The organism is Frigoribacterium sp. NBH87 (assembly GCF_014217665.1).
Lineage (GTDB): Bacteria > Actinomycetota > Actinomycetes > Actinomycetales > Microbacteriaceae > Frigoribacterium > Frigoribacterium endophyticum.
The window spans coordinates 1,199,581-1,256,569 of the sequence record NZ_CP043650.1; the positions used below are offsets into that span (position 1 = coordinate 1,199,581).

Consider the following 56,989-nt stretch of genomic DNA (forward strand, 5'->3'; position numbering starts at 1 on the left):
GAGCACGCCCGCTTCAACGGCGGGCTGAACCTGATGGGCTTCGACACGGGCGTCATCTCGTCGCGTCGGTCGCGCTAGGCGCGGGCCCGGGGCCTCCACCCGGTGTGCGGGAGGGGGACCGACGGGGTACGCCCACTCTCGCAAAGCTCAGGGGGGCTGCCCGCACCCCCCGTCCGGGGCGCAGCCTGAGGGAGGCGGCACGACGTCGCCGACACAGGACCGACGGAGGCCCCATGTACTTCCACGCACAGACCTGGATCAACGAGATCGCCGACGGCGAGCCCGACCCCGCCGCCGCCAACGCGCTGCAGGAGGGCCTCGGCGGCCAGTTCGGCGAGATGCGCACGATGATGCAGTACCTCTTCCAGGCGATGAACTTCCGCGGGCCGGCGGCGAAGCCGTACCGCGACCTCATCCAGGGCGTCGGCACTGAGGAGATCAGCCACGTCGAGCTGATCGGCACGACCATCTCGCGCCTGCTCGACGGGAGCCCCGAGTACACCGGCAAGCTCACCGACCCGCTCGACACCCCCGGTGCCGGCGGCGCGACCCCGCTGAACATCGCACTCGACACGGGCAACATCCACCACTACCTCGTGGGGGCCCAGGGCGCCCTGCCCGTCGACTCGGTCGGCAACCCCTGGAGCGGCAGCTACGTCTACAACAGCGGCAACCTGCCCCTCGACCTGCTGTACAACCTCATGCTCGAGTCGACCGGCCGCCTGCAGAAGTGCCGCATCTACGAGATGACCGACAACGCGGTCGCCCGCGGCACGCTCGCGTACCTGATCGTCCGCGACCAGGCGCACGAGAACGCCTACGCGAAGGCCCTCGAGTCGCTCGGCGTGATGTGGAACAAGCTGCTGCCCGTGCCCAAGACCAACGCCGAGCAGTTCCCCGAGGTGAAGAGGCTGCTCGACCTCGGGCTGCAGAGCAAGCAGTACAGCTTCGACCTCGACGGCAAGTCGGAGGCGAGCAAGATCTTCCGCGGCCCGTCGCCCTCGAACGACGGCACCGACCTCACCGCCACCGAGCAGGCCCCCGTCGGCGCCCCGTCGACGATCTCGCCCGAGCGCCTCGAGGAGTTCGCCCCCGGCCTCGACGCCGACCTGCTCGAGCTGACCCAGGCCACCGCCGAGCTCGAGCTGCAGGACATCGAGAGCTTCTCCGGCCCGACCGGGAAGTAGTCGCTCGCCCGGGCCGACCTGCGGGAGTCGCGGGTCGGCCCAGTCGTTCCGCCGGCGGGAGGCGCGGGAGTCGCGGGTCGGCTCGGTCGTTCCGTCGGCAGGAGGCGCGGGTCGGCCCCGTCGCGATCGTGACGCGCCGTGAAGGCGCGCCCTGGCCGATGACAGGGGTCGGCAGTACCGTGGCCCGCATGCCTCCCGTGCTGACCTCCCCCCTCGTCTCGAGCCAGTGGCTCGCCGACCACATCGGGGCCGACGAGATGGTGGTCGTCGACGCGTCGGTCGTCTCCGTCGCCGGCCCCGACGGGCGGCCCAGCGGCCGCTTCGTCACCGGGCACGAGCAGTACCTCGTCGACGGCCACGTGCCCGGCGCCGTCTTCGGCGACCTCGTCAGCGAGCTCAGCGACCACCGGGCCGACCTGCCCTTCACCCGCCCCGACGCCGAGCGCTTCGAGGCGGCGGTGGGCGCGCTCGGCATCACTAACGAGACCACCGTCGTGGTCTACGACTCGTCGGTCGGCCTCTGGGCCGCACGGCTCTGGTGGCTGTTCCGTGCCTTCGGCTACGACGACGTCGCCGTGCTCGACGGCGGCTTCACGACGTGGCAGCGCGAGCAGCGCCCGATCGACGTCGGCCACGTCGAGCCGCAGCCCGCGCTCTTCCTCGCCGACGAGCGTCCCGAGCTCTGGGTCGACAAGGCCTACGTCGAGGCCGTCGTGCGCGGCGACGAGCAGGCCGCTCTCGTCTGCGGCTCTCCCCGCGCCGAGTTCGCCGGCCACGAGGGCCGTCGCCCGCGGCTCGGTCACATCCCGGGCAGCGTGAACGCGCCCGCCGACGAGCTCGTCGCCGACGACCGGCGCTTCGCCAGCCCCGCGCAGCTCCGAGCCCTGCTCGCTCCCGCCCTCGGTGCCGACCGCGTCGTCGTCTACTGCGGCCAGGGCATCGCGGCCAGTGCCGACGCGTTGGCGCTCACCCTCGTCGGCGAGCGGAACGTGGCGCTGTACGACGGGTCGCTCACCGAGTGGGCCGCCGACGGCGACGCCCCGCTCGCGACGCTCGCCGCCTGAGCGGGGGCCTCACCCGACCGCCACCGCGCGTCGGACCGCCGAGTGGTCACGAACTGTCGTTCCCGCGCGCGGGACGAGCCGATCGTGACCACCCAGCCCCCGCCTCCCCGGGGTCGGACCGGCGAAGGGTCACGAACTGTCACTCCCCAACCCGGGAGGAGCCGATCGTGACCACTCGGCGCCGCCGGCCTAGAGCTGCTCGGCGAGCTCCCGGTCGAGCTCCTCGATGCCCGTGACGGGCAGGCGGCAGACGAAGTCGTGGCAGAGGTACGCGGTCACGTGGCCGCGCACCGCCCGACGACCGGCGAACAGCTCGAAGCCGGCGTCGGCGAGCGCCTCGGCGGCGTCCTCCCCGACGACGCCGACCAGCACGCCGGGTCCGAGGGTGCGCCGCGCCCGCTCCCCGAGGTCGAACGCGGGCACCAGCGTCGTCGTGTCCTCGACAGCCGCAGCGGCGACGGTCGCGTCCGCGCCCGCGCCCGCACCCGCCACGACGGCGGGCTCGACGACGACCAGCTGCGTCGACGGCGCGGCGAGCTCGGCGAGCAGGGCGAACGTGGTGCCGAACGCGACGGGAGCGTCGAGGGCCCGGGCCGCGCCGGGGGCGACGGCGCGCTCCGCGGCGGACCGCCACCGCGCCTCCCCCGTCATCCGGTGCAGGGCGAGGGCGGCGGTCGCCGTGGCGCTGAGCCCGGAGGGGTAGGCCCCCTCGGAGGGGTCGGCCGCCAGCGCCGTGCCGTGGCCGCGCAGCACCGGGTCGGCCCCCTCGGGCGCGGCGAACGGGACCGCGGCTGCGGGGTCGTCGACGAGGGTTCGCTCGAGCAGCTCGCGGGCCGCGACCGCGTAGCGCGGCAGGCCCGTCGCGAGCGTCAGCTGCAGCAGCCCCTCGGCGAACATGCCGTGGTCCTCGAGGGTCGCGACGGCCGTCGAGACGCCGGACCCGGTGGAGGCGCGGAGCAGCCGCCCGTCGGAGGTCACGTGCTCGTCGAGCAGCAGGTCGGCCGCCGCCCGGGCCGCCGCGACCCACTCGGGCCTGTCGTGCCGCGCGCCGGCCTCGGCCAGGGCGGCGATGGCGAGCCCGTTCCACCCGGTCAGCACCTTCTCGTCGACGGGCGGGGGCTCGTGCCGGCGGCGCTCCTCGGCGTCGAGGCCGTACCAGCCGCCCTCCACCCGGCGGCCGTCGATCGTGCTCTCCGAGTCCTGGGCAGAGGCGAACGCCCCGCGCGGGGTCCGCAGCCGACCGAGCAGCACGTCGGCGATGCCCGAGGCGACCGACAGCGGGTCGGGAGCGGTGCGGGCGGCGGCGGCCGCGCCTCCCGCGGGCTCCTCCGGCGACGACGGCGACGTCTCCTGGACCGGGCCCGGCTCGACCAGCCCCGGCTCGAGCAGGGCCAGCCGCGAGTACGCCGTCAGCAGCAGCGCGTTGTCGTAGAGCATGCGCTCGTAGTGCGGATCGTGCCAGTCGCGCCGGGTCGAGTAACGGAAGAACCCGCCCTCGACGGGGTCGCGCAACGGCGACGCGGCCATCGCCCGCAGGGTGCGCGAGACGAGGGCCAGGGCGGCCCGGTCTCCCCCGGCGCCCAGGCCGAGCAGGGCCAGCTGCGCCGGCGCGACCGGGAACTTCGGCGCGCCGCCGAAGCCGCCGTGCTCGACGTCCTCCGCCGCGCCGACCCGGGCGGCCGCGTGCCGGAGCGCCTCGGTCGACGGCAGCGGCGCGTGCTCCCCCGGAGGCGCGGGCTGCGCCGCGAGGGCCGCCGCCACGCCGCGGGCGGTCGCGTCCACCTCGCCGCGGCGGGTCGTCCAGGCCTCGGTGACGGCGTCGAGCACCTGCCGGAAGGCCGGGTGCCCCTGCACCGGCTGCGGCGGGAAGTAGGTGCCCGCGAAGAACGTGCGGCCCTCGGGGGTCGCGAAGACGGTGAGGGGCCAGCCGAGCTGCTCGGTGAAGGCCGAGGCGGCGGCGAGGTAGCTCGAGTCGACGTCGGGGTGCTCCTCGCGGTCGACCTTGACGGCGACGAAGCTCTCGTTGAGGTGCGCGGCGAGCTCGGGGTCGCTGAAGCTCTCGCGAGCCATCACGTGGCACCAGTGGCAGGTCGCGTAGCCGATCGAGACGAGCACGGGCACGTCGCGGCGGGCGGCCTCGTCGAAGGCCTCCTGGCCCCAGGGCCACCAGTCGACGGGGTTGTCGGCGTGCGAGCGCAGGTACGGGCTGACGGCGTCGGCGAGTCGGTTCGTCATGCGCCCCACGCTAGGCGCGTGCGGGCGGGGCGTCCCGCCGCGACCGCCTCTCGCTCGCCGGAACCACCGACTGATCAAAGAACCACGGAACGACGTGGTTGTTTGATCAGTCGGTGGTGTCGGGGCGGCAGAACCGTCGGGATCGACGGCGACGGCGACGGCGACGGCGAAAGCAGCCGCAGCAGCGGCGGGGAGGGGGACGGACTGCCTACGCTCGCGCCGGCACGGCTCGCTGCGCGGGCACGGCTCGCTGCGCGGGCCCGTCGTAGTGCGACAGCGGCCGGATCAGCGAGTTCGCCTCCCGCTGCTCGATCACGTGGGCGCTCCAGCCGAGCACCCGGGCCGCGACGAACAGCGGCGTGAAGACCGGGGTCTCGAAGCCCATCAGGTGGTAGGCGAAGCCCGACGGCCAGTCGACGTTCGGCTTGAGCCCCTTGCGGTCGAGCACGCCCGCGGCCAGCGCGTCGTACACCGCGGCGAGCTCGTCGACCCGGGTGTCGCCGGAGGCGCGGGCACGGTCGACGAGGCCGGCCAGCGCCTCCTCCATGGTCGGCACGCGGCTGTCGCCGTCCTTGTAGACGCGGTGCCCGAAACCCATGATCTTCTCCCGGCGGGCGAGCGCGGCGTCGAGCCAGGCGAGGGCGCCGTCGGCCCCGCCGTCGTCGGCGACCCGTTCGAGCAGCTCGAGGGCGGCCTCGTTCGCCCCGCCGTGCAGGGGGCCCTTGAGCGCCCCGACCGCCGCGACGAGCGCGGAGTGCAGGTCGGAGAGCGTCGAGGCCACCACGCGCGCGGTGAAGGTCGAGGCGTTGAACGAGTGCTCGGCGTAGAGCACCATCGAGGTGTCGAGGGCCCGCACGTCGACCTCGTCGGGCTCGCGGCCGAAGACGCGGTTCAGGAGGTCCGCCGACCAGCCGAGGTCGTCGCGCGGGGGCACCGGCGGCAGGTCGTGGCGGCGCCGCTGGTCGTAGGCGATCACGCCGGGCAGCGCCGCGAAGACCCTCGTCGCGAGGCGCCGCGCGGCGGCCGGGTCGTGCACGCCCGGGGCGGTGCTCGGCTCGGGCTCGGCGGCGCCCAGGGCGCTGAGGGCGGTGCGGACGACGTCCATCGGGTGCGCCGAGGTGGGGATGAGGTCGATGACGTGCTGCAGCCCGGGCGCGAGCGGCCGCGCGGCCCGGAGCTCGGCGTCGAAGGCGACGCGCTGCTCGGGGGTCGGCAGCTCGCCGTGCAGCAGCAGGTGGGCGACGTCCTCGACGTCGCAGCGGGCGGCGAGCTCCTGCACGGGGTAGCCGCGGTAGAGCAGCGAGCCGCTCGTCGGGTCGACGGACGACACGGCCGTCCGGTCGACCACCACCCCGGCGAGGCCCTTGTGCAGCTCGGGGGCGGACGCCGCCGCGGGGGCGGTGAGGGTGTCGCTCATGGTCACTCCTTCGTGAGGTGAGGCGGTGCCGGCGACGGTGCCGGCGGGCGGTGCGGTGGTGCGGTGCTGTCGTGCTGTCGTACGGAGCTGCGGTGGGCGGGCGGAGCCGCGGCGCTCAGCGCTCGACGGTGAAGTCGAACACGTCGCCGTCGAAGGCCGAGTAGCCCTCGTAGTCGATCAGGTCGTACAGGTCGGCGCGGTGCTGCATCCGGTCGAGGAGGCGCGCCTGGGTGCCCCTCTCGGCCAGCTCGTCCAGGCCGCGGGACGCCTCGCCCATCGCGAGGCGCAGCAGGCTCACGGGCCAGATGACGATCCGCACCCCGGCGTCGCGCAGCTCGTCGACGGTGTGCAGCCGCCCCTTGCCGAACTCGGTCATGTTGGCGAGCACGGGCACGTCGACCGCGGAGGCCACGGCCTCGAACTCGGCGAGCCCGGTGAGCGCCTCGGGGAAGACCGCGTCGGCCCCCGCGTCGACGAGGGCACGCACCCGGTCGACGGCGACGTCGAGCCCCTCGAGCGCCCGGACGTCGGTGCGCGCCATGACCAGGAAGTCGGGGTCGCGACGCCCCTCGACCGCCGCCCGCACGCGCTTCACGGCCGTGTCGAGGTCGACGACCTGCTTGCCGTCGAGGTGGCCGCACCGTTTGGGGTTCACCTGGTCCTCGATGTGCATGCCCGCGACTCCCGCGTCCTCCAGGGTCTGCACGGTGCGCGCCGCGTTCATCGGCTCGCCGAAGCCCGTGTCGGCGTCGACGAGGGTCGGCAGGTCGGTCATGCGCGCGATCTGGCCGGCCCGCTGGGCGACCTCGGTGAGGGTGGTGAGGCCGATGTCGGGCAGGCCGAGGTCGGCGGCGACGACCGCGCCCGAGACGTAGACGCCCTCGAAGCCCTTGCGCTCGATCAGGCGCGCGCTGAGCGGGTTGAACGCCCCGGGCAGCCGCAGCACGTCGTCGGTGCCGCGCAGCCGCTCGCGGAACAGCCGCCGCTTCTCGGCCGGGGCCAGCGTCGAGTACAGCATCAGAACAGCCCCTCGGGCGACGCGGCGTCGACCTCGCGCAGGCTGCCCTCCGGCGGCGTCACGGTGAGCCCGGCGAGCTCGTCGGGGCGCAGGCTCCGGAGTCGCGGGGCCAGCTCCAGGAACCGCTCGACCTCCTCGTCGGCGAGCACCCCCTCGGCGAGCGTGCGGAACTTGCGCACGTAGTCGGCCCGCGCGAACGGCCGCGCGCCGAGCGGGTGCGCGTCGGCCACGGCGATCTCGTCGACGAGGCTCGACCCGTCGACGAACTCGACCTCGATGCGCCCGCCGAACGCCTTCTCGGCGGGGTCGACGGAGTGGTACCGCCTCGTCCACCCGGCGTCCTCGGCGGTGCTGATGCGACTCCACAGCTCCACGGTGTCGGGGCGCTGCGCGCGCTCGGGCGCGTAGCTGCGCTCGTGGTGCCACGCGCCGTCCTGCAGGGCGACGGCGACGATGTAGGGGATGGAGTGGTCGAGCGTCTCGCGGCTGGCCCGCGGGTCGTACTTCTGCGGGTCGCCCGCGCCCGAGCCGATGACGACGTGCGTGTGGTGGCTCGTGTGCAGCACGATGCGCCGGACGGCCGCGGGGTCGCGCAGCTCGGGCCGCTCACGGCCGAGACGGCGGGCGAGGTCGATCCAGGCCTGCGCCTGGTACTCGGCGCTGTGCTCCTTCGTGTAGCTGTCGAGGATGGCCCGCTTCGACTCGCCCGGGGCCGGCAGCGGCACGCTGTACCGGGCGTCGGGGCCGTCGAGGAGGCGCGCGATCACGCCGTCCTCGCCCTCCCAGATCGGGCTGGGGCTCGTCTGGCCGCGGAGCGCGCGGTCGATCGCCTCGACCGCCTGCTTGCCCGCGAAGGCCGGGGCGTAGGCCTTCCAGGTCGAGATGAGGCCCTTGCGCGACTGCCGCGTCGCGGTCGTCGTGTGCAGCGCCTGGGCGATGGCCTGGGCGGTGGTCTCGACGTCGAGGCCGAGCAGGGCTCCGATGCCGCCGGCCGCGCTCGGGCCGAGGTGGGCGACGTGGTCGATCTTGTGGGCGTGCAGGCTGATCGCTCGGGTCAGGTCGATCTGCAGCTCGTAGCCGGCCACCAGGCCGCGGAGCAGCTGCTCGCCCGTGGCGCCGACGTGCTGGGCGACGGCGAGCACGGGCGGCACGTTGTCGCCGGGGTGCGAGTACTCGGCGGCGAGGAAGGTGTCGTGGAAGTCGAGCTCGCGCACGGCCACGCCGTTCGCCCAGGCGGCCCACTCGGGCTGGACCCGCCGGTCGGGGTCGAGGCCGACGACGGTCGCGCCGTCGTGGCGGGCCGACCGGTGCTGCAGCCGCGCCGCGGCCTGGGCCCGGGCGGCGACGACGGGTGCGCGGTGCAGGCTCGCGGCGGCGACGGCCGCGTTGTCGATCACGCGGTTGACGACCATCTCGGCGACGTCGTCGTCGACGGCGACCGGGTCGACCGCGACCGCGGCGAGGCGGTGGGCCAGCTCGTCGCGCCGCGCGAGCGGGTCGTCGGACCGGTGGACGTGCACGTCGTTGAGCATCACGACGCTCACTCTAGGCGTCGGGCACCGGGGCCTGTCGAGGGGTCGCGGGCGGGGCGGGCGGGGTCGCGGGAGGCGCGGGCGGGACTCCGGGCGCGCCCCGCCCCGCCCGCGGCCCCGTGACGACCGCCACGACGCCGACGAGCACGAGCGCGAGGCCCAGCCAGCCGAGCGGCGTCAGGCGCTCGCCCACGACGACGACCGCGAGCAGGGTGGCGACGACGGGCTCGAGCAGCGTCACGGTGGTCGCGCGGGAGCTCGACACCGTGCGGAGCCCGCGGCCGAAGAGCAGGTACGCGATGAACATCGGGCCCAGGGCGAGGTACGCGTGCACGCCGACCGATGTCGCCGACTGCACGATCGACCCGCCCGTCGCGAGCAGGACCGGCACCAGCAGCACGGCCCCGACGCCGAACTGGGCGGCCATGGCGCCCCGCGACGGGTGCCCCTGCTGGATGAGCCGGCCGGCGGTGTAGGTGTAGGCCGCGTAGGCGAGGCCCGCGAGCAGGCCGAGGGCGACGCCGCCCACGAGGCCGGCGCCCGGGGCGAGGGCCTCGCGGGGGTCGGGCCCCGCCCCCGCGACGACCGCGACGTCGGTCGGCGGCCCGGCGTGGCCGACGCTCGCGAGGAGCGCCACGCCCACGACGGCGGCCCCGGCGGAGGCGAGCCAGCGCCGCTCGAGAGGGCGGCGCCGGGCGGGCGGGTCGAGCAGCCGCTCGAGCAGCGCGGCGAACAGGGGCGCCGTGCCGAGCGAGACGACGTTGCCGACGGCGACGCCGGCGAGCGACATCGAGCTGTAGAACGCGAGGGGGTAGACGGCGACCCCGACGGCTCCGGGGGCGATCCAGCGCCAGCTGCCCCCGCCTCCTCGGAGCACCGCCGCGGCGAGGCGCGGGGCCGTGAGTGCCAGCAGGAGGCCACCGACCGTCATGGTGGCGGCCCCCGTCGCCAGCGGGCTGACCGTCCCGCCGACGAGGCTCGCGGCCGTGCCGGTCGTGCCCCAGAGCAGGGCGGCGAGGACGATGGCGATCACCGTCGTCATCGTAGGGCGCGGGCACCGCGCGGGTCTGCCCGTGACGCCGTGGCGCAGGGGCGTGCGGAGCGCCGCCCCCGGACGGCGGGGGCGCGGCCGTCAGGAGGCGCGGGCCGGCTCCTCCCCCGCGCTGAACCGGTCGACGAGGGCCCGCTTGAGCACCTTGCCGCTGGGGCCGATCGGCAGGGCGTCGAGCACGTGGACGACCCGCGGGAACTTGTACGCGGCGATCTCGTCGGAGACGTGGGCGATCAGCTGCTCGGGGGTGGCCGTGGCGCCGGGGCGGAGCACCACCGCCGCCTCGATCTCCTGCCCGTGCACCGCGTGCGGCACACCGAACACGGCCGCCATGGCGACGTCGGGGTGGGTGGCGAGCACCTCCTCGACCTGCCGCGGGTACACGTTGTAGCCGTTGCGGATGATCATGTCCTTCGTGCGGTCGACGATCGTGAGGTAGCCGTCGTCGTCCTTCGTGCCGAGGTCACCGGTGCGGAACCAGCCGTCGACGATGGCCGCGGCCGTGTCGTCGGGGCGGTTCAGGTAGCCGTTCATGAGGTTGTGGCCGCGGATCACGAGCTCGCCGATCTCGCCGTGCGGCAGCAGGACGATCGCGTCGACGGAGCCCGGGTCGGCGATCTCGACGTCGACGCCCCAGATGGGCGTGCCGATCGTGCCGGGCCGCGGCGGGCGGCCGACGTGGTTGAAGGTGGCGACCGGGGAGGTCTCGGTGAGGCCGTAGCCCTCGTGGATCGGAGCGTCGAAGACGGCCTGGAAGCGCTCGAGGACGGCGAGCGGCATGGAGGCGCCGCCCGAGATCGCGTACCGGAGCGCCGGTCGTGCCTCGGTGCGCGTCGCGGCGTCGAGCAGCGCCATGTACATCGTCGGGACGCCCATGAAGATCTCGCAGCCGTGCTCGACCATGGCCGCGAGCGCGCCGTCGCCGTCGAACTTCGGCAGCATGACGATCGTGGCCCCGGCCCGGAATCCGGTGTTCATCGTGCAGGTCTGCCCGAAGGTGTGGAAGAGCGGGAGCGCCCCGAGCAGCACGTCGCCGCGGGTCATGTCGAAGGTCGTCATCAGGTTGGTGTTCACCTGCTCGAGCAGGGCGAAGTGCGAGCCCTCGGCCCCCTTGGGCTGGCCCGTCGTGCCGCTCGTGTAGAGGATGGTGGCGGTGTCGAACGGGTCGCGGGGCACGTAGGTGTCGAGCGGCTCGCTCGCCTCGGCGAGCGCCTCGAGGCGGTCGTGCCCGGTGCCGTGCGGGTCCACGGACGAGGGAGGCGCCAGCACGGTCACGACGTCGACCCCGGCGAGCGCGGCGCCGGCGGCGCCCTCGGCGAGCAGCGGCGCGGCGCAGACGAGCATCGTCGCCCCGCTGTCGCGGAGCACGTACTCGATCTCGTGCTGCTTGAGCAGCGCGTGGACGGGCACCGCGACCGCGCCGAGGGCGAGGGTCGCGTAGTAGACGCGGGGGAAGTCGGCGACGTTGGGCACGAGCATCGCGACGCGGGCGCCCTCGGTGACGCCCTTGGCGCGGAGCGCGCCGGCGTAGGCGAGGGTCTGCGCCCACAGCTCGGCGTAGGTGGTCCGCTGGTCGCCGACGATGACGGCGACGTCGTCGGGGAACCGCCGCGCCGACTCGGCGAGGACAGCGGCGACGGAGGCGGTGGCGCGGGTGGGTGCGGTGCTCCGGTCGCCCGGGGCGCCGGGGCCGGGGCGGGTCCCGGTGCCGGAGCCGGGGCTCGGGCTCGGGCTGGTGCTGGTGCCGGTGCTGGTGCTGGCCGGGGTCTCCGTGGTGCTGGTCATGGGTGGTCTCCGTCTCCGTTGACGTGCGAGTTCCTCGGATCATACGTCTGCATCCGTCCACCGCAGGGGCGAGTGCCAGGTGGCCGGCGAGGTGCCTCAGGTGAGGCTCGCCGGCCTCGTCAGGTGAGGCCGGCGCCGCCGTCCGTCTCCTCGGCCCACTCGCTCCGGCCGACGCCCCGCCGGGCGAGGTCGCGGGCACCGCGTCCCTGACGCAGACGAGCGGGGCGGTGGTGCACGTCGTCGAGCAGAGGTGCGCCGTGGCGGGCTCCGACGTCGGTGGTGAACGCCGTGGGAGGGAGCGACGCGGTGAAGCCGAGCTCGCGGAGCGGCCGGTGCTCGTCCCACACGCCCCGCAGCCCCGAGAGCGCGGCGTCGACGCGGTCGAGCCAGTCGGGGCGCAGGGCGTGCCAGCGGGTCGGGCCGTCGACGACGACGTCGGTGAAGCCGGCGCGGCGCAGGGTGACGAGGTGCCGCGAGACGGCCGACCACCCGATGCCGAGGGACTCGTGAGCGAGCGAGGCGAGGTCGCCGGAGCTGTGCTCGCCGACGCAGAGCTGCTCGATGATCCACACCTCGACCGGGTCGGCCAGCACCTCGAACGGAGTCCGCGAGCGCCGCCAGCTCGGAGCCCGCTGCCCCTGCTCCCGCCCGCGGCCCCGGCCCCGGCCCCGCTCCTGCTCCGCGCCCAGCTCCCCCGCCGCCGCCTCCGTCGGGAGCCCGTCGTGCCCCGAGGAGAAGTCGCCCGCCAGAAAAGCCGATCCACTCCAGAGTGGAGCAGCCCCCTCCGGCCGCCCCCACGACCGCGCTCCCTCCTCCCCAGCTCCTCCACTCCAGAGTGGAACGCGACCCCCCGCCTCACACTGCGGGTCAGCCCCTGCTCCACTCCAGAGTGGAGGAACCCCCTCAGGCCCCTCGTCAGCGCCCGGCCCCATGTCCTGCGCTGCTCCACTCCCCAGTGGAACAGCCGCCTTCGGCGTGGTGGGCTCCGCGGGGGATGCTTCCGTCGCTCCTCCACTCCAGAGTGGATCGACGTTCTCGGCGACCGACCCCGCCGTGCTCACCCGAGCCACCTCCGCGTCAGCACGGCCGGCCGCGGCCGCCGCCGCCCCCGCTCCTCCACTCCAGAGTGGATCGACGTTCTCGGCGACCGACTCCGGGCGCAGCCGCTCGTCGGCCGCCCCGGCCGCCGCACAGGCGACGTCGCGGCCGGCGTCACGGCCGACGGTGCGACCCACCGCTGGCTCGCTCACGTCACACCCCCTCGGGGCGCGGGCGACCGAAGGGCAGGCCCAGCGTCCCCTCGGCGACACGGCGGGCGTGCCGCTGCCCGGCAGGCGAGAGCCGGAAGGCCTCGGCCACGGCCCGACGCGCCTCCGCGGTGCTGCGCGTCGCCCAGGCCGCGTCGATCGCGGCGACCGCGTCGGTCGCCTGCTCCGAGTCGCCGGCCTCGTCGAGGGCCCGCAGCACGTCGACCACGCTGTCGAAGGCCGCCGCCAGCTCGTCGTGCGTGCAGCCCCGCCACGCCGGCTCGGCTCCGCCCCCCTCGACCCGCATCGCGAACCCCGCGTCGACCATCGAGGCCAGCCGCGACGTCACCGCCTCCTCCGTCGTGTCGAGACGGTCCAGGGCCCCGGTGACCAGCGCCTCCCGCGAGACCGCCCCGCCGCCGCCCCCTCCCTCGGCGAGCAGGTCGAGCAGGTAGACGCCCACGGGGTCCGTGGCGATGACGAGGGGAGCAGAGGCGAGACCGGTGACGTTCATGGGGCGAGCGTGCCGCGGCGGCCGACCCGCGACTCCTGCCCGTCGACCGGCCCGGGGAGGACGCCCACGGCGAACGACCTGGGGAGGGCCGGCTGCGAGCCCCCGTCCACAGCCCCCGCGGCTTACCATGGAGGGCTCATGTCTGCCGCTCCCCTGCCTCCGCTCACGATCTCGTACCCCGCCGAGCTGCCCGTCAGCCAGCGGCGCGACGACATCGCCGCCGCGATCCGCGACCACCAGGTCGTGATCGTCGCCGGCTCGACCGGCTCCGGCAAGACCACGCAGCTGCCCAAGATCTGCCTCGAGCTCGGCCGCACCAGCATCGGCCACACGCAGCCCCGGCGCATCGCCGCCCGCACCATCAGCGAGCGCATCGCCGAGGAGCTCGGCCAGGAGGTCGGCGGGCTCGTCGGCTACCAGGTGCGCTTCACCGACAAGGTGTCGAGCGACACGAAGATCAAGCTGATGACCGACGGGATCCTGCTCAACGAGATCCACTTCGACCGCGACCTGAAGCGCTACGACACGATCATCATCGACGAGGCGCACGAGCGCAGCCTCACCATCGACTTCCTGCTCGGCTACCTCAAGCAGCTGCTGCCCCGCCGCCCCGACCTCAAGCTGATCATCACCAGCGCCACCATCGACCCCGAGTCGTTCTCCGCGCACTTCGACGGCGCCCCCATCGTCGAGGTCTCCGGCCGCACCTACCCCGTCGAGATCCGCTACCGGCCGCTCGTCGCCGACGACGCGGCCAGCACGCGCGGCGATGACGACGACGACCTCGACGAGCTCGACGAGGCCCCGCCGCGCCGCGCCGCCGCGTCCGCGCGCTCCCCACAGAAGAACGCCCCCGGGCCCGCGAGGGCGGACGACAAGGACTACCTCCAGGGCATCAACGAGGCCCTCGACGAGCTCGCCCGCGAGTCGAGCGGCGACGTGCTCGTCTTCCTCAGCGGCGAGAACGAGATCCGCGACGCGGAGGACGCCATCCGGGGCCGGAACCTCCCGCACACCGAGGTGCTCCCCCTCTACGGCCGGCTCAGCGCCGCCGACCAGCACCGCGTCTTCCAGCCCAGCACCACCGCCGGCACGAGACGCCGCATCGTCCTCGCGACGAACGTCGCCGAGACCAGCCTCACCGTGCCCGGCATCAAGTACGTCGTCGACGCCGGCACCGCCCGCATCAGCCGCTACTCCACGCGCGCCAAGGTGCAGCGCCTCCCCATCGAGGCCATCTCGCAGGCCAGCGCGAATCAGCGCTCCGGGCGCTCCGGCCGCACGAGCAGCGGCATCGCGATCCGTCTCTACAGCGAGACGGACTTCGAGAAGCGGCCCGAGTTCACCGAGCCCGAGATCCTCCGCACGAACCTCGCCGCCGTCATCCTGCAGATGATCTCGCTCGGGCTCGGCGACATCGCGGCCTTCCCCTTCCTGCAGCCGCCGGACTCCCGCGGCATCAAGGACGGCCTCGACCTCCTCCGCGAGCTCGGCGCCGTCACGCAGGGCGGTCAGATCACGCGCGTCGGCAAGCAGCTGACCCGCCTGCCGATCGACCCCCGCCTCGCCCGCATGGTGGTCGAGTCGAAGACGCAGGGCACCACGCGCGAGGTCATCGCGATCGTCGCGGCCCTCAGCATCCAGGACCCCCGCGAACGCCCCCTCGAGCGCCGCGCGCAGGCCGACGAGAAGCACTCGCGCTTCCGCGACCCCAAGGGCGACTTCCTCACCCTGCTCAACCTCTTCGACTACCTGGAGGACAAGCAGAGGGAGCTCAGCGGCAACGCGTTCAAGCGCCTCTGCCGCGACGAGTTCCTCAACTACCTCCGCGTGCGCGAGTGGCAGGACGTCTTCCGCCAGCTCTCCCGCGCCGCCCGACCGCTCGGCCTGCACGTCGGCGAGCGCAGCGCGAACCCGGACGGGGTGCACCGCAGCCTGCTCGCGGGGCTGCTCAGCCAGATCGGCCTGTTCGACCCGCAGAAGAAGGACTACGTCGGCGCCCGCCAGACGCGCTTCGTGCTCTTCCCCGGCAGCTCGCTCGCGAAGAAGCCGCCGGTCGCGATCATGAGCGCCGAGCTCGTCGAGACGAGCCGGCTGTTCGCCCGCGTCGCGGGGGTCATCGACCCGGCCTGGGCCGAGCCGCTCGCGCCCGACCTCGTGAAGAAGAGCTACGGCGAGCCGCACTGGGAGAAGAAGCAGGGCGCCGTCGTCGCCTACGAGCGCGTGACGCTCTACGGCGTGCCGATCGTGCCCCGCCGCCGCATCCAGTTCTCGCGCATCGACCCGGGCTACGCCCGCGAGCTGTTCATCCGGCACGCGCTGGTCGAGGGCGACTGGGAGAGCCGTCAGGCGTTCGAGGCGAAGAACCAGCAGCTGGTCCGCGAGCTGACCGAGGTCGAGGAGCGCACCCGCCGCCGCGACATCCTCGTCGACGGCGACGCCGCGTTCGAGTTCTTCCAGCGGCGCATCCCCGCCGACGTCACGAGCACCCGCGACTTCGAGGGCTGGTGGCGCACGGCGAAGCAGCAGACCCCCGACCTCCTCACCATGACCGCCGCCGACCTGCTCGGCGACGACGAGCCCGACGTCGACGAGGCGGGCTTCCCGAGCACGTGGCGGCAGGGCGACCAGACGCTGACCCTGCGCTACAAGTTCGAGCCGGGGGCCGACGACGACGGCGTCACGGTGGTCGTCCCCCTGCCGCTGCTGGCGCGCCTCCGCCCGGTCGGCTTCGACTGGCAGGTGCCGGGGCTCCGCGACGAGCTGGTCACGGCGCTGATCAAGTCGCTGCCGAAGCAGATCCGCAAGAACGTCGTGCCCGCCGCCGACTGGGCGTCGAAGATCACCGCCGAGCTGCCCGCCGAGCCGCCGGCCGACGTCGACGAGCCGTTCACCGCGACCGTCGCGACCGTCATCCGCACGCTCACCTACACGCCCGTGGCCGTCGACGACTTCGACCTCGAGCGCGTGCCCGCGCACCTCCGGGTCAGCTACGCCGTCGTCGACGAGCGCGGCCGCACGGTCGGCGTCGACAAGCGCCTCGACGCGCTCCAGGAGCGCCTCAGCGACGACATGCGCGAGAGCGTCGCCCGCGTCACGCAGGGCCAGGGCCAGGGCGAAGGAGGCGCGGGTCGCTCCCGACGAGGCCGCGGCGGCCCGCAGGCGGTCGTCTCGGGCGCCCCCGCGGCGAACGCCATCGAGCGCTCCGGCATCACCAGCTGGGACTTCGACGAGCTGCCGACCGTCGTCGACACGAAGCACGGCGACACCGTCATCCGCGCGTACCCGGCGCTGGTCGACGAGGGCACCTCGGTGGCGATCCGCCTGATGGCGACCCCCGCCGACCAGGCGCTCGAGACGCCCCGCGGCGTCCGCCGGCTGCTCATGCTCGCCGTGCCGAGCCCGGTGGCCTACGTGCAGCAGCACCTGACGGCGCCCGAGAAGCTCATCCTCGCCACGAGCCCGTACCAGAACACCGCCGCGCTCTTCGCGGACTGCCTCGTGGCCGTCGTCGACGACGTGCTGCACCGGGTCAAGCCCGACGGCCAGCTGTACACGAAGAAGGAGTTCCTCACCGTGCGCGACCGGGTCTCGGCCGCCGTGATGGACTCGATGTTCCAGACCGTGTCGCTCGTGGCCCGCACCCTCACGGCGGCGCGCGACGCCGACAAGGCGATGAAGGCGGCGACGAACATGTCGCTGCTGGCCGCCCTCACCGACATGCGGCAGCAGCGCGAGCGGCTGATCTACCCGGGCTTCGTCTCCGCGACCGGGCTGCAGCAGCTGCAGCGCGTGCCCGTCTACCTCGTCGGCGTCACGCGCCGCACGGCGAAGCTGCTCGAGGCGCCGGCGCGCGACCGGGCCTGGCTCACCGAGGTTCAGCAGGCGACGGAGCGGTACGAGGCCGCGGGCGGCACCTTCCCGCCCGCCGCCACCGCGCCTCCGGCACTCGTCCGCGCCCGGTGGCTGCTCGAGGAGTTCCGCGTCAGCCTCTTCGCGCAGGACCTCCGGCCGAGCGAGAGCGTCTCGCTGCAGCGCATCGTCAAGGTGCTCGCCTCCGCCTGACCGCCCGCCGCCCTGCCGCCCGTGCCCCCGGCGCCGGGGGCACGGGCGGCCCCCGCACTAGCCTGGGCAGATGCGCGCGACGGTGAAGGACGTGGCCGCCCTCGCGGGCGTCTCGCCGAAGACCGTCTCGAACGTCATCAACGGCGTCGTCCGGGTCGCCCCCGACACCCGTGGCCGGGTCGAGGCGGCCCTCGCGCAGCTCGACTACGTGCCGAACCTCAGCGCCCGCGGGCTGCGCAACGGCCGCACCGGCGCGATCGCCCTGGCCTTCCCCGACCTGACGACCCCGTACAGCGCCGAGATGTCGCACTGGTTCGTCGAGGTCGCCCACGAGCGAGGCTGGTCGGTGCAGCTCGAGCAGACCGGCGTGCGGCCCGAGCGCGAGCGCGAGCTGCTGCTGCGCGGTCGCGAGCACCTCGTCGACGGCCTCGTGCTGAACCCCGTCAGCCTCGGCGAGAGCGCCATCGTCGGCGCGGAGGACCTCCCGCCGGTCGTCGTGATCGGCGAGGTCGAGCAGCACCTCGTCGACCAGGTGCGCGTCGACAGCGTCACGGCCGCCCGCGACATGACCGAGCACCTGCTCGCCCTCGGCCACCGGCGGATCGCCGTGCTCGGCTGCCCCGGCGAGGGCTTCGACTCGGCCACGGCCCGGGCGCGCACGCTCGGCTGGTCGCAGGCGATGGAGGCAGCGGGGCTGCCGGTGGGCGACGACCTGCGCTGGGCCTGCCGCGCCTGGGAGCCCGAGGCCGGCGCCGCCACGGTCGCCGACGCCCTGGCCCTCGGCGAGGCCCCCGACGCCCTCTTCTGCTTCACCGACTCGCTCGCGATCGGCGCCGTCCACGCCCTCTGGAGCGCCGGCCTGCGGGTGCCCGACGACGTCTCGGTCGCCGGCTTCGACGACATCGCCGACGGCCGGTTCACCCGCCCGCCGCTGACCACCGTCCGCCTCGACAAGCGCCTCTTCGCCGAGCGCACCCTCGAGCTGCTCGCCGCGCGCATCGCCGACCGCGAGCGGGCGCCCGAGCTCGCGGTGATCCCGCACGAGGTGGTGCCCCGCGCGAGCACGGCCCGCCGGGCGCCGCGCTGACGCCGCCCGCCGTCGCGCCGCTTCGCTTTCTGGATGGCGGCTGCCCGTCCGCTGTCAAGCGGTCACGAGGAGTCGCGGGTCGGCCTACCGTCGCACTCCCGTGCACGAGACCGAGAGGCGCCGCCATGTCTGCTGACCAGTACGCATTCGAAGACCCCACCCAGAAGTTCGCCGACATCACCCCGAAGGCCCAGTACCTCGAGGGCGCCGGCACCGACGAGGAGCTCTCGTCGCCCGCCGACCACGGCGAGGAGACCTACCGCGGCTCGGGCCGCCTCGAGGGCCGCAAGGCGCTCATCACGGGAGGCGACTCGGGCATCGGCGCGGCCGTCGCCATCGCCTACGCCCGCGAGGGCGCCGACGTCGCCATCAGCTACCTCGCCGAGGAGGAGGAGGACGCGCAGAAGATCGTCGCCCTCGTCGAGGCCGCCGGCCGCAAGGCCGTCGCCCTGCCGGGCGACATCACCGACCGCGAGTTCTGCACGCAGCTCGTCGAGAAGGCCGTCAGCGAGCTCGGCGGCCTCGACATCCTCGTCAACAACGCGGGCAAGCAGCAGCACGTCGAGGACTTCCTCGAGCTCGACGACGAGAACTTCGACGAGACCTACAAGACCAACGTCTACGCGATGTTCTGGATCACCAAGGCCGCGCTCCCCCACCTCGTGCCCGGCTCGACGATCATCAACACGACGTCGATCCAGGCGTACCAGCCGGCCCCGATGCTCGTCGACTACGCGTCGACCAAGGCCGCGATCAACACCTTCTCCAAGGGCCTCGCCATGCAGCTCGCGCCGAAGGGCATCCGCGTCAACGCGGTCGCCCCCGGCCCGATCTGGACCCCCCTCCAGCCCGCCGGCGGCCAGCCGTCGGACGCGCTGCCCGACGTCGGCAGCCAGACCGCCCTCGGCCGCTGGGGCCAGCCGGCCGAGCTCGCGCCCGCCTACGTGTTCCTGGCGTCGGGCGAGTCGAGCTACGTCGTCGGCGAGACCCTGCACGTCGACGGCGGCATGCCCACGCCGTAGGTCGCACCGCTCTGCCGGAGGGGCCGCTCGCGCATCGTCGCGGGCGGCCCCTCCGTCGTCGGCGGGCGGCCCCGGGGAGGCGCGGGTCGCCTCCGGATCGACGCTTGCGTTCGCGTTACAACGATGTAATGCTGTCCGCAGTCGACGCATCACGAAGGAGTGACCACCGATGACACCCCCTGAGCCCCTGTCCGGCCCGCCCCGCCCCGGCGGCCTCGCCCGCACCGGCCTGGCCGGCCTCTCCCGCCGCAGCCTCCTCCTGGGCGGCGCCGGCATCATGAGCGTGCTGGCGGTGGGCAGCCTGGCGGGCTGTGCGCCCGGCGCGACCACCGCCTCCGGCACTGCCGTCGAGCAGCTCAAGTTCTGGCACCTGCTCAGCGGAGGCGACGGCATCAAGATGTCGGCCCTCGTCGACCAGGCCAACGAGCAGAACCCCGAGTTCCACGCGACGCAGACCGTGCTCGCCTGGGGTACGCCGTACTACACGAAGCTCGCCATGGCCTCGGCCGGCGGCCGCGCCCCCGACGTCGCGATCATGCACGCGTCGCGCGTGCCCGGCTACGCGCCCGGCGGGCTGCTCGACCCGTGGGACATCGACAAGCTCGCCTCGTACGGCCTGCGCGAGCAGGACTTCGCGCCCGCGGTCTGGAAGGCCGGGTTCAACGGCGACCAGCTGTACTCGGTCGCCCTCGACTCGCACCCGTTCATCCTGTTGTACAACACCGACGTCGCCCAGCAGGCCGGGGCCCTCGGGCCCGACGGCCGCCTCGTCGACATCAGCAGCCCCGAGCAGTTCCTCGAGGTCGCGGCCGCCATGCAGGCGGTCACCGGCAAGCACGGCGCCTCGTGGGGGTACCTCAACGACGGCGCCCAGCTCTGGCGCATGTTCTACACGTTCTACAAGCAGCAGGGCGCCGACATGGTGCTCCGCGAGGGCGGCACCGTCGAGTACGACGAGGCCGCCGCGGTCACGGCCCTCGAGTTCATGCAGACGCTGACCGACGGCACCGCCATGGCCACCGCGAGCGACATCCAGTCCGGCATCGCCGAGTTCGTCAGCGGCGAGAGCGGGATGCTCTTCACCGGCGTATGGGAGGTGCCGAGCGCCGAGGCGGCCGGCATCCCCTACGACGCCAGCATCATCCCGACGCTCTTCGGCACGCCGGCCGTCTACGCCGACTCGCACGCCTTCGTGCTGCCCCGGCAGAGCGACGTCGACGACGCGAAGCGGGAGGACGTCTACAAGATGGTCGCCACCATCCTGAAGGACAGCATCTCGTGGGCCGAGGCCGGGCACATCCCCGCCTACGGCCCGGTCGTCGACAGCCCGGAGTACGCGGCGCTCGTGCCGCAGGCCCACTACGCCGAGGCCGCCGAGTACCTCAACTACGACCCGCCGGCCTGATTCTCGGGCTCGGGGTCGGACTTCCAGACGTACTTCCTCGACAGCATCCAGTCCGTGATCCTCGCGAAGGACGACGCGGCCGCGGGCATGCGTGCCTTCGTCGCCCGGGTGGAGACGCAGCTGTCGCGACCGGCCCCCGTCTGAGCCGGCCCGCGCCTCCCCGTGCTCCGCCCCTCCCGCCCCACCTCCCTGCACGACGACGAAGGAGTCGATCTGTGACGACCACCACGGTGACCGCCCCGGCGGCCAGCGCCGACCGCGCGGCCTCGCCCGCCCGCACCCGCACCCGGGTGCGCACCCGCTCCGGCGGGCCGAGAGACACCAAGATCGGCTGGGGCTTCGCCGCCCCGTTCACGATCCTCTTCGCGCTCTTCCTCGTCTGGCCGCTCGTGCACGGGTTCTGGCTGAGCCTCACGGGCCAGAGCCTCACCGGGCAGGGCGGCGAGCTGATCGGCTTCGCCAACTACGCCGAGGCCTTCGCCGACGCCGCGATGTGGCGCTCGATGCTCAACACGCTGTGGTTCACCGTGCTCAGCACGATCCCGCTCGTGGTGATCGCGCTCGTGCTGGCCCTGCTCGTCAACACCGGCCTGCCAGGCCAGTGGCTCTGGCGCCTCAGCTTCTTCCTGCCCTACCTGCTGGCGTCGACCGTCGTGTCGCTGTTCTGGATCCAGCTCTACAGCCCGACGCTCGGCCCGATCAACTCGGCGCTGGCGACGGTCGGGCTGCCGCAGCCCGCCTGGCTGCAGGACCCCGACACGGCGATGATCGCCGTCGTCGCCACCACCGTCTGGTGGACGGTCGGGTTCAACTTCCTGCTCTACCTCGCGGCGCTGCAGAACATCCCCGACCAGCAGTACGAGGCGGCGTCGCTCGACGGTGCGGGCCGCTGGCGCTCGCTGGTCTCGATCACGATCCCGCAGCTCGGCCCCACCACCGGCCTGATCGTCATCCTCCAGGTGCTCGCGTCGCTGAAGGTCTTCGACCAGATCTACCAGATGACGAACGGCGGCCCGGCCGGCACGACCCGCTCGACCGTGCAGTACATCTTCGAGACCGGCTTCACCGGCTACCGCTTCGGCTACTCCAGCGCCATCTCGTACATCTTCTTCGCCGTCATCGTCGTGATCTCGATCGCGCAGTTCGCGGCCACGGCCCGCAACCGCAAGGGAGCCCAGAAGTGACCGCACCGGCCCTCGCCCCCACCGACGACCTCCGCGCCCCGACCGCCCGCCGCGGCCGCGAGCGTGCCCCGCACAAGCCCGGCCAGTCGCGCTTCGGCGTGATGAGCGTCGTCAGCATCGTCATCCTCGTGGTGATGGCCGCGCTGTGGCTCATCCCATTCCTCTGGTCGCTCGCCACCTCGTTCAAGAGCGAGGCCGACGCCGCGGCGACGCCGCAGACCTGGCTGCCGGCCGGCGGCTTCACCCTCGACGCGTACCGGGCGATCCTCGACCAGGGCAACATCCCGACCTGGCTCTTCAACAGCCTGTTCACGTCGATCGTCATCACGCTCATCGTCGTCGCGACGTCGGCGCTCGTGGCCTACGCGTTCTCGCGCCTCGACTTCCGGGGCAAGAAGTGGCTGTACGTCGCGACGATCGCCTCGATCATCGTGCCGCCGCAGGTGCTGATCGTGCCGCTCTTCTACCAGATGCTCGCGTTCAACATGGTCGACACGTACTGGGGCATCATCCTGCCGCAGGCGATCGCGCCCGCCATGGTGTTCGTGCTGAAGAAGTTCTTCGACCAGGTGCCGATCGAGCTGGAGGACGCCGCCCGCGTCGACGGCGCCGGGCGCATCCGGGTCTTCTTCACCATCCTGCTGCCGCTCTCGCGGCCCATCCTCGGTGCGGTCTCGATCTTCGTGTTCATCGGCGCGTGGAACAACTTCCTCTGGCCGTTCATCGTGACCAACGACGCGTCGCTGCTCACCCTCCCCGTCGGCCTCCAGACCATCAAGAGCGCCTACGGCATCCAGTACGCCCAGAACATGGCCGCGGCGATCCTCGCGGCCCTGCCGCTGATCCTCGTGTTCCTCTTCTTCCAGCGCCAGATCATCAAGGGCATCTCGACCACCGGGTTCGGCGGGCAGTGACTCCCCGCTCGACCGGCCCCGCGCCTCCCCCGCTCCCCCTCCGACCGTCCCCCCGCCAGATCGCCGTCCCCCATCACCAGGAGATAACCGCATGAGCACCGCCCGCATCACCGTCGACCGCGAGTTCGTCGTCGGCCCCGTGCCCCGCCGCCTGTTCGGCTCGTTCGTCGAGCACATGGGCCGGTGCGTCTACACCGGCATCTACGAGCCCGGCCACGAGACCGCCGACGAGAAGGGCTTCCGCCACGACGTGCTCGAGCTGACGAAGGAGCTCGGCGCCACCGTCATCCGCTACCCCGGCGGCAACTTCGTGTCGGGCTACAACTGGGAGGACGGCGTCGGGCCGGTCGACCAGCGCCCCCGCCGCCTCGACGGCGCGTGGCACACGGTCGAGACCAACGCCTTCGGCCTGCACGAGTTCGTCGAGTGGAGCGCGCTGGCCGGCACCGAGGTCATGGAGGCCGTCAACCTCGGCACCCGCGGCGTCGAGGCGGCCCGCGAGCTCGTCGAGTACGCCAACCACCCCGGCGGCACGGCCCTCAGCGACCGCCGCATCGCCAACGGGGCGAAGGACCCGTTCGACATCAAGCTCTGGTGCCTGGGCAACGAGCTCGACGGCCCGTGGCAGATCGGCCACAAGACGGCCGGCGAGTACGGCCGCCTCGCCCAGGAGGCCGCCAAGGCGATGAAGTTCGTCGACCCGACCATCGAGCTCGTCGCCGTCGGCAGCTCGGGCCGGAACATGCCCACCTTCGGCTCGTGGGAGCACGAGGTGCTCACCCACGCGTACGACGAGGTCGACTACGTCTCGATGCACGCGTACTACCAGGAACACGACGGCGACGCGACGAGCTTCCTCGCCACGGCCGTCGACATGGACGCCTTCATCGAGGAAGTCGTCTCGACCATCGACGGCGTCAAGGCCGCGGGCAAGCACCGGAAGCAGGTCGACATCTCGTTCGACGAGTGGAACGTCTGGTACCAGACGGGCCTCGACACCGACGACCAGCCCCACAACGTCTCGAAGGGCTGGGTCGAGCACCCGCGCCTCATCGAGGACCAGTACAACGTCACCGACGCGGTCGTCGTCGGCACCTTCCTCAACTCGCTGCTGCGCCACGGCGACCGGGTGAAGATCGCCAACCAGGCGCAGCTCGTCAACGTCATCGCCCCCATCCGCAGCGAGCAGGGCGGGCCGGCCTGGCGCCAGACGATCTTCTGGCCGTTCGCCCGCATGGCGGCGCTCGCCCGCGGCGAGATCCTCCGCACCGTGGTGACGAGCGACAAGATCGACACCCCGAAGTACGGCGACGCCGACCTGGTCGACGTCAGCGCCACCTGGGACGAGGAGTCGGGGCGCGTCGCGTTCTTCCTCGCCAACCGGGGACTCGAGGAGGCGGCGGACGTCGAGGTCGCCCTCCGCGGCTTCGCGGGCGCCCGCGTCACCCGGGCCGAGCTGCTGACGGTGCCCGAGGGCGGGGACCGCTTCACGAGCAACACCGAGCAGGCGCAGGACGCCGTGGGCCTCGTGCCGCTCGAGGGCGTCAGCGTGGACGGCGGCGTCGCCCGTCTCACGCTGCCCGCCCTGTCGTGGGCCGTCGTGGAGCTCGAGGTCGGCACGGCGTAGGGAGCCCGCCGACCCCGGGAGGGGACGAGGGCCGGTGCCGGGGCGTGAGCCCGGCGCCGGCCCTCGGCCGTGGGGCGTCGGCCGTGGGGCGTTGGCCGTGGGGCGTTGGCCGTGGGGCGTCGGCCCCCGGGCGTTGGCCGGGGATCGTCGGACGGGGGCGCTACTTGCGGCGCGGGAAGAGCCGGGAGATGGAGTCGCGCACCGACTCCTCGATGGTGTCGCTGAAGGTGTTCGAGAACGACAGCGAGTCGGCGGGCGCGCTGGCCGCCGTCATCGAGCGGATCACGGCCTCGCCGTGGTGGGCACGGGCGGCGCGGACGGTGTCGAAGGCGAGGCCCTGCGAGGCCGCGAGCTCCTCCAGGAGCGCCAGCCGCGCCTCCTCGCCGAGGCCCGCCCCGGCCGCGAGGGCCCGGGCCGCGTCGTCGTCGACCCCGTCGGCGACCCAGCGGCCGGCGCGCTCGGTGAGGTCGGCGGCGGCGACCAGGCCGATCATGCGCTTGGCCTCGTCGTCGCGGATCTCGGAGCGGGCGACGGCGATGTCGCGAGGGGGCGTGTCGGGCATGCCGACCAGGATATCTCGGCGGTCAGCTGTACAGCCGGGTGGGCACGGTCGCGTCGAGCTCGGCGGCGCGGAGGTCGACGTCGGCGTCGAGGGCGGCGCCGCTCAGCGACTCCTCGATGCGGCGCTTCTCGGCGGTGCTCGAGCGGATCAGCGGCAGCCCGCGGGCGATGGCGTTGCGGATGCGCTCCTGCAGCAGGGGCGCCGTCACGCGGCGGTCGGTGAAGTCGCTGGCGTGCGCGTAGACGCCGAGCGGGAGCGTCAACGCCTGGAAGAAGCCGAAGAGCGGCCGCAGCGAGTGCTCGAGGATGAGCGCGTGGCGCTCGCTGCCGCCCGTGGCGGCGAGCAGCACCGGCACGTCGACGAGCGCGTACTGCTCGACGAAGTCGAAGAGGTGCTTGAAGAGGCCCGTGAAGGAGGCGCGGTAGACCGGTGAGGCCGCGATCAGCAGGTCGGCCCCCTCGATGGCCCGCAGCTCGCGCTCGACCCGCGCGTCGAGCTGGTCGCGGGTGAGCGCCCCGGCGAAGAGCGGACCGAGCTCGCTGACCCGGATGACGTGCCGCTCGATCGGCATGACCAGGGCGAGCTCGTCGAGGATCGCGTCGACCAGGGCGTCGGTCTTGCTGGGCGTGCTGAGCGTTCCCGACACGGCGACGACGCGCAGCGGAGGTGTCTGAGTCATGACGACCATGCTCGCCCCTCCCCTCGTCGTAACGTTCGCGTGTGACGTTCTGAGTCGTGCGACAGTGACCTGGTGACGCATCACCTACCTGCCTCCGCCTCCGCCCCCGCCGACCCGGCCGACGTGCTCGCGCTGCACGCCGCCTCCTTCGGCCTGGCCGCCGACGTCTACGAACGCGGCCGCCCCTCCTACCCCCGCAAGGCCGTCGAGTGGCTGCTGCCGCGCGGCGCCCGCGACGTGGTCGACCTCGGGGCCGGCACGGGCAAGCTGACCCGCGTGCTGCTCGAGCAGGTCGACGAGGTCGTCGCCGTGGAGCCGAGCGAGGGCATGCGCGAGATCCTCGAGCGCGTCGTGCCGCGGGCCCGGTCGCTCGCCGGCAGCGCCGAGAGCATGCCGCTCGCCGACGACTCGGTCGACGCCGTGCTCGTCGCCCAGGCCTGGCACTGGGTCGACCCCGTGGTCGCCGTGCCGGAGGTCGCCCGCGTGCTGCGGCCGGGCGGCACCCTCGGGCTGCTCTGGAACATCCGCGACGAGACGGTGCCGTGGCTCGCCGCCCTCAGCCGTGTGCTGAACCAGCCCGCCGAGCGCGACATGCAGTCGGAGGCGCCCGTCGTCGGGGCGCCGTTCGGCGAGGTCGAGCGGCACGACGTCGAGTGGGTGCACGAGCTCGAGCGCGACGAGTTCCTCGCGATGATCGCCTCGCGCAGCTACGTCATCACCCTGTCGGGCGACGACCGGGCGCAGGTGCTGCGCGACGTCGGCGCGCTGCTCGACACGCACCCCGACACCCGGGGCGTCGACCTCATCCGCCTGCCGTACGTGACGCGGTGCAGCCGGGCCGTGCTGCTCGGCTGAGCCGCGGCACGGGCGCTGCCCGTACGGTGGGGTCATGACCCCGGAGGCCCTGCTCGTCACGGTCGACCACGTGTGGTCGGGCCGCTGGCGCGGGCCGTCGGTCGTGCGGGCCACGCGCGAGGGGCTGCACCTCTTCGGCAGCCCCGACCCCGCGACCTCGGCGGCGCTGCCGCACCTGCCCGGCACGCTGCTCTCGCCCTTCACCGACTCGCACGTCCACCTCGGCCTCGTCGACCCGACGCAGCTCGGGCCGGGCGGCATCGCCCGGGTGCTCGACCTCGGCTGGGACCCGGACGAGGCCTCCCTCTGGCCCGAGCACGGCCGGATGGACGACGCCTGGCCCGAGGTCCAGGTGGCGGGCGGCCTGCTCGGCGCCCCGGGCGGCTACCCGAGCCGCGCCGGCTGGGCGCCCGCCACCGCCGCGGTGCCGATCACGAGCACGGTCGACGCGCACCGCGAGGTGCGACGGATGCGCGACCTCGGGGCGTCGGTGATCAAGGTCGCGCTCAACGGCGACGTCGGGCCGGTGCTCGACCGGGCGCTGCTCGAGGCGATCGCGGAGGCCGCCGACGACGTGCAGCTGCTCACAGTCGCCCACGTGCAGGGCCTCGGGCAGGTGCGCCGTGCCCTCGACGCCGGCCTGCTGCGCTTCGCGCACACCCCCTTCAGCGAGGTGCTGACCGACGACCTCGTCGACCGTGCCGCCGACGGCACGTGGATCAGCACGCTCGACATCCACGGCCACGGCCGGGGAGGCGCGGAGCACGAGATCGCCGTCACGAACCTCACGAGGTTCCGGGCGGCCGGCGGGCACGTGCTCTACGGGACCGACCTCGGCAACGGCGACCTGCCCGTGGGAGTCAACGAACGCGAGCTGCGGGCGCTGCAGCGCGCGGGGCTCGGCCTCGACGAGCTGCTCCGGGCGCTCGGCAGCGACGACACCCTCGACGCGGGCAGCGACGGCCGCCACTGGTCGCGCCGGGCGTCGTGGATCCCGACCGCGCCGCCGGGCCCCGACGGCGACGCTCCCGCGTGGCTGGCCACCGCCTCCGTGCTCACCCCCGACACCCTGCTGGAGAAGACCCGATGACCGACGCCTCCCCCACCTCGCCCGCCCCCGCCGCCTCGCCCGCCTCCCCCGCCGGCGCCGACGACCTGCCGGCGGCGCCGCACGACGCGGCCGACCCGCTCGCCGCGCTGGTCGCGAGGTTCGTGCCCGCGGGCGACGTGGTCTCCTACCTCGACGGCAACTCGCTGGGGCGGCCCCTGCTCGCGACGGGGCCGCGCGTCGAGCAGCTGCTGCGGCACGACTGGGGCACCCGGCTGATCCGTTCGTGGGACGAGCGCTGGATGGCGCTGCCCACCGAGGTCGGCGACCGCATCGGCGCCGTGGCGCTCGGCGCGGCGCCCGGGCAGACGGTCGTCGGCGACTCGACCACCGTGCTGCTCTACAAGGCGATCCGGGCGGCGCTCGCGGCGCGGCCCGGTCGGCACGAGATCGTCATCGACGACGACCAGTTCCCGACCGACCGCTTCGTGGTCGAGGGCATCGCGCGCGAGCGGGGCGCCGTCGTGCGCTGGGTGTCGGTCGACCCGGCCCTCGGCGTGACGCCCGAGCTGCTCGCGCCGGTGCTGGGGCCCGACACGGCGGTCGTGCTGGTCAACCACGTGTCGTACCGGTCGGCGTTCGTCGCCGACCTCGCGGCCATCGCGACCGGGGTGCGGGAGGCGGGGGCCCTGCTGGTCGCCGACCTCTGCCACTCGGTGGGCGTGGTGCCGATGCAGCTCGACGCGTGGGGCGTTGACATCGCGGTGGGCTGCACCTACAAGTACCTCAACGGCGGGCCGGGAGCGCCCGCGTTCCTCTACGCCCGGGCCGACCTGGTCGCCGAGCTCGAGCAGCCGATCCAGGGCTGGATGGGCGCCGCCGACGTCTTCGCGATGGCGGACGGGTACACGGCGTCGCCGGGCATCCGACGGTTCATCAGCGGCACGCCGCCGGTGGTCGGGATGCTCGCGATGCAGGACATGCTCGACCTGGTCGACGAGGCCGGGGTGGAGGCGGTCCGTGCCAAGTCGGTCGCGCTCACCGAGTACGCGCTCGAGCTCGTCGACGCGTGGCTCGAGCCGCTCGGCGTCGAGGTCGCGAGCCCCCGCGACCCGTCGCAGCGGGGCAGCCACGTGATGATCCGGCACGCGGCGTTCCGCGAGGTGGTCGCGACGCTCTGGGAGCAGGGCGTGGTGCCCGACTTCCGCAACCCCGACGGGCTGCGCATCGGCCTGTCGCCGCTCTCGACCAGCTTCGAGGAGGTGCGGGTCGGCCTGGCCGCGGTGCGCACCGCCCTGCAGGAGCAGCAGGCCGCCCCGGCCGCCGTCTCCGCCCCCGAGCCGGGCCCCACCACCCCCTGAACCCGCCACCTCGGTGGAGAGGCGGGGCACGACGAAGGGCGCCGGCCGGAGCCGGCGCCCTTCGTGGCGTGTGCGGGGAGGGGCTAGAAGTCCCAGTCCTCGTCTTCCGTGTTGACGGCCTTGCCGATGACGTACGACGAGCCCGACCCGGAGAAGAAGTCGTGGTTCTCGTCGGCGTTCGGCGACAGGGCCGACAGGATCGCCGGGTTCACGTCGGTGGCGTCCTTCGGGAACATCGGCTCGTAGCCGAGGTTCATCAGCGCCTTGTTGGCGTTGTAGTGCAGGAACTTACGGACGTCCTCCGTCAGGCCGACGCCGTCGTACAGATCCTGCGTGTACTGGATCTCGTTCTCATAGAGCTCGAAGAGGAGGTTGAACGTGTAGTCCTTGATCTCCTGCTTGCGCTCCTCGGAGGCTCCTTCGAGGCCCTTCTGGAACTTGTAGCCGATGTAGTACCCGTGCACGGCCTCGTCGCGGATGATGAGACGGATCAGGTCAGCGGTGTTGGTGAGCTTCGCCCGCGACGACCAGTACATCGGCAGGTAGAAGCCGCTGTAGAACAGGAACGACTCGAGCAGCGTCGAGGCGACCTTGCGCTTCAGGGGGTCGTCGCCCGTGTAGTAGTCGAGGACGATCTGTGCCTTCTTCTGCAGGTTCGGGTTCTCGACCGACCAGCGGAAGGCGTCGTCGATCTCGGGGGTCGACGCGAGGGTCGAGAAGATCGACGAGTAGCTCTTGGCGTGCACCGACTCCATGAACGCGATGTTCGTGTAGACGGCCTCCTCGTGCGGGGTGATCGCGTCCGGGATGAGGCTGATCGCGCCGACGGTGCCCTGGATGGTGTCGAGCAGCGTGAGGCCCGTGAACACGCGCATGGTGAGCTGCTGCTCCTCCGGCGTGAGGGTGTTCCACGACTGCACGTCGTTCGACAGCGGGATCTTCTCCGGCAGCCAGAAGTTGTTGACGAGTCGGTTCCAGACCTCGACGTCCTTGTCGTCCTGGATGCGGTTCCAGTTGATCGCACTGACCGACTTGATCAGCGGGATCGACTTGCCGGTGGCGTGCACCGGGTCGCCGGCGACGCTGTTGATCTTGTCGGTGATGGTCATGTCGTCTCTTCCGTCGGGTGGTGCCGTGGTTCTCAGTTCAGGAGGCGGGGGCCGGTCGTCGAGACCGGCCCCCGCCGGGTGCCGCACCGCAGGAGCGGCACGGCGACGAGCACTAGAGCATGCAGCTGACGCAGCCGTCGACCTCGGTGCCCTCGAGCGCGAGCTGGCGCAGACGGATGTAGTAGATCGTCTTGATGCCCTTGCGCCATGCGTAGATCTGCGCCCTGTTGATGTCGCGGGTCGACGCGGTGTCCTTGAAGAATAGGGTCAGCGAGAGGCCCTGGTCGACGTGCTGCGTCGCCGCGGCGTAGGTGTCGATGATCTTCTCGGGGCCGATCTCGTACGCGTCGGTGTAGTACTCCAGGTTGTCGTTCGTCATGAACGGCGCCGGGTAGTAGACGCGGCCGAGCTTGCCTTCCTTGCGGATCTCGATCTTCGACGCGATCGGGTGGATCGACGACGTCGAGTGGTTGATGTACGAGATCGAGCCGGTCGGGGGCACCGCCTGCAGGTTCTGGTTGTACAGGCCGTGCTCCATGACGCTGGCCTTGAGGGCGAGCCAGTCGGCCTGCGTCGGGATCGCGACGCCGGAGGCGGCGAACAGACCCGCGGCGCGCTCGGTCGCCGGCACCCAGGCCTGCTCGGTGTACTTGTCGAAGAACTCGCCGGAGGCGTACTTGCTGTCCTCGAAGCCGCCGAAGGTCACGCCCCGCTCGATCGCGATGGTGTTCGAGGCCCGCAGGGCGTGGAACAGCACCGTGTAGAAGTAGATGTTCGTGAAGTCGATCGCTTCTTCGCTGCCGTAGTGCACGCGCTCACGAGCCAGGTAGCCGTGGAGGTTCATCTGGCCGAGGCCGATGGCGTGCGACTGGTCGTTGCCGACCTCGATCGAGCGCACCGACTGGATGTGGCTCATGTCGCTGACGGCGCTGAGGCCGCGGATGGCCGTCTCGACCGTCTTGCCGAAGTCGGGGGCATCCATCGCCAGGGCGATGTTCATCGACCCGAGGTTGCAGGAGATGTCCTTCCCGATCTCGTTGTACGAGAGGTCCTCGTTGAACGTGGTCGGGGTGTTGACCTGCAGGATCTCCGAGCACAGGTTCGACATGTTGATGCGGCCCTTGATCGGGTTCGCCGCGTTGACGGTGTCCTCGAAGACGATGTAGGGGTAGCCCGACTCGAACTGGATCTCCGCGATCGTCTGGAAGAAGTCGCGGGCCTTGATCTTGGTCTTCTTGATGCGGCCGTCGGCCACCATCTCGCGGTACTTCTCGCTGATCGGGACGTCGCCGAAGGGGACGCCGTAGATCTTCTCGACGTCGTACGGCGAGAAGAGGTACATGTCCTCGTTGTTCTTGGCGAGCTCGAACGTGATGTCGGGCACGACGACGCCGAGGGAGAGCGTCTTGATGCGGATCTTCTCGTCCGCGTTCTCACGCTTCGTGTCGAGGAACCGCATGATGTCGGGGTGGTGCGCGCTGAGGTACACGGCCCCCGCGCCCTGACGGGCACCGAGCTGGTTCGCGTAGCTGAAGCTGTCTTCGAGGAGCTTCATGACGGGGATGATGCCCGACGACTGGTTCTCGATCTGCTTGATCGGGGCGCCGGCCTCACGGATGTTCGAGAGCGAGAGGGCGACGCCGCCGCCGCGCTTCGAGAGCTGCAGCGACGAGTTGATGCCGCGCGAGATCGACTCCATGTTGTCTTCGATGCGCAGCAGGAAGCAGCTGACGAGCTCGCCGCGCTGGGCCTTCGCCGTGTTGAGGAAGGTCGGGGTGGCCGGCTGGAAGCGGCCGCCGATGATCTCCTCCACCAGGTCGATCGCGAGCTGCTCGTCGCCCTGGGCGAGGCCGAGGGCCGTCATGACCACCCGGTCTTCGAAGCGCTCGAGGTAGCGCTTGCCGTCGAACGTCTTGAGCGTGTACGAGGTGTAGTACTTGAACGCGCCGAGGAAGGTCTGGAAGCGGAACTTCTTCGAGTAGGCGAGGTCGTTCAGCTTCTCGATGAAGGCGAAGTCGTACTGCTCGATGGTGGCGAGCTCGTAGTACTCGTTCTCGACGAGGTAGTCGAGGCGCTCGCGCAGGTTGTGGAAGAAGACCGTGTTCTGGTTGACGTGCTGCAGGAAGTACTGCTTCGCCGCCTCGCGGTCCTTCTCGAACTGGATCTCGCCGGACGGGCCGTAGAGGTTCAGCATCGCGTTCAGGGAGTGGTAGTCCATCCCGGAGCTGAGTCCCTGCCCCGGGGCGGCGATCACTTCGAGGTCATCGACTGCTGTGTCCAAAATTCTTCCAATCCAGTTCTTACGGCTGTGACGTCGTCGGGAGTCCCGAAGACCTCGAATCGATAGAGGAGGGGCACGTCGCACTTGGCGGCGACGATGTCGCCGGCCAAGCAGTACCCCTCGCCGAAGTTCGTGTTGCCCGCGGCCACGACGCCCCTGATGAGGGAGCGGTTGCCCTCGTCGTTGAGGAAGCGGATGACCTGCTTCGGCACGGCGCCCCGGCCCTCGCCGCCGCCGTAGGTCGGCAGGACGAGCACGTAGGGGTCGCTGACGTGGAGCGGCTGTTCCGAGGGGAACAGCGGGATGCGCTCGGCCGGCACGCCCAGCTTCATGACGAAGCGGTGGGTGTTGCCGGAGACGCTCGAGAAGTAGACGAGGTTCGTCATGTCAGGCGAGCCTCCTGTCTCGTCGGCGACCGCGGCCCGGGAGGCGCGGGTCAGGAGATGCGGGCGGCCAGGCCGGCGATCTTGTCGGGGCGGAAGCCGCTCCAGTGGTCGTCGTCGGCGATCACGACGGGGGCCTGCAGGTACCCGAGGGCCTTGACGGTCTCGAGCGCGGCCTCGTCGGCGGTGACGTCGAGCACCTCGTACTCGATGCCCTTGTTGTCGAGCGCACGGTAGGTCGCGGTGCACTGGACGCAGGACGGCTTGGTGTAGACGGTGATGGCCATGGGATCCCCTGTGTTCTGGTCGGCTCGGGAGCCGGGTGGTGAGCGGCGCGGACGCCGTGCGGTGGGCTTGTGGGGCCTGCGGGCGTGGTGCCCGTGGCGACTGTTCGATACTACATCTAGTGGCCGGGGGTTGCCCCCGCAACTAGATGCGGTGTTACACGCCTGTAGTTCGCCGGACCGAGTTCTCCACAGGGAACCGCACACGTTCTGCACAGAACGAGCCGGGTTCTCCCCGGTTCTGGGCCGTTCTCCACATGTTCGTCCCCACCACCGACATCACCGAAGGGGTGTCCCCAGTTCGGGGCCCCGGCGTGTCGCGGCGAGTCGGCGGAGGGCTGTCGAGGGCCTCCGGGCGTCCGTAGACTCGACTCCTCGTGAGCACCTACACCTCCCTCCTGAAGACGCCGGGCGTCGGCCGCATCATCGCGGCGCAGCTGACCGCGCGCTTCCCGTTCGGGATGCTCTCGCTCGCGTTCCTCCTCCACGTCGAGCACGTCCACCACTCGTACGCCGCGGCCGGCCTCGTGCTCGCCGCGACGAGCCTCGGGCAGGCCATCTCGGGCCCCCTGACGAGCCGGTGGATGGGCCGCTGGGGCATGCGCCCCGTCCTGCTGCTCACCCTCGTCGTCTGCTTCGTCACGATGGTGACCTTCACGCTGTACGACTTCTCCGTGCCCGCCTTCATGGCGCTCGGCTTCGTGACCGGCCTCAGCGTGCCTCCCGTCCAGCCCGCCGTGCGCACCATCTACCCGAAGATGGTCAACTCGTCGCAGCTGACCCCCCTGTTCTCCCTCGACGCCTCCGCCCAAGAGATCATCTGGGTCGCCGGCCCGGTCATCACCACCTTCGTCGGCACGCAGGTCGGCACGCAGGAGGCCATCTGGCTCGCCGCCGTCTTCCTGGTCGGGGGCGGCGCCTGGTTCATCGCCTCGCCCGAGGTCGGCCGGGTGCGCATCCCGCGCAGCAAGCGCGCCTTCGGCAAGGTGCTCGCGCGGCCGACCGTGCTGCTGGCCACCGCCTCCGGCTTCCTCCTCATCGGCGCCTGCGCGGCCGTCGAGGCCGGGGTCGTCGCCCTCTTCGGCGAGGGCAGCGCCGACTCGGGCATCGCCCTCGCCGTCTTCGCCCTCGGCTCGCTCGTCGGCGGCCTCGCCCTCGGGCACGTGCCGGTGGGCCCGTGGGCGCTGGCCCGCCGCCTCGCGATCGTCTTCGTCGGCATGACCCTGGCCGTCTTCGTCAGCGGACTGCTGCCGCTCAGCGCCGCCCTGCTCGTCGCCGGCGTCGGCATCGCCCCGGCCCTGGCCGTCATGTTCGCGATCGTGTCGTCGAGCGTGAAGTTCAGCGACACGGCCGAGGCCTACGGCTGGGCCGGCACCGGCCAGCTGATCGGCTCCGCCCTCGGCTCCGCGATCGCCGGCTTCTGGATCGACCGGATCGGCGGCCAGGGCGGCCTGCTGGTGGCCGCCGTGTTCGCGCTCGTCGGGGCTGTGGTGGGCGCCGTCTTCCACCGCTCGCTGCCCGATCTGCGCGGGCGCGACGCGAGCCCGCTGCCCGACACCGAACCGGTGCCCGTCCAGCCCAGCTGACCCGCGACTCCGGTGCCATGATCGAGGGATGGCCCCCATCGACACGCCCACCCTCGCCCTGAACGACGGCACCACCATCCCCCAGCTGGGGCTCGGCGTCTACAAGGTGCCCGACGACGAGGCCGAGACGGTCGTCGCGACGGCGCTCGAGGCGGGCTACCGCCACCTCGACACGGCGTCGTTCTACGGCAACGAGGGCGGCGTCGGCCGGGCGATGCGCGCCTCGGGCGTGCCCCGGGACGACGTCTTCCTCACCACGAAGGTGTGGAACACCGACCACGGCTACGACGAGACCCTGCGCGCCTTCGACCGCAGCCTCGAGACCCTCGGCACCGACCACGTCGAGCTGTACCTCATCCACTGGCCGGCCCCGACCCAGGACCGGTACGTCGAGACGTACCGCGCCCTGGAGCGCATCCGGGAGGAGGGGCGGGCCCGCTCGATCGGCGTCAGCAACTTCCAGGTGCACCACCTCGAGCGCCTGCTCGGCGAGACCGACGTCGTGCCCGTCGTCGACCAGGTCGAGGTGCACCCGTGGCTGCAGCAGCACGAGGTGCGGGAGTTCGCCGCGGCGCACGGCATCGTGACCCAGGCCTGGTCGCCCCTGGCCCGCGGCAGGATCCTCGACGACCCGACGCTGCTCCGCCTCGCCGAGCGGCACGGCGTCTCGACCGCGCAGGTCGTGATCCGCTGGCACCTGCAGCAGGGGCTCGTCGTCATCCCGAAGTCGGTGACGCCGGCGCGCATCCGCTCGAACATCGACGTGTTCGGCTTCGAGCTCGACGACGACGACCTCGCGGCGGTCGCGGCGCTGGACTCCGGGCAGCGCACCGGCTCGCACCCCGACACGAACGGCTGAGCCGGAGGCGCGGGTCGAGGGGCTCGGCCCGCTCGCGTACCGTGGTGGGCGCACATCTCGAGCAAGGAGCACCCATGACGATCGTCGCCGCCGCTGACGGATCCGCCCTCGGCAACCCCGGCCCCGCCGGCTGGGCCTGGTACGTCGACGACGACCGCTGGGCCGCCGGGGGCTGGCCCCGGGCCACGAACAACCAGGGTGAGCTGACCGCCGTGCTCGAGCTGCTGCGCGCCACGGCCGGCACCGACGAGGCCGTCCACATCCTGTGCGACAGCCAGTACACGATCAAGGCCTGCACCGAGTGGATGCCGGGCTGGAAGCGCAAGGGCTGGCGCAAGGCCGACGGCAAGCCCGTGCTCAACGTGGAGATCCTCAAGGAGCTCGACGCCGCCCTCGCGGGGCGCTCTGTCACCTTCGAGTGGGTGCGCGGCCACGTCGGCCACGAGATGAACGAGGCCGCCGACGTCCGCGCCCGCGGCGCCGCGACGGCGTTCCAGAACCGCAGCGACGTGCCGAGCGGGCCGGGCTGGCCGGGTGCGCCGGTCGCGACGACCTCCCCGGTCGCCGCTCCCCCGGAGCCGCCGGCGACGCTCTTCTAGGTCGCGCCCCGCGCCTCCCCCCTCACCCGACGACGGCCCCGCAGCACGCGCTGCGGGGCCGTCGTCGCGTCGCGCGCCCCCGGGCAGGGGGCGCCCGCCGCTACATCGAGGGGTGGGTGCTCGACAGCCCGCCGTCGACGACGAACTGCGCGCCGGTCGAGAAGGCCGAGTCGTCGGAGGCGAGGTGCAGGGCGAGGCCCGCGACCTCCTCCGGCATGGCCAGGCGGCCGCGCGGGCTCATCGTCTTGAAGGCGTCGAGCAGCGCGGGCTGCGCCTCGACCTGGCGCCGGAAGAGCGCGGTGTCGGTCGGGCCGGGGTGCAGGGAGTTGATGCGGATGTCCCAGCCCTCCTGCGCCGCGTGCGCGGCGCTGGAGCGGGTGAGGCCGACCAGCGCGTGCTTGCTGGCGGTGTAGGCCGCGTCGTCGCCGAAGCCGAGGAAGGACGTGGCCGGGGCCAGGTTGATGATCGACCCGCCGGACGACGCCGGGTTCGCGCGCATCTGCTCGATGGCGAAGCGCGTGCCGAGCATCACGCCCGTGACGTTGACGGCGAAGACCCTGTTCCAGCTCTCGAGCTGCGTCACGTCGATCGACTGGCCCGAGACGATGCCCGCGTTGTTGACCAGCACGTCGAGGCGCCCGTAGTGGTCGGCGATGCGGTCCATCACGCGCTTCCAGTCGCCGCCGTTCGCGACGTCGTGCTGGATGAACTCCGCGCCGGCCTCCGCGGCGACGGCCGAGCCGTCGAGGATGTCGGTGGCGACGACGCGCGCCCCCTCGTCCGCGAAGCGGCGGACGATGGCCTCCCCGATGCCCGAGGCGGCTCCGGTGACGATCGCGACTTTGCCGGACAGACGGGACATGGGTCCTCCTCGTGGAGCGGAGCACGGTGGTGCTGCGGGCGGTGCGTCGGAGGGTCGCTCCGGGGTGGCCGACGGGGTGCCGCGGCCAGCGACGATGCTACTCCTCGACGACCGTCGACCGGGCCCGGTCGGAGGCGGGACCGACGGCCGTGACGGTGACCACCGCCTCCCCGCGCTCGTCGCTCGAGGCCAGGTCGACCACGGCCGAGATGCCCCAGTCGTGGTCGCCCTCGGGGTCGGCGAGCACCTGCCGCACGCGCCACACGCTCGGCAGCTGCTCGACCTGGAGCATGTGCGGGCCCCGCGCGTCGGTGTCGGTGCCGATCGTGTCGTACTCGTCGAAGTAGCGGTCGAGGGCCTCGCCCCAGCGGTCGACGTCCCACCCCGACGACGAGTCGAGCTGGCCGAGGGCCTCGGCGTCGTCGCGGGCCATCAGCTGCACCCGACGGAACATCTCGTTGCGCACCGCGATGCGGAACGCCCGGTCGTTCGCCGTGAAGCGGCGGAGCACCGGCGGCACGATCTCGTCGTGGGCCTCGACCTCGCGGGGGTTCAGCATCTCCTCCCACTCGTCGAGCAGGCTCGAGTCGACCTGGCGCACCAGCTCGCCCAGCCACTCGATCAGGTCGGCGAGCTCGTCGGTCTTGGCCTCGTCGGGCACCGTCTGCCGCAGGGCGCGGAACGCGTCGGAGAGGTAGCGCAGCACGAGGCCCTCCGACCGGGCCAGGCCGTAGAAGCCGACGTAGTCGCCGAACGTCATGGCCCGCTCGTAGAGGTCGCGCACGACCGACTTCGGGCTGAGGGCGAAGTCGCCGATCCAGGGCTGCGACGCCGCGTAGGTCTCGAAGAGCGCCGTGAGCAGCTCGTCGAGGGGCTTGGGGTGCGTGACGTCCTCGAGCAGCTCCATGCGCTGGTCGTACTCGATGCCCTCCTGCTTCATGGCCGCGACGGCCTCGCCGCGGGCCTTGAACTGCTGCTGCGAGAGGATCGGCCGCGGGTCGTCGAGGGTCGCCTCGATGACCGAGACGACGTCGAGGGCGTAGCTGGGCGACTCGCGGTCGAGCACCTCGAACGTCGCGAGCGCGAACGGCGAGAGCGGCTGGTTGAGCGCGAAGTTCGCCTGCAGGTCGACCGTGAGGCGGATGGTCGGCGCGGCGCCGTCGACGCCGGGCTCCTGCACGACGACCTCCGCGGTGCGGAGCGTGCGGTAGATCGAGATCGCCTGCCGGGCCATCGCGTACTGCTTCGCGAGGGGCTCGTGGTTGTCGAAGACGAGCGACCGGACGTTCGCGAAGACGTCGCCGCCGCGGCCGATCACGTTGAGCAGCATCGCGTGCGTGACCTGCAGGTGCGACACCAGGGGCTCGGGCTCCGCCGCGATGAGCTTGTGGAAGCTCGGCTCGCCCCACGAGACGAAGCCCTCGGGGGCCTTCTTGCGCACGATCTTGCGCTTCTTCTTCGGGTCGTCGCCGGCCTTCTCGATCGCCTTGAGGTTGTCGATCTCGTGCTCGGGCGCCTGCAGCACCACGGTGCCGGAGGTGTCGTAGCCGGCCCGGCCCGCCCGGCCCGCCACCTGGTGGAACTCGCGGGCGCTGAGCTGGCGCATGCGCGTGCCGTCGAACTTCGTCAGCGCGGTCAGCAGCACCGTGCGGATCGGCACGTTGATGCCGACGCCGAGGGTGTCGGTGCCGCAGATGACGCGGAGCAGGCCGCGCTGGGCGAGCTGCTCGACGAGACGGCGGTACTTGGGCAGCATGCCCGCGTGGTGCACGCCGATGCCCGAGCGAACGAGCCGGCCGAGCGTCTTGCCGAAGCCGGTGCTGAACCGGAACCCGCCGATCAGCTCGGCGATCTCGTCGCGCTGCTCGCGCGTCGCGACCTTGATGCTCGACAGCGCCTGCGCCCGCTCGAGCGCGGCGGCCTGCGAGAAGTGCACGACGTAGACCGGGGCCTCGCCGGTGGAGAGGAGCTCCTCGACGGTCTCCTGCACGGGGGTCTGCGCGTACGAGTAGTGCAAGGGCACGGGGCGCTCGACGCCGGTGACCCGAGCGACGGGCCGGCCCGTGCGCCGGGCGAGGTCGTCGGTGATGCGCGTCACGTCGCCGAGCGTCGCCGACATCAGCAGGAACTGCGCCCGGGGCAGCAGCAGCAGGGGCACCTGCCAGGCCCAGCCGCGCGACTGGTCGCCGTAGAAGTGGAACTCGTCCATGACGACCTGGTCGACCTCGGCGTCGGGCCCCTCGCGGAGCGCGAGGTTGGCGAGGATCTCGGCGGTGCAGCAGATGATCGGGGCGTCGTGGTTGACCGACGAGTCGCCCGTCACCATGCCGACGTTCTCGGCGCCGAACAGCTCGACCAGCGCGAAGAACTTCTCGCTCACGAGGGCCTTGATCGGCGCCGTGTAGTACGTGCGCCGCCCCTGGCTCAGCGCCACGAAGTGCGCTCCCGCGGCGACGAGCGACTTGCCGGTGCCGGTCGGCGTGCTGAGGACGACGGAGGCGCCCGAGATGAGCTCCATCATGGCCTCGTCCTGCGCGGGGTACAGGGGCAGCCCCCGGCTCTCCGCCCACTCGACGAACGAGGTGTAGGCGACGTCGGGGTCGTACGAGGACGCTCCCGGGGTCCCGGGCAGCAGAGCGGCGAGCGGGGCGGTGGGAGCGGGCGACATGGTGAGTCGATCCTGCCCCATCGACCGGGCCCGCGCCTCCGCCCGGGGCGGGAGAGCCGTCACGGGGCCGGGGGGCGACCCCGTGACGGGCCCTCGCCACGGACCCTGAACCGCCCCGAGGTGAGGACTCCTCGATGGTGCCACGAACGTTTCGGTTCGGCAAACGACCGAGGGAGGCGTGACGCCCGGAGACGAGACACGCCCCCGTCGACGAGCCGGGCTCGGACAGGGGCGTGTCACCGCGCCCACGACGTCGGCCAGCTCGAGTTCGGATCAGGAGAGCCCGAGCGACCGGACGCCGCACGACGGGCGCGGGATGCCCCGGTAACCAGCCGGGCGCACGAACCCTACCGTAGCGTGAGGCTCGGGCTCCGGGAAGGGTGGCTGGGGGGTGATCGTGGGCCGGGGCTCCCGGCCTAGCGCAACGGACAGTGCTCGTCTGATCCCTCTGCGTCCGCTGCGCTACCGCAGAGGGATGTGCCCGCCCAGTGCGTCGTCGACCTGCTCGACGGCGCCCTCGCGGGCGGCGTCGTCGGCCTCGGAGGCGCCGTGGGCGTCGACGGGGGCGGGGTCGTCGCCGTGCACGGCGGCCGCGTCGGTGCGGTCGTCGAGGTCGCGGTCGGCGGGGTCGGTGCTGCCGGTGATCGGGTCGGTGCTCATGGCGGTCCTCTCGCTGTCGGTGGTGGCGGGGCCGGGGCCGCGCCGTCCTCGTCACGGTACCCGCGCCTCCCGCACGGCCCCCAGCGACGCCGGGCGGCGCCGGACCCTGTGGGCCCTCCGCACCCCGACACGGTATGAACGAGGAGGCGCACCGCGCGCCCTCGAGACCCTCCCCAGGAAGTGCAGACGATGTCGTCACCCGCCCCCTCCCCCGCCCCCCTCCGCGTCGCCGTCACCGGCGGCAGCGGCAAGCTCGGCCGCGCGGTCGTCCGAGACCTCGCCGAGCACGGCTGGGAGGTCGTGCTGCTCGACCGCGTCCCGAGCCCCGACCCGGTGCCCGGCGTCACCTTCGTGCAGGTCGACCTCTCCGACTACGGGCAGGTCGTGCAGGCGCTCACGCACGTCGACGACCGCTACGACTCGATCGACGCCGTGGTGCACCTCGGCGCGATCCCCGCCCCGGGGCTCGTGCCGAACGCGACGCTCTTCACGAACAACGTGACCGGCAGCTACAACGTCTTCGCCGCCGCCCGCGCCGCGCACATCCGCAACGTCGTCTGGGCCTCGAGCGAGACCCTGCTCGGCATCCCCTTCGACCTCGACCCGCCCTACCTGCCCCTCGACGAGGAGTACGCCGTGCGCCCCGAGTCGTCGTACTCGCTCGGCAAGGCCCTCGACGAGGAGATGGCCCGGCACTTCACCCGCTGGGACCGCCAGCTGAAGATGATCGGCCTGCGCTTCTCGAACGTCATGGACGACGGCGACTACGAGGACTTCCCGTGGGACGAGACGCCCGAGGCGAAGACCTTCAACCTGTTCTCGTACATCGACGCCCGCGACGGCGCCCAGGCCGTCCGCCGCGCGCTCGAGAGCGACCTGGTCGGCTACGAGGCCTTCATCATCGCCGCGACCGACACGGTCATGAACACGCCCACGGCCGTGCTGGCCGACCGCTTCTGGCCCCAGGTGGAGCGCCGCGCGGCCGTCGAGGGCACCGACTCGCTGCTCAGCAGCGACAAGGCCCGCGACCTGCTCGGGTTCGTGCCGGAGTACAGCTGGCGCACCTGGGGCGACCGGGTCGGCAAGCAGGACTGACCTCGGCGGCGGCGGCCGCGGCGGCCGCGACCGCGGCCGCGGCCGCGGCCGCGACCGCGGAGCGCGTGGCACGACGGGCGAGTCCGACCCGACCGGGCGTCCGTCGACGCCCGGGTCGGTCGGACCCGCCCGTCGTCCGTCTCAGGGCCGCAGCATCCCCGTCGTCACGAGCTCCCGCACCTGCGGCAGCAGCTCGGCGGTCAGCGCGGACTCGTCGGCCTCCAGCAGGTGCGCGAGCGCCCCGACGATCGCGCCGACGCTGAGCTCGCCGTCGCAGGCGCCCACCAGGGCCGAGAGCGCGGTGCCCGAGTCGACCCGCCGGGCGAAGCCGCCGCCCTGCACGAGGGTGATCACAGTGGGGTCGTCGTTGCCGGGCCAGTAGTGGCGCTCCTCCGTGACGTCGCCGGCGACCGTCAGTCGGGTCGCGAGCAGCGCCGCGTCGTCGAGGCCGCGCAGCACGTCGACGGCGTCGAGCGTGGCCGCGAGGTGAGCGCCCAGCCCGACGTCGTTCGAGCCGAGGCCCCCGAGGAGGCGCTCGGTGCGCACCAGGGGCACCGCGCCTCCGCCCGTGGGTCGCCGGAGCGTGACGTAGCCGAAGCCGACCTCGACGACGCCCCGGGCCTCGAAGTCGCCGAGCCAGGCCTCGTAGAGGCGCTCGAAGTCGTCGGTGCCCGGGCGGGTGCCCCCGTCGCGGATCCAGGTCTCGGCGTAGGCCGCCGGGTCCTGCACCTCGCGCTCGACGACCCAGACGTCGAGGGGCACGTCGCCGCGCGAGGCCCAGTCGGCCACCGAGTACGCCCCCCGCTTGCCGGCCGCGGCGCCCGCGCCTCCGGTCTCCCAGTTGCCGAGCAGCTGCGCGACGCCGCCGGGGGCGAGGTGGGCCCCGACCTGCGCCACGACGGAGGCGACCAGGTCGTCGCCGACCATGCCGCCGTCGCGGTATTCGTACTCGGGCACGCCCGGGGCCCGGGGCGTGATGACGAAGGGCGGGTTCGAGACGACGTGGTCGAACGTCTCGCCGGCCACGGGCTCGAACAGGCTGCCGAGGCGGAACTCGATGCCGTCGACGAGGTTGAGCGCGGCGTTGAAGGCCGCGAACTCGAGGGCCCGCCGCGAGATGTCGGTGGCGACCACGTGGCGCGCGTGGCGGGCGACGTGCAGGGCCTGGATGCCGCAGCCGGTGCCGAGGTCGAGCGCGCGGTCGACGGTGCCGGGCGTCATCAGGCCCGCGAGCGTGGCCGAGGCGCCGCCGACCCCGAGGACGTGGTCCTCGCGCAGGGCGCCGCCGAGGGCGAGCTCGCCGAGGTCGGAGGTGATCCACCAGGAGGCCTCGCCGGCCGCGTCGACGAAGGCGTAGGGGCGCAGGTCGACGAGGGCGGCCACCTCGCCGCCGGGCCGGCGCTCGACGAGACCGAGGGCCTCGGCGCCGTCCACGCCGAGCGTCGGCAGCGCCTCCGCCAAGTCGTCCGCCGGCTGTGGGACGCCCAGCACGAAGGCCAGCGCGAGGGTCGCGGCCGGCCGGAGCGACGGGTCACGGTCGACGCTGCGGAGCAGGGCACGGCGAGCGGCCACCCGCTCGCCGCGGAACAGGGCCGCGCCGGCGGCGGCGCCCCAGGCGTCGGCGCTGCCGAGCCGGTCGACGGTGAAGTCGGCCGACGAGAGGTCGGAACGCAGGCGGGCGAGGAGGTCGGCGTCGGTGGAGAGGAACGGCACCCGACCATCTTGCCCCGCGGCGGCCGCGGCCCGGGACAGGGCCGCCGCCCGGCCCGGGAGCGGCGCCGGTGCTTCGGCGCACGCCGCGGGGGCCGCGGGGGCCGCGGCGGCCGCCGCCTCAGCGGGAGCAGGCCCCGTTCGTCAGCCCGGCCGCGGCGCGCGTGCCGGCCGTGCGGCAGGCGACGACGGTGCCGACCGCGCCCTTCTGCACCCAGACCTCGTAACCGGGCACGCCGCCGAGCACCGTGTTGTCGCGGAAGGCGTTGCCGCGCCCCCAGCCCGAGGTGACGTGCACCTGGAAGGCGTCGAGCTTCGTGCCCGTGCCGGAGTTCGCGGTGACGAGGTAGCCGTCGCCCTTGACGTCGACCCACGAGTCGGCCGAGTTCTCGCCCGACCGGCCCGCGTCGCGGAAGACGTTGCCGCTGACGACGCCGCCCGTGGTGCCCTCCTTGAGGTCGATGCCCTCCGCCGCCGTGTCGGAGATGGTGTTGCCGATGATCTGCGCGCGGTCGGAGCGGTCGGGGGTCGACGACGAGCCCGTCACGCTGCCCCAGTTGCTGACGGCGCTGCCGACGTAGATGCCCTCGCCGAAGCCCGCCTTGCGGAGCCCGGTGTCGTGCACCGACGAGCCCCGGACGGTGACGTCGACGCTGTTCGTGCGGAGGTGGACGCCCTCGTCGCCGATCCGCCCGACGTCGACGCCCTCGACGACGGTGCCGCTCGAGCCGTCGAGCACGATGCCCTTCTGGGCGGTCTGCACGCTCAGCCCCGAGACGATCCACCGGTCGCCGGTCACGTGCAGGCCGTAGCCCTTCGAGACGCTGCCGGTGGTCAGCACGGCGGCCCGGGAGCCGGTGAGGCGGATCGGCTGGCTGGCCGTGCCGTCGGCCGCGGCCCGGAAGGTGCCGGTGTACGTGCCGTCACGGAGCGCGATCGTCTGGCCCGGCCGCGCCGCCGCCAGCGCCGCGGTGAGGCCCGCCGAGGTCGACACCGTCACCGTCGTCGCCGCCGGCGTCACCACGGGCGACGTCGAGGACGCGGGAGGCGCGGGCGAGGCCACCGGGGCCGGCGCGGGGGTCGGGGCGGGGACCGGCGCGGGAGCCGGTGCCGGCGCCGGCGCGGGAGCCGGTGCCGGCGCGGGAGCCGGTGCCGGCGCGGGTGCAGGTGCAGGTGCGGGCGACGGCACAGGTGCAGGTGCCGCCACCGGCGCGGCGACGGCCGCCGCCCGCACCGTGAACGGCACCTCGACGGCCTGGCGTCCGCCGACCGCGGCGTCCTCCCAGCGCACGTCGAGCTCGTGGGCGCCCGGGGCGACGGCGATCGGGAAGGCGTAGGGCGCGACCTTGTCCTGGCCGAGGTAGCTCCCGTCGACCTTCACCTTGACGACGGAGCCGGCCGGGGCGTCGACCCCGAGCGTGAAGGCCCCGGTGGTCAGCGTGGCTCCCGCGAGCGGCACGCCGTCGGCGGTCGCGACGGACGTCGAGGCTGCGTGCGCCGCCTCGGGCACGGTGACCGTCGCGGCCACGGTCAGCAGCACGGCGGCGCCCGCCACGGTGCTCGTCACGGCCAGTCTCCTGGTGGTGGTCGTTCGTCCCATCATCGTCTCCCCGGTGTCGGTGGTGGTGGCCGACGGCACGCGCGGGGAGCGCCCCCTGCGCCCGGCAGGGTGGCCGTCCGGCGGTCGTCGACGCGCCCTCGGCGCTGATCCGACCATCCCATGCGGGCCCCGGAGCGTCTCCACCCCGTTGGCGGGTCAACCGCCCGCAGAGCGCCCCCAGAGCTGGGGGGCCGCGTCGTCCGACCTCACCCACGACGACGACGTGCCGCCCGCCCCGCGAGGGGACGGACGGCACGGAGCAGGTCGCGACGGAGCGTCAGTTCGTGAAGACGGCCGCGTCGTAGTCGTAGCCCGGAGCGATCTGGTAGACGAGCTGGGCCGGGTCGCTGACGGAGTAGACCTCCTGCCAGGTGGCGGACTGCCCAGCGGGCACGGTCGTGCTCGGCGAGCCCATGAGCCCCTGGGCCGAGTCGAAGACCTGGCTCGCCTCGACGCCGCCCGACGACACGCTCGAGTAGGTCTCGATCGGGTCGTAGTTCGCGCCGGTGTCGTTCTGCACGGTGACCGTGAACACGACGGCGGCGGCCTGGTCGGCGCCGGCGGCGGTCTCGCTCGGCGTGAAGGGCTGCGGGGCCGAGACGCTGACCGAGATGCCGTCGTCGTACGACCAGACGTCGCCGAAGACGGCGTTCTCGCTGGCCGCCTCCTCCGAGGCGTCGTCGGTCGACTCGGTGGGCTCCGTGACGCCGGGGTCGCTCGAGCCGCCCGTCTCGCCGGAGCTCTCGTCGATCGAGTCGCGGACGCTGCCGGCGGCCACGAGGCCGACGACGAGCACCGCGACGGAGACCAGGACGGCGAGGCCCGAGAGCGCCGTGCCGATGATCGCGAGGAGGCGCGAGCCGGTCTTCTTGAGGAGCGCCACGATGCCGAGGGCGAGGCCCACGAGGCCGAGCACCCCGCCGAAGACGATGATCGAGAGCAGCAGGCCGACGCCGCCGAGCACGACGGAGGCGATGGCGAGGCCGTTGCCGCCGGCCGGCGACGACGGCTGGCCGCCGTAGGGGGCGTAGGGCTGACCCGGCTGACCCGGCTGGCCCGCCTGGCCGTAGGGAGCCTGGGGAGCGCCGTACGCGCCCGGGGACGTCGTCTGCGGGGCTCCGTAGGCCGGCTGCGGCGCCGAGCCGGGGGCGCCGTCGCCGACGGGGGCCTGCTGGCCCGCGCCGGGGTAGGCGCCGTAGCTCGGGGGCTGCGGCACCGAGGGGGGCCCAGCGGCGGCGGGGTCGTACGGGTCGGACGGCTTCTGCGGATCGCTCATCCCACAGAGTATGCCGTGCACCAGACCGCTCCGTCTGCCCAGCTCCCCCCGGGACCCCCTTCTGGGGCCACGAGCTCCCGCTCCACCCTCGCCGGGCAACACCGCGAAGCGCCCCGCCCCCTGCCCAGCACGTCCCCACCCGCCAGGAAGGCCGCACAGCGGCCCCGCCACCCGTCCACCACGTAGTGCACCCGCCAGGAAGGCCGCGAAGCGGCCCTTCAGTTGTTCTGACAAGAGGAACGGAATGCAGAAAGGCCCGCCAGAGGCGGGCCTTTCTGCATTCCGTGGAGCTAAGGGGATTCGAACCCCTGACCTTCTCATTGCGAACGAGACGCGCTACCAACTGCGCCATAGCCCCGGAAACTGCTCTGCAACGATAGCACCACCGTGGCGTGGTCCGTGAATCGGGCGGAGCGGCGGCGCGTCAGACGGCGCGGCGGCGCTGCAGGGCCTCGTCGACGCGGAAGGTCGACTCGCCGAGGTCGTCGATGATGCCCATGCGGGCGAAGCGGCTCGGGGCCGTCGGGGTCGGTGCGGGTGAGGGGGCGGCGGCCTCCGCGGCGCGGGCGTCGGCGACGGCGCGGCGGGCGCGCTCGGTGCGGGCGGCCGCGGCGGCCGACCCCGCGTCGGTCGTGCGGGCCGCGCTGAGGGCGCCCTCGGCCCGGGCTGCCTCGCGGAGGGCGTCGTGCTGGGCGCGCTGGGCGTCGCGCAGGGCTCGGACGGAGCGCTCCGACTCCGAGCGCAGCTCCGCGGCAGGGCCGGCGGCGGCGGGCGCGGGCGGAGCAGCGGCAGCGGCGGGCCGCTGGCGCCCCCGGCGCAGGTACAGCGGCGCCGGCACGGCCACGGGCGTCCACGATCGCGAGGCGGGCGCGGCGTCCTCGGCGGGCGCCGACGTGAATCCGTCGGAGAAGTCGCGCAGCGGCTGCGCCTCGCCGGCGGGCGCGACGACCCGCTGACGACGGGCCCGTGCGCGCGAGACGGCGGCGAGCTGCGAGAGCACGGCGACCGAGCCGGCCCCGAAGACGAGGCCCGCGACGGCGAGCAGCCAGGCGCTCGCGAACGAGGCGACGCCCACGACGACGGCCAGGCCCGACGCCACGAGCACGAGGGTCGAGACGAGCCGTGAGCGGCGCAGGCGACGCGCGGCGAGGGCGGGGTCGTGGTCGGCGGCCCGGAGCACCGGGGCGGCCGCGGCGAGCTCCCGGGTCAGCGCGCGCTGGCGGGCGGCCTCGTGGGCGCGGCGCAGCGCCTCCCGCTTGCCCTCCTCCTGGCGGAGGATGCGCTGCGCGTCGGCGACGGACCGGGCGTTCGCCTCGATGCGCACCTCCTCGGGCAGCTCGGCCGTCTGGGCGAGGATCCGCAGGGTCTGCTGGAGGCGCACGGCGTTGCGCTCGGTGGCGAGGTACTCCTGGCGCCGGTGCCAGGTGGGCACGAGGTAGACGAGCCAGAGCACGGCGACGAGCGCCAGCACGACGCCACCGCCCCACGACTCGAGTCCCATGGTCACGAGGGTATGAGCGACGACGCGCCGCGGGGGCGCACCGCGCAGGTGTGTCGGTGCGGATCTGCCCCGAGGAGTCGCGGGTCGGCTACCAGGGCAGGCTGCGGGCGGACTCGGCCAGCGCCTCCGGCGGGACGCTGCCCTGCCCGGGCGGCACGAGCCCCTCCCGCCATCGACGGAGGACGCCGCCGGGCACCTCGTCGGCCACGAGCGCGAAGCAGAAGTGGTCGCGCCACATGCCGTTGATGTGGATGTACCGGCGCCGCAGCCCCTCGTAGCGGAAGCCGAGCTTCTCGACGACGCGGAGGCTCGGGCCGTTCTCGGGGCGGATGCAGATCTCCATCCGGTGCAGCCCGAGGCTGCCGAAGCAGTGGTCGGTGGCCAGGGCCACGGCGGTGGGCGTCACGCCGTGGCCGGCGGCGGACTGGGTGACCCAGTAGCCGATGGTGGCCGAGCCGAGCGACCCGTAGGCGATGCCGCTGACGTTGAGCTGCCCGACGAAGCGCCCGTCGAGCTCGATCGCGAAGGGCAGGCCGAGGCCGGCCCGGGCGTTGATCTGCAGGGAGCGGATGCTGCCCCGCACGTCGTGGCTGGTGAAGCCCGACGGGTTCGTGGCCTCCCACTGGCGGAGCCAGGAGCGGTTCTCCGAGAGCGCCGCGTCGAGGTCACGGGTGTCACGCAGACGGAGGGGCCGGATGGTGGTCCGCCCCTCCGTCAGCGTGGGGATGGTCGTCACGCGATGGGTCTCTTTACTTCTCGAGACCCGCGGTGAACTCCTGGAGCCACGGGCGGAGCTCGCCGCCGATGTCGTCACGGTCGGAGGCGAGCTGGACGATCGCCTTGATGTAGTCGAGCTTGTCGCCGGTGTCGTAGCGGCGGCCGCGGAAGACGACGCCGTAGACGCCGCCCGTCCACTCCTCGGCGCTGGCCATCTTCATCAGCGCGTCGGTCAGCTGGATCTCGCCGCCCTTGCCCGGCTCCTGCTTCTCGAGCACGTCGAAGACCTCGGGGCGGATGACGTAGCGGCCGATGATGGCCAGGTTGCTGGGCGCCTCGCCCTGGGCGGGCTTCTCGACCAGGCCGGTGATCTTCACGACGTCGTCCTCCGCGGTCTCCTCGACCGTGGCGATGCCGTAGAGGTGGGTCTGCGACGGGTCGACCTCGAGGAGGGCGACGACGGTCGCGTTCTTCGTGCCCTGGACCTCGATCATGCGGGTCAGGAGCGGGTCGCGGGCGTCGATGATGTCGTCGCCGAGCAGCACGGCGAAGGGCTCGCGCCCGACGTGCATCTTGGCGCGGAGCACGGCGTGCCCCAGGCCGAGCGGGTCGCCCTGGCGCACGTAGTGCATGTCGGCGAGGTCGGTGCTCTGGTTGACCTTGGCGAGCTTGTCGTGGTCGCCCTTCTTGCGCAGGGTCTCCTCCAGCTCGGAGACGTGGTCGAAGTGGTTCTCGAGCGCGTTCTTGTTGCGGCCGGTGATCATCAGCACGTCGGTCAGGCCGGCCGAGACGGCCTCCTCGACGACGTACTGGATCGCCGGCTTGTCGACGACGGGGAGCATCTCCTTAGGCATGGCTTTGGTGGCGGGCAGGAACCGAGTTCCGAGGCCCGCGGCGGGAATGACTGCTTTCGAGATCGTGAAGCCCATGCCGGTCAGCGTATAGGGCGCGGCCCTCTCGCGGGGGGCACATCTGCGACCGTACGATGGGGGACATGACGGACGAGGTCGGCGACGCCAAGCGAGCCCTGCGAGCCGAGCTGCGACAGCGCCGCCGGAACCGCACCAGCGCGGAGCGCGAGGAGGCCAGCGCGGCCCTCACCCGGCACCTCGTCGACCTCGCCACGGGCCTCTCCGCCCGCTCCGTCTCGGCCTACCTCTCGGCCCCCGACGAGCCCGACACCCGCCCCTTCCTGAACTGGGCCTTCGCGCACGACGTCCGCGTGCTGTTCCCCGTCTCCCGCCCCGACGGCCTGCTCGACTGGGCCGTGGGCGACGGCGAGTCCGAGACCACCGGCCTCTTCGGCCTGCCCGAGCCGGTCGGCGAGGTGCTCAGCCCGATGGCCATCAACGACGTCGACCTGATCGTCGTGCCCGCCGCCTGCATCGACCGCGAGGGCATGCGCATGGGCTGGGGCCGCGGCTACTTCGACAAGACCCTCGGATCGATGGAGAAGCGCCCCCCGGTCTATGCTGTGGTGTTCGACTCCGAGTACGTCGAGTCGGTGCCGCGCGAGCGGCACGACCAGGCCGTCGACGGCGTCGTCACCCCCTCCGGCATCCACGAGTTCTGACCCGCGCCTCCCCGCGCCGGGCCGGGCCCGGGTGCCCGCCGCCCCGTCTCCGTCGCACCGTGAGGAATCCGTGCCCACCTACTCGTACCGCTGCACCGAGTGCGGCAACGCCTTCGACGTCGTCCAGTCGTTCACCGACGACAGCCTCACCGTGTGCCCCGTCTGCTCCGGCGTGCTCCGCAAGGTGTTCAGCCCGGTCGGCGTGACCTTCAACGGCTCGGGCTTCTACCGCACCGACTCGCGCAGCTCGGGCGCGAAGGGCGGCAGCGGCAGCTCGTCCGGCTCCGCCGAGAAGACCAGCTCGACCTCGTCCTCCGACAAGGGCGGCTCGTCGTCGTCCGACAAGGGCGGGTCGTCGTCGTCCGGCTCCGGAGGCGCGTCGTCGTCGAGCGGGTCGGGCACGTCGTCGAGCGGGTCGTCGGGCTCCTCCGGGGGCTCGACCACCGCCTCCTGACCCGGGCCCGTGGTTAGGTGGTCCCCCGGGACGACCGTTCCGACCACCGACCGAAGGAGCATCCCGTGAAGGGATTCAAGGAGTTCATCCTCCGCGGCAACGTCATCGACCTCGCGGTCGCGGTCGTCATCGGCGCCGCGTTCACCGCCATTGTGACCTCGCTGGTCACGAACGTCTTCAACCCCCTGATCGGTGCGGCGTTCAACGCGTCCATGCTCGACGACGCCCTCGTCGTCTCGATCCCGACCGTCTCCGGCGACACCGCCGAGCTCCGGTTCGGCGCGGTGATCGGGGCGCTGATCAACTTCGTCGTGATCGCCGCCGTCGTGTACTTCGTGCTCGTGCTGCCGGTCAACAACCTGCTCAAGCGGACCTTCGCGAAGCAGCAGGCCTCCGAGCCGACCCCGGTCGACGTGCCGCCGACGGACGTCGAGCTGCTCAGCGAGATCCGCGACCTGCTGCGCCAGACCGTGACGCCCGCGGGCGCCGGCGCGTCGCACGGCAGCCACGCGGCCCCGACCGGCTCCGTCCCGGTCGTCGGCGAGGGCAACGGGCCGCTCGGCAGCCGCTGACGCCCCTCCTCCCCCGGCGCGACGACGCCCCCGACCAGACCGGTCGGGGGCGTCGTCGCGTGCGGGCGTCACGGGGCCGTCAGCAGCCGCGCCTCAGCCCCAGTGCGGCGGCACGTCGTCGCGCAGCTGGCGGTCGTTCTCGCCCGAGGAGCGGTCCGGAGGCGCGGGGGCGGGGGTCGGATCGCTCCCGGGAACGGGGTCGGTGGTGACCCGGCGCCCGCCCCGACGCCGCACCACGAGCGGTGCCCCCGCGACCGCCTCGAGGGCGGGGCCGGCCTCGTCGGCCGGCACCGCGCCTCCGGCGGGGGCCTCGCGGTCGCTCACGGCGCTCAGCCGCGGTTGACGTGCTGGCGTGCGGGCACGCTCGGCACTTCCTGCGTGCGGGCGGAGTCGATGCCGAGCACCTCGGCCACGCGCTGCGCGACCGAGTCGGGGTCGGTGAAGAGCTGGAACGCGTGCACGCGCACGTAGTGCCAGCCGAGGCGGCGGAGCGTCTCGGGGCGGGCCCGCAACGACTCGCGGAGGCTGGTGCGCGACAGGGTGGTGTCGGTCTCGATCGTCACGCAGACGCCGTCGTGCGCGGCGACGAGGCCGAGCTTGCCGCGGTGGCCGAGGGCGACGGGGATGCCGCGCGCCTCGAGGCGGCGGGCGAGGTCGACGAGCATCGGGTCGGAGTCGTCGGGCACGTGCTCGGCGGCGGTGCGCGCCTGCACCTCGGTGAGGATCTCGGAGAGCGCGATCGTGCCGTGGCCCATCCGTCCGCCGTCGATGTCGGCGGGCTGGAAGCAGGTCACGATGACCATCGAGCGTCGGGCACGGGTCATCGCGACGGCGAGCAGCCGCTCGCCGCCGGGCTGGCCGAGCGGCCCGAAGTCGCTGAGCACGCGGCCGTGCGGGGTGCGCCCGTAGCCGATCGAGAAGACGACGTGGTCGCGGCTCTGCGCGACGGCCTGCTCGAGCGTCGCCACCATGAACGGCTCGCTCCGGTCGCCGACGACGAACTCCGTGAGGTCCTTGTGGCCCGACACGGCGGTGAGCACGGCCTGCTGCACGCGCACGGCGTGCTTGGCGCTGGCCGTGATGACCATCAGCGACTCGGAGGGGCGCGTGCGCGCGTGCTCGAGCACGAGCGAGACGACCCGGTCGACCTCGGCGTCGACGCTCTCGACCGCGCCCGACTCGGGGTCGGGCACCGCGGTGCCGCCCGAGACGTAGTCGAGCGCGATGCTGCCGTGCCCGAGGAAGCTGCCGGCCCACGGCAGCGACTCGATGCGGCCGCCGTAGAACCGGCGGTTGACGAGCTCGGCGAGGTCTTCTCCGCCGGCCCGGTAGCTGCGGGTCAGCGACAGCGTCGGCAGCAGGGTCGACAGCCGTGCGAGGGCGCTGTCGGCGTGCAGGGCGTCGAGCTCGGAGTCGTCGTGGCGGGGCGGCTGCTTGCCCGGGGTCACGGCGACGTCGAACTCGGAGGGGGTCTGCGTGACCGGGTCGCCGAACGCGACGGTCTGCTTGCCGCGGCGGATCGCGCCGACGTTCTCGGCGATGGTCGTGGCGCCCGCGTCGACCAGCACGACGGTGTCGAAGGGCACCGTGTCGGCGATCGTGTGCACCTCGTAGGGCGAGGCGAGCCACACCGGCGCGACCGCGCGCGACAGGTGCGGCGCCGCGTCGTGCAGCAGGCGCGCGGTGACGTGCCGCTGGCGCAGCAGCATCTTCAGCGCCGAGGCCTCCTCGGGCCAGTCGACGAGGCCGATCTTCCAGTTCTCGGCGAGCTGCCACCCGAGCAGCTGGGCGCTGCCGGCGGCGTGCGCCTCGTCGACGAGGCGGAAGTCGGCCTCGAGGCGGTCGAGCATCGCCGTGTTCGCGCCCAGCAGGGCCCGGTCGGCCTCGAGCAGTGACTCGAGCGCCGAGCGCCACCAGGCCAGCTCGAGCTCGGCGGCGACCTGCTGCTCGGGCACGTGGCGCTCGGCGAGGTCGGTGATGAGCGGCGTGAGCTCGAGGTCGCGGAGCGTCGTCATCAGCTCGGTGCGCTCCTGCAGGTTCTGCAGCACGTCGCTCTCGGCGGCCAGGGCCTCGAGGCGCTGACGCAGCTCGACGACGCCGATCTGGGTCAGGCCCTCGTCGCCGGCGAGGCCGAGCGGACCGTCGAGGCGCTCGAGGTCGTGCGAGACCTGCTGGTGCAGCACGTGTGCGTCGGCGATGCCGGTCGGCACCTCGGGCGGCGTGCCCGCGGCGACGTAGCGCTGCCACATGATCCGCTGCTGCTGGATGCGCTGCAGGGCGCTGTGCAGGTCGGCGATGTGCACGCCGGGCCGCACGTACTCCTTCGCGAGCTTCTTGAGGCGGCGGCGGTTGGCGCTCGACATGTCGGGCGCGTCGCGCTTCGGGGCCGTCGCCGCGACGAGCTCGGCCACCGAGCGGTCGAAGACCACGGGCAGGAACTTGTCGAGGGTGTCGCGGATCTCCGTGAGGAGGCGCAGGTAGACGCCCAGCTCCGCGACCGACTCGTAGGGGCGCATCCGCGTGCTGCCGATGACCTCGTCGGCGCGCTCGAGCAGCCGGGGCAGGTCGCGGTGGTGCAGCGACTTCGCCAGCTGGTGCGCGTCGCCGGCCCCGAAGGAGTCGGTGAACCGGGAGCCGTACCAGGGCGAGTCGCCGGGGCCGTAGCGGAACTCGCCGAGGTTGGCGGCGTTGACCATGGTCTCGGCGACCCGGCGACGGCCCTCGACCATCGCCTCGACGCTGCGGCGGCTGAGGCGGGCGGTCGTGGCCGGGGCGGCGGGCAGGAGGGCGAGGCGGCTGAGCTCGGTGAGGCAGTCGAGCACCGAGACGCGGAGCTCGGGGTCGCGGCGGCTCAGCGCGCCGCGGTAGTCGACCAGGACCTTCCGCAGGCGCACGAGGGCGTCGTCGACCTCGCCCATCTGCGGGTGGGTGGCCTTCTCGTCGCGGGCGATGGCGCGGATGACGTCGCGCCGCAGGGTCGTCGGCGCGACCGCGACGCCCGGCAGCCCGATGTCGGCGAGGCGGGCGGTGATGCCGCGGAGCGTCGCCCGGCGGGGGCTGACGACCAGCACGCGCTTGTTCTGCGAGACGAGCCGGCCGACGGCGTTGACGATGGTCTGGGTGCCGCCGGTGCCGGGCAGCGTCTTGACGACGACCGAGTTGCCGGCCGCGATCTGCGCCACGACGTTCTCCTGCTCGGGGTCGGCGTCGAGCAGCAGGGTGTCGGTCTCGGGGCTGCGCTCGTCCTGCGGCGTCGCGGTCGTCGGGCGGTACGCCTCCTCGACCTGGCGGAGCGCCATCGGGTTGCCGGCGAGGGCGTCGAGCACCGGGTGGTCGAGCTGGCGGGCGTCGAGGGCCATCTCGGTCGAGACCTCGGCGAAGGTCGAGACCACGAGCCGGGGCTGCACGGTGAACCAGTCGAGGTGGGCGGTGAGGCCGCGGAGGCGGTCGATCACGGGGTTCGGCGTGAACGACCCGTCGCGGCCGGCCAGCGCCACGAAGGCGTCGGCGTCGAGCGAGATGTCGAACTGGTCGTGCAGGGCGTCGGCGAGCGCGGGGTTCAGCACGGGCTCGCCGAGCAGGCGGACCTCGAAGTCGCGGCCGTGACGGCGGATCGCCAGCGGGCGGAGCAGGACGGGGGCCCGGAAGTCCTCGCCGGCGAACGACCAGGCGGCCATGCCGATGGCGAGGTGGACGGCGTCGATGCCGCGGACCGTCGCGAGCTCGAGCCCCTTCGCCGCGATCTCGCCCGCGGCGACGCGCGCCGTGCGCAGGGCGAGGTCGTCGCGGATGAGGCTCGAGAGCAGGGTGGTCTTGCCGGTGATGAACTGCGCGAGGCCGCCGGGGTGCGTCGTGCTGAGCTCGATGCGCGCCCGCTGCTCGTCGCCGAAGTGCAGGAGGGTCGACGATCCGCCGACGCTCGAGAGCGTCCGCCGCCAGCCCTCGCGGATCGGCTCCGCGGCGTTGCCGACCTCGAGGCCCGGCCTGCCGAGGCTCAGGGCGCCGGGGGCCACGACCCCGGGCGCACTCGTCGGGGCGACGACAGGACTGGTCCCGTCGTCGCCGTCGTCATGCTGTCTGTCGGGTCGCCACACACGGCCACCTTAAGCTGCTTTGCCCGACATGTCGGGGAGGACGGGCGGACGGTCAGGCACCCCGACCCCCGTCGAGGGCACGGCGAGCGACACCCGTCCGGCAGCTCGACGACATCGCGCAGCACGCTCGTCGTGCTGCGCGACACCCGCAGTACATGACGATGCTTCGCGCATCATGCTCGACAACATGCGTTCGCGGTACATCCCGCACCGCCCTGTGGACAACTCGGTGACGATCTACATGGATGCAGCACCGTCTACACATCACCGGCTCCCGCGCACGGTGACGAAGACACCATCATCACGACATCGCACACTGGAGCCCCCATGCCCTTCGAGCAGAAGTACACCGACGAGACCCGCGAGAAGTCGCTCGCCCGAGTGCTGGAGCGGCGCGAGGCCGAGCCGGGCAACCGCTCGATCATCCGCGAGACGGCCGAGGAGTTCGAGGTCGGCGAGCAGTCGCTGCGCGGCTGGATCCGGGCCCACGAGAAGGCCAACGCCCCGGCGCCCGTCGAGCCCGAGGTCGCGGCGGAGGCCGCCGAGGCCGACGAGAGCCTCGAGGAGGCCGCCGCCGCCGTGGCCGCGCCCCGCCGGGGCCGCCCCCCGGGCTCGGGCAGCGCCGCGACGAGCGACCGCATCAGCGAGCTCGAGGCCGAGGTCGCGCAGCTGCGCGCCGACCGCGAGGCCCTGAAGCGCGCCATCGCCGTCATCGTCGCCGACTAGCGGCGAGTCGGCTGGCACAGCAGGTCGGCCGGCACAGCAGGTCAGCCGACACAGCAGGTCAGCGCGGCCGCCGGGCCTCCGAGGGGGGAGGAGGCTCACCGGCGGCCGTGCTGATGGATCCAGTGTGACAGCTGAAATGTCGCATGTCAAACGGCGCGACGCGCCTCGACGTCAGCGGCGTCGGTCGTCAGGGGCGTCGGTCGTCAGGGGCGTCGCTCGGGTCGCCGACCGCCACGGGCCGCGCCGGGTCGGACGACCAGGCGCTCCACGACCCCGGCCAGAGCGCCGGGCGGGCCCCCGCCAGGGTGAGCGCCAGGGCCGCGTGCGCCGCGGTCACGCCCGAGCCGCAGTACACGGCCACGTCGCCCTCGAGGTCGACGCCCGCCTCCCGGTAGCGCGCCGCGAGGGCCGCCGGCTCGAGGAACGTCCCGTCGGGCCCGAGGTTGCCGGCCGTCGGCACGCTCAGCGCACCGGGCACGTGCCCCGCCCGCGGGTCGACCGGCTCGACGTCGCCGCGGAAGCGCTCGGCGGCGCGGCTGTCGACGAGCGCGCCGTGCTCCGGCCACTCCCCGGCCTCCTCCGTGTCGACGACGCCGAGGCCGTCGCGCCCCGCCCCGATCGGCTCGAGCACCACGTCGCCGGGCACGGGCGTCACCTCGCCCTGCTCCACGGGCAGGCCCGCGGTGCGCCAGGCCGCCAGCCCGCCGTCGAGCAGGCGCACGTCGGCCACCCCCGAGACGCGCAGCAGCCACCAGGCCCGCGCCGCGGAGAGCCCGCCCAGGTCGTCGTAGACGACGACGGCGTCGCCCCGGCCGAGCCCCCACCGTCGCGCCGACGCCTGCAGGTCCGCCGTGCCGGGCAGAGGGTGCCGCCCGTCGATGGCGGCCCCGTGGCCCGCGAGCTCCGAGTCGAGGTCGACGTAGACCGCCCCCGGCAGGTGACCGGCACGGTGGTCGTCGCGGCCGTCGGGGCGGTCGAGCCGCCACCGGACGTCGAGGAGTCGCGGGGCACGCGGGCCCCGGAGCTCGCGCTCCAGCTCGGCCGCGGTCACGAGGGGGTGCACGGTGGTCTCCATGCGCCGAGGCTACCCACGCCGTGCCCCTAGGCTCGGCACGTGTCCGTCGCCCCGACCACCCCGCCCCCGTCGCCGTGGGAGTCCGTGGCCGGTGACCTGCTCGACGGGCTGCACCCGCGACTCCGCCCGTACTTCGCGGCGATCCCGGCCGGCTCGGTCGGCGTCGGCCACGGCGTCTTCGACCGCGTGGGCACCCCCCGGCGCTGGCTCTGGCCGGTGCTCGCCGTGCTCGGCCGGCAGGGCGTGCTCTTCCCCGTCTGGCAGCACGACGTGCCCTTCGGCGTCGTGAACACCCCCGGCGTCGACCCCGCCGGCGACGTCGTGGTGGGCGCGGTGCGCACGTTCGCGTTCTCGGACGACCCCGACTCGCACCGGAGCATGGTCGACGCGATCACCGCGGGGCCGGGCGGCCTCGTCGACCACCTGGGCACGCGACGCCGCGGGTC

Annotated in this window: 47 protein-coding genes, 1 tRNA gene and 1 pseudogene (2 of these 49 running past the window's edge); 22 read left to right on the plus strand and 27 right to left on the minus strand. The window is 73.2% G+C overall.

The window, feature by feature from the left end; genetic code table 11:
* The 3 genes from F1C15_RS05570 to F1C15_RS05580 all read left to right on the plus strand — a co-directional run.
* A protein-coding gene (locus F1C15_RS05570) for a CoA-binding protein (protein ID WP_056056755.1) crosses the window boundary here: on the plus strand, positions 1–78 show its final stretch. Its footprint begins 486 nt before the window's first position; 78 of the gene's 564 nt are visible here — the last part of the coding sequence; the start codon falls outside the window, past its left edge; it ends in the stop codon at positions 76–78.
* Between the two features lie 155 nt (positions 79–233).
* The gene (locus F1C15_RS05575) at positions 234–1,187 is read left to right on the plus strand and encodes a manganese catalase family protein (RefSeq protein WP_185233474.1); all 954 of its coding nucleotides are present in this window, start codon (positions 234–236) and stop codon (positions 1,185–1,187) included.
* A gap of 188 nt (positions 1,188–1,375) precedes the next feature.
* Positions 1,376–2,251, plus strand: coding sequence for a sulfurtransferase (locus F1C15_RS05580; RefSeq protein WP_185233476.1), 876 nt, complete (start codon positions 1,376–1,378; stop codon positions 2,249–2,251).
* Between the two features lie 189 nt (positions 2,252–2,440).
* Here F1C15_RS05580 and F1C15_RS05585 read toward each other — a convergent pair whose 3' ends face one another.
* From F1C15_RS05585 to F1C15_RS05620, 8 genes are all read right to left on the minus strand, one after another.
* A complete protein-coding gene (locus F1C15_RS05585; RefSeq protein WP_185233478.1) occupies positions 2,441–4,486 on the minus strand; it encodes a thioredoxin domain-containing protein in 2,046 nt (681 codons plus the stop codon).
* Positions 4,487–4,694: 208 nt separating this feature from the next.
* Complete coding sequence (locus F1C15_RS05590; protein ID WP_185233480.1) at positions 4,695–5,903, minus strand: bifunctional 2-methylcitrate synthase/citrate synthase; 1,209 nt, start codon at positions 5,901–5,903, stop codon at positions 4,695–4,697.
* 115 nt (positions 5,904–6,018) lie between these two features.
* A complete protein-coding gene (gene prpB / locus F1C15_RS05595) occupies positions 6,019–6,921 on the minus strand; it encodes a methylisocitrate lyase (protein WP_056056765.1) in 903 nt (300 codons plus the stop codon).
* Entirely contained in the window at positions 6,921–8,453 is a 1,533-nt protein-coding gene (locus F1C15_RS05600) for an MmgE/PrpD family protein (protein WP_185234093.1), read from the minus strand. Before F1C15_RS05600 ends, prpB begins: the two co-directional genes overlap by 1 nt.
* Before the next feature lie 13 nt (positions 8,454–8,466).
* Positions 8,467–9,495 carry a DMT family transporter gene (locus F1C15_RS05605; protein ID WP_185233482.1) on the minus strand — a complete coding sequence of 343 codons (1,029 nt, stop codon included), beginning with the start codon at positions 9,493–9,495 and terminating at the stop codon, positions 8,467–8,469.
* A 90-nt stretch (positions 9,496–9,585) separates the two neighbouring features.
* Positions 9,586–11,289, minus strand: a complete 1,704-nt coding sequence (locus F1C15_RS05610; RefSeq protein ID WP_185233484.1) for a long-chain fatty acid--CoA ligase — start codon at positions 11,287–11,289, stop codon at positions 9,586–9,588.
* Between the two features lie 119 nt (positions 11,290–11,408).
* Positions 11,409–11,882 (minus strand): helix-turn-helix transcriptional regulator, encoded by a 474-nt coding sequence (locus tag F1C15_RS05615; RefSeq protein ID WP_185233486.1) that lies wholly within the window; start codon positions 11,880–11,882, stop codon positions 11,409–11,411.
* Positions 11,883–12,540: 658 nt separating this feature from the next.
* Positions 12,541–13,050, minus strand: a complete 510-nt coding sequence (locus F1C15_RS05620) for a hypothetical protein (protein WP_185233488.1) — start codon at positions 13,048–13,050, stop codon at positions 12,541–12,543.
* A 138-nt stretch (positions 13,051–13,188) separates the two neighbouring features.
* Here F1C15_RS05620 and hrpA point away from each other — a divergent pair, with 138 nt between their 5' ends.
* The 7 genes and pseudogenes from hrpA to F1C15_RS05655 all read left to right on the plus strand — a co-directional run bounded on the left by hrpA (position 13,189) and on the right by F1C15_RS05655 (position 24,354).
* On the plus strand, positions 13,189–17,115 hold the full coding sequence (gene hrpA, locus F1C15_RS05625; protein ID WP_185233490.1) for an ATP-dependent RNA helicase HrpA: 3,927 nt from the start codon (positions 13,189–13,191) through the stop codon (positions 17,113–17,115).
* A gap of 70 nt (positions 17,116–17,185) precedes the next feature.
* On the plus strand, positions 17,186–18,202 hold the full coding sequence (locus F1C15_RS05630) for a LacI family DNA-binding transcriptional regulator (protein ID WP_185233492.1): 1,017 nt from the start codon (positions 17,186–17,188) through the stop codon (positions 18,200–18,202).
* A gap of 125 nt (positions 18,203–18,327) precedes the next feature.
* On the plus strand, positions 18,328–19,224 hold the full coding sequence (locus F1C15_RS05635) for a glucose 1-dehydrogenase (protein WP_056056776.1): 897 nt from the start codon (positions 18,328–18,330) through the stop codon (positions 19,222–19,224).
* 277 nt (positions 19,225–19,501) lie between these two features.
* Positions 19,502–20,773: pseudogene (locus F1C15_RS05640) on the plus strand (extracellular solute-binding protein).
* A gap of 71 nt (positions 20,774–20,844) precedes the next feature.
* A complete protein-coding gene (locus F1C15_RS05645; RefSeq protein ID WP_370543618.1) occupies positions 20,845–21,813 on the plus strand; it encodes a carbohydrate ABC transporter permease in 969 nt (322 codons plus the stop codon).
* On the plus strand, positions 21,810–22,727 hold the full coding sequence (locus tag F1C15_RS05650; protein ID WP_255465501.1) for a carbohydrate ABC transporter permease: 918 nt from the start codon (positions 21,810–21,812) through the stop codon (positions 22,725–22,727). The genes F1C15_RS05645 and F1C15_RS05650 overlap by 4 nt, the downstream gene beginning before the upstream one ends.
* A 91-nt stretch (positions 22,728–22,818) precedes the next feature.
* A complete protein-coding gene (locus tag F1C15_RS05655) occupies positions 22,819–24,354 on the plus strand; it encodes an alpha-N-arabinofuranosidase (protein ID WP_185233494.1) in 1,536 nt (511 codons plus the stop codon).
* Positions 24,355–24,514: 160 nt separating this feature from the next.
* On the opposite strand, the gene F1C15_RS05660 is transcribed toward F1C15_RS05655, so the two are convergent.
* Positions 24,515–24,916: a hypothetical protein gene (locus F1C15_RS05660; protein WP_185233496.1), complete on the minus strand. Its 402-nt coding sequence runs from the start codon at positions 24,914–24,916 to the stop codon at positions 24,515–24,517.
* A 22-nt stretch (positions 24,917–24,938) separates the two neighbouring features.
* On the minus strand, positions 24,939–25,595 hold the full coding sequence (gene msuE, locus F1C15_RS05665; RefSeq protein ID WP_197982106.1) for an FMN reductase: 657 nt from the start codon (positions 25,593–25,595) through the stop codon (positions 24,939–24,941).
* Between the two features lie 72 nt (positions 25,596–25,667).
* On the opposite strand from msuE, the gene F1C15_RS05670 reads away from it, so the two are divergent.
* Genes F1C15_RS05670 through F1C15_RS05680 form a run of 3 tightly spaced genes read left to right on the plus strand, consistent with a single transcriptional unit; the run spans position 25,668 to position 28,859 of the window.
* The gene (locus F1C15_RS05670; protein ID WP_255465502.1) at positions 25,668–26,450 is read left to right on the plus strand and encodes a class I SAM-dependent methyltransferase; all 783 of its coding nucleotides are present in this window, start codon (positions 25,668–25,670) and stop codon (positions 26,448–26,450) included.
* Positions 26,451–26,484: 34 nt separating this feature from the next.
* Positions 26,485–27,540: an amidohydrolase gene (locus tag F1C15_RS05675; RefSeq protein ID WP_185233498.1), complete on the plus strand. Its 1,056-nt coding sequence runs from the start codon at positions 26,485–26,487 to the stop codon at positions 27,538–27,540.
* Positions 27,537–28,859 (plus strand): kynureninase, encoded by a 1,323-nt coding sequence (locus F1C15_RS05680; protein ID WP_185233500.1) that lies wholly within the window; start codon positions 27,537–27,539, stop codon positions 28,857–28,859. The genes F1C15_RS05675 and F1C15_RS05680 overlap by 4 nt, the downstream gene beginning before the upstream one ends.
* Before the next feature lie 83 nt (positions 28,860–28,942).
* Here F1C15_RS05680 and nrdF read toward each other — a convergent pair whose 3' ends face one another.
* From nrdF to nrdH, 4 genes are all read right to left on the minus strand, one after another.
* Positions 28,943–29,968: a class 1b ribonucleoside-diphosphate reductase subunit beta gene (nrdF, locus tag F1C15_RS05685; protein WP_056056795.1), complete on the minus strand. Its 1,026-nt coding sequence runs from the start codon at positions 29,966–29,968 to the stop codon at positions 28,943–28,945.
* 112 nt (positions 29,969–30,080) lie between these two features.
* Entirely contained in the window at positions 30,081–32,186 is a 2,106-nt protein-coding gene (gene nrdE, locus F1C15_RS05690) for a class 1b ribonucleoside-diphosphate reductase subunit alpha (RefSeq protein ID WP_185233502.1), read from the minus strand.
* 32 nt (positions 32,187–32,218) lie between these two features.
* Positions 32,219–32,635, minus strand: a complete 417-nt coding sequence (gene nrdI, locus F1C15_RS05695; protein WP_056056798.1) for a class Ib ribonucleoside-diphosphate reductase assembly flavoprotein NrdI — start codon at positions 32,633–32,635, stop codon at positions 32,219–32,221.
* A 50-nt stretch (positions 32,636–32,685) separates the two neighbouring features.
* The gene (gene nrdH / locus F1C15_RS05700) at positions 32,686–32,919 is read right to left on the minus strand and encodes a glutaredoxin-like protein NrdH (protein ID WP_056056800.1); all 234 of its coding nucleotides are present in this window, start codon (positions 32,917–32,919) and stop codon (positions 32,686–32,688) included.
* Positions 32,920–33,293: 374 nt separating this feature from the next.
* Between nrdH and F1C15_RS05705 the strand changes: the two genes are divergently transcribed.
* From F1C15_RS05705 to F1C15_RS05715, 3 genes are all read left to right on the plus strand, one after another.
* Entirely contained in the window at positions 33,294–34,502 is a 1,209-nt protein-coding gene (locus tag F1C15_RS05705; RefSeq protein ID WP_185233504.1) for an MFS transporter, read from the plus strand.
* A gap of 28 nt (positions 34,503–34,530) precedes the next feature.
* Positions 34,531–35,361, plus strand: coding sequence for an aldo/keto reductase (locus F1C15_RS05710; RefSeq protein WP_185233506.1), 831 nt, complete (start codon positions 34,531–34,533; stop codon positions 35,359–35,361).
* Positions 35,362–35,435: 74 nt separating this feature from the next.
* A complete protein-coding gene (locus F1C15_RS05715) occupies positions 35,436–35,960 on the plus strand; it encodes a ribonuclease H (RefSeq protein WP_167259982.1) in 525 nt (174 codons plus the stop codon).
* Between the two features lie 100 nt (positions 35,961–36,060).
* On the opposite strand, the gene F1C15_RS05720 is transcribed toward F1C15_RS05715, so the two are convergent.
* The 3 genes from F1C15_RS05720 to F1C15_RS05730 form a co-directional block, all read right to left on the minus strand.
* Positions 36,061–36,822: an SDR family oxidoreductase gene (locus F1C15_RS05720; RefSeq protein ID WP_056056808.1), complete on the minus strand. Its 762-nt coding sequence runs from the start codon at positions 36,820–36,822 to the stop codon at positions 36,061–36,063.
* A 97-nt stretch (positions 36,823–36,919) separates the two neighbouring features.
* Entirely contained in the window at positions 36,920–39,490 is a 2,571-nt protein-coding gene (locus F1C15_RS05725) for an RNA helicase (protein WP_185233508.1), read from the minus strand.
* A 462-nt stretch (positions 39,491–39,952) separates the two neighbouring features.
* Entirely contained in the window at positions 39,953–40,150 is a 198-nt protein-coding gene (locus F1C15_RS05730; protein WP_056056812.1) for a hypothetical protein, read from the minus strand.
* Positions 40,151–40,339: 189 nt separating this feature from the next.
* On the opposite strand from F1C15_RS05730, the gene F1C15_RS05735 reads away from it, so the two are divergent.
* Positions 40,340–41,245 carry an NAD(P)-dependent oxidoreductase gene (locus F1C15_RS05735; protein ID WP_185233510.1) on the plus strand — a complete coding sequence of 302 codons (906 nt, stop codon included), beginning with the start codon at positions 40,340–40,342 and terminating at the stop codon, positions 41,243–41,245.
* 141 nt (positions 41,246–41,386) lie between these two features.
* On the opposite strand, the gene F1C15_RS05740 is transcribed toward F1C15_RS05735, so the two are convergent.
* From F1C15_RS05740 to galU, 7 genes are all read right to left on the minus strand, one after another.
* On the minus strand, positions 41,387–42,958 hold the full coding sequence (locus F1C15_RS05740; protein WP_185233512.1) for a methyltransferase: 1,572 nt from the start codon (positions 42,956–42,958) through the stop codon (positions 41,387–41,389).
* Between the two features lie 118 nt (positions 42,959–43,076).
* Positions 43,077–44,522, minus strand: a complete 1,446-nt coding sequence (locus tag F1C15_RS05745; RefSeq protein WP_185233521.1) for a right-handed parallel beta-helix repeat-containing protein — start codon at positions 44,520–44,522, stop codon at positions 43,077–43,079.
* Positions 44,523–44,832: 310 nt separating this feature from the next.
* A complete protein-coding gene (locus F1C15_RS05750) occupies positions 44,833–45,831 on the minus strand; it encodes a hypothetical protein (RefSeq protein WP_185233523.1) in 999 nt (332 codons plus the stop codon).
* A 285-nt stretch (positions 45,832–46,116) separates the two neighbouring features.
* Positions 46,117–46,189: transfer RNA gene (locus tag F1C15_RS05755), tRNA-Ala, on the minus strand.
* 66 nt (positions 46,190–46,255) lie between these two features.
* Positions 46,256–47,332, minus strand: coding sequence for a hypothetical protein (locus F1C15_RS05760; protein WP_185233525.1), 1,077 nt, complete (start codon positions 47,330–47,332; stop codon positions 46,256–46,258).
* An 88-nt stretch (positions 47,333–47,420) separates the two neighbouring features.
* Positions 47,421–48,068 carry a GNAT family N-acetyltransferase gene (locus F1C15_RS05765; protein WP_056056821.1) on the minus strand — a complete coding sequence of 216 codons (648 nt, stop codon included), beginning with the start codon at positions 48,066–48,068 and terminating at the stop codon, positions 47,421–47,423.
* Positions 48,069–48,081: 13 nt separating this feature from the next.
* Complete coding sequence (gene galU, locus F1C15_RS05770; RefSeq protein WP_056056823.1) at positions 48,082–48,978, minus strand: UTP--glucose-1-phosphate uridylyltransferase GalU; 897 nt, start codon at positions 48,976–48,978, stop codon at positions 48,082–48,084.
* 65 nt (positions 48,979–49,043) lie between these two features.
* Between galU and F1C15_RS05775 the strand changes: the two genes are divergently transcribed.
* The 3 genes from F1C15_RS05775 (at position 49,044) to mscL (ending at position 50,648) form a co-directional block, all read left to right on the plus strand.
* Positions 49,044–49,622 carry a 5-formyltetrahydrofolate cyclo-ligase gene (locus F1C15_RS05775; protein WP_056056825.1) on the plus strand — a complete coding sequence of 193 codons (579 nt, stop codon included), beginning with the start codon at positions 49,044–49,046 and terminating at the stop codon, positions 49,620–49,622.
* 70 nt (positions 49,623–49,692) lie between these two features.
* Positions 49,693–50,076 (plus strand): FmdB family zinc ribbon protein, encoded by a 384-nt coding sequence (locus F1C15_RS05780; RefSeq protein WP_056056827.1) that lies wholly within the window; start codon positions 49,693–49,695, stop codon positions 50,074–50,076.
* A 65-nt stretch (positions 50,077–50,141) separates the two neighbouring features.
* Complete coding sequence (gene mscL, locus F1C15_RS05785; RefSeq protein ID WP_185233526.1) at positions 50,142–50,648, plus strand: large conductance mechanosensitive channel protein MscL; 507 nt, start codon at positions 50,142–50,144, stop codon at positions 50,646–50,648.
* Between the two features lie 93 nt (positions 50,649–50,741).
* On the opposite strand, the gene F1C15_RS05790 is transcribed toward mscL, so the two are convergent.
* Both F1C15_RS05790 and F1C15_RS05795 read right to left on the minus strand, forming a co-directional pair.
* Positions 50,742–50,972 carry a hypothetical protein gene (locus F1C15_RS05790; RefSeq protein WP_056056832.1) on the minus strand — a complete coding sequence of 77 codons (231 nt, stop codon included), beginning with the start codon at positions 50,970–50,972 and terminating at the stop codon, positions 50,742–50,744.
* A 5-nt stretch (positions 50,973–50,977) separates the two neighbouring features.
* Positions 50,978–54,742: an AAA family ATPase gene (locus F1C15_RS05795; protein WP_370543619.1), complete on the minus strand. Its 3,765-nt coding sequence runs from the start codon at positions 54,740–54,742 to the stop codon at positions 50,978–50,980.
* 327 nt (positions 54,743–55,069) lie between these two features.
* Here F1C15_RS05795 and F1C15_RS05800 point away from each other — a divergent pair, with 327 nt between their 5' ends.
* Entirely contained in the window at positions 55,070–55,468 is a 399-nt protein-coding gene (locus F1C15_RS05800) for a hypothetical protein (protein ID WP_167260004.1), read from the plus strand.
* 187 nt (positions 55,469–55,655) lie between these two features.
* Here F1C15_RS05800 and F1C15_RS05805 read toward each other — a convergent pair whose 3' ends face one another.
* On the minus strand, positions 55,656–56,543 hold the full coding sequence (locus F1C15_RS05805) for a sulfurtransferase (RefSeq protein WP_185233528.1): 888 nt from the start codon (positions 56,541–56,543) through the stop codon (positions 55,656–55,658).
* Between the two features lie 39 nt (positions 56,544–56,582).
* Here F1C15_RS05805 and F1C15_RS05810 point away from each other — a divergent pair, with 39 nt between their 5' ends.
* A protein-coding gene (locus F1C15_RS05810; protein ID WP_255465504.1) for a DUF4166 domain-containing protein crosses the window boundary here: on the plus strand, positions 56,583–56,989 show its 5' portion. 280 nt of this gene lie beyond the right edge of the window; only the first 407 of its 687 coding nucleotides appear in the window; the start codon lies at positions 56,583–56,585; its stop codon lies beyond the right edge, outside the window.

Excerpts from the sequence above, each read along its gene's own strand:
- F1C15_RS05730 (WP_056056812.1), bottom strand. The coding sequence starts at position 40,150 with ATGAGCACCGACCCGATCACCGGCAGCACCGACCCCGCCGACCGCGAC.
- F1C15_RS05655 (WP_185233494.1), top strand. The coding sequence starts at position 22,819 with ATGAGCACCGCCCGCATCACCGTCGACCGCGAGTTCGTCGTCGGCCCC.
- F1C15_RS05590 (WP_185233480.1), bottom strand. The coding sequence starts at position 5,903 with ATGAGCGACACCCTCACCGCCCCCGCGGCGGCGTCCGCCCCCGAGCTG.
- F1C15_RS05760 (WP_185233525.1), bottom strand. The coding sequence starts at position 47,332 with ATGGGACTCGAGTCGTGGGGCGGTGGCGTCGTGCTGGCGCTCGTCGCC.
- F1C15_RS05620 (WP_185233488.1), bottom strand. The coding sequence starts at position 13,050 with ATGAACGTCACCGGTCTCGCCTCTGCTCCCCTCGTCATCGCCACGGAC.
- F1C15_RS05735 (WP_185233510.1), top strand. The coding sequence starts at position 40,340 with ATGTCGTCACCCGCCCCCTCCCCCGCCCCCCTCCGCGTCGCCGTCACC.
- F1C15_RS05710 (WP_185233506.1), top strand. The coding sequence starts at position 34,531 with ATGGCCCCCATCGACACGCCCACCCTCGCCCTGAACGACGGCACCACC.
- prpB (WP_056056765.1), bottom strand. The coding sequence starts at position 6,921 with ATGCTGTACTCGACGCTGGCCCCGGCCGAGAAGCGGCGGCTGTTCCGC.
- F1C15_RS05605 (WP_185233482.1), bottom strand. The coding sequence starts at position 9,495 with ATGACGACGGTGATCGCCATCGTCCTCGCCGCCCTGCTCTGGGGCACG.
- F1C15_RS05600 (WP_185234093.1), bottom strand. The coding sequence starts at position 8,453 with ATGCTCAACGACGTGCACGTCCACCGGTCCGACGACCCGCTCGCGCGG.
- galU (WP_056056823.1), bottom strand. The coding sequence starts at position 48,978 with ATGGGCTTCACGATCTCGAAAGCAGTCATTCCCGCCGCGGGCCTCGGA.
- F1C15_RS05660 (WP_185233496.1), bottom strand. The coding sequence starts at position 24,916 with ATGCCCGACACGCCCCCTCGCGACATCGCCGTCGCCCGCTCCGAGATC.
- nrdF (WP_056056795.1), bottom strand. The coding sequence starts at position 29,968 with ATGACCATCACCGACAAGATCAACAGCGTCGCCGGCGACCCGGTGCAC.
- F1C15_RS05580 (WP_185233476.1), top strand. The coding sequence starts at position 1,376 with ATGCCTCCCGTGCTGACCTCCCCCCTCGTCTCGAGCCAGTGGCTCGCC.
- F1C15_RS05725 (WP_185233508.1), bottom strand. The coding sequence starts at position 39,490 with ATGTCGCCCGCTCCCACCGCCCCGCTCGCCGCTCTGCTGCCCGGGACC.
- F1C15_RS05680 (WP_185233500.1), top strand. The coding sequence starts at position 27,537 with ATGACCGACGCCTCCCCCACCTCGCCCGCCCCCGCCGCCTCGCCCGCC.
- nrdE (WP_185233502.1), bottom strand. The coding sequence starts at position 32,186 with ATGGACTACCACTCCCTGAACGCGATGCTGAACCTCTACGGCCCGTCC.
- F1C15_RS05635 (WP_056056776.1), top strand. The coding sequence starts at position 18,328 with ATGTCTGCTGACCAGTACGCATTCGAAGACCCCACCCAGAAGTTCGCC.
- F1C15_RS05675 (WP_185233498.1), top strand. The coding sequence starts at position 26,485 with ATGACCCCGGAGGCCCTGCTCGTCACGGTCGACCACGTGTGGTCGGGC.
- msuE (WP_197982106.1), bottom strand. The coding sequence starts at position 25,595 with ATGACTCAGACACCTCCGCTGCGCGTCGTCGCCGTGTCGGGAACGCTC.
- F1C15_RS05715 (WP_167259982.1), top strand. The coding sequence starts at position 35,436 with ATGACGATCGTCGCCGCCGCTGACGGATCCGCCCTCGGCAACCCCGGC.
- F1C15_RS05575 (WP_185233474.1), top strand. The coding sequence starts at position 234 with ATGTACTTCCACGCACAGACCTGGATCAACGAGATCGCCGACGGCGAG.
- hrpA (WP_185233490.1), top strand. The coding sequence starts at position 13,189 with ATGTCTGCCGCTCCCCTGCCTCCGCTCACGATCTCGTACCCCGCCGAG.
- nrdH (WP_056056800.1), bottom strand. The coding sequence starts at position 32,919 with ATGGCCATCACCGTCTACACCAAGCCGTCCTGCGTCCAGTGCACCGCG.
- F1C15_RS05610 (WP_185233484.1), bottom strand. The coding sequence starts at position 11,289 with ATGACCAGCACCACGGAGACCCCGGCCAGCACCAGCACCGGCACCAGC.
- F1C15_RS05805 (WP_185233528.1), bottom strand. The coding sequence starts at position 56,543 with ATGGAGACCACCGTGCACCCCCTCGTGACCGCGGCCGAGCTGGAGCGC.
- F1C15_RS05585 (WP_185233478.1), bottom strand. The coding sequence starts at position 4,486 with ATGACGAACCGACTCGCCGACGCCGTCAGCCCGTACCTGCGCTCGCAC.
- nrdI (WP_056056798.1), bottom strand. The coding sequence starts at position 32,635 with ATGACGAACCTCGTCTACTTCTCGAGCGTCTCCGGCAACACCCACCGC.
- F1C15_RS05630 (WP_185233492.1), top strand. The coding sequence starts at position 17,186 with ATGCGCGCGACGGTGAAGGACGTGGCCGCCCTCGCGGGCGTCTCGCCG.
- F1C15_RS05720 (WP_056056808.1), bottom strand. The coding sequence starts at position 36,822 with ATGTCCCGTCTGTCCGGCAAAGTCGCGATCGTCACCGGAGCCGCCTCG.
- F1C15_RS05800 (WP_167260004.1), top strand. The coding sequence starts at position 55,070 with ATGCCCTTCGAGCAGAAGTACACCGACGAGACCCGCGAGAAGTCGCTC.
- F1C15_RS05775 (WP_056056825.1), top strand. The coding sequence starts at position 49,044 with ATGACGGACGAGGTCGGCGACGCCAAGCGAGCCCTGCGAGCCGAGCTG.
- F1C15_RS05750 (WP_185233523.1), bottom strand. The coding sequence starts at position 45,831 with ATGAGCGATCCGCAGAAGCCGTCCGACCCGTACGACCCCGCCGCCGCT.